General features: G+C 72.8%; 53 protein-coding genes (2 of these 53 only partly in view). 28 read left to right on the forward strand and 25 right to left on the reverse strand.

Translation table 11 applies throughout. The features are described from left to right. Positions 1 to 373: the final stretch of a lactate 2-monooxygenase gene (locus tag OO60_RS24045; protein WP_004562687.1), read on the forward strand. It extends 791 nt beyond the left edge of the window; 373 of the gene's 1164 nt are visible here — the last part of the coding sequence; its start codon lies off the left edge, out of view; its stop codon occupies positions 371 to 373. Between the two features lie 225 nt (positions 374 to 598). Next, positions 599 to 4435, forward strand: coding sequence for an ATP-dependent RNA helicase HrpA (gene hrpA / locus OO60_RS24050; protein WP_004562686.1), 3837 nt, complete (start codon positions 599 to 601; stop codon positions 4433 to 4435). Here hrpA and OO60_RS24055 read toward each other — a convergent pair. Then, positions 4432 to 5172, reverse strand: a complete 741-nt coding sequence (locus OO60_RS24055; protein ID WP_004562685.1) for a maleylpyruvate isomerase family mycothiol-dependent enzyme — start codon at positions 5170 to 5172, stop codon at positions 4432 to 4434. The genes hrpA and OO60_RS24055 overlap by 4 nt on opposite strands. Positions 5173 to 5288: 116 nt before the next feature. On the opposite strand from OO60_RS24055, the gene OO60_RS24060 reads away from it, so the two are divergent. Continuing rightward, positions 5289 to 7049, forward strand: a complete 1761-nt coding sequence (locus OO60_RS24060) for a sialidase family protein (protein WP_004562684.1) — start codon at positions 5289 to 5291, stop codon at positions 7047 to 7049. A gap of 95 nt (positions 7050 to 7144) precedes the next feature. Here the strand turns inward: OO60_RS24060 and OO60_RS24065 are convergent, their stop codons facing one another. Continuing rightward, positions 7145 to 8833 carry a bifunctional 3'-5' exonuclease/DNA polymerase gene (locus OO60_RS24065; RefSeq protein WP_033262112.1) on the reverse strand — a complete coding sequence of 563 codons (1689 nt, stop codon included), beginning with the start codon at positions 8831 to 8833 and terminating at the stop codon, positions 7145 to 7147. 151 nt (positions 8834 to 8984) lie between these two features. Here OO60_RS24065 and OO60_RS24070 point away from each other — a divergent pair, with 151 nt between their 5' ends. After that, positions 8985 to 10625 carry an acyl-CoA synthetase gene (locus tag OO60_RS24070; RefSeq protein ID WP_003102449.1) on the forward strand — a complete coding sequence of 547 codons (1641 nt, stop codon included), beginning with the start codon at positions 8985 to 8987 and terminating at the stop codon, positions 10623 to 10625. Positions 10626 to 10697: 72 nt separating this feature from the next. Here the strand turns inward: OO60_RS24070 and OO60_RS24075 are convergent, their stop codons facing one another. Beyond that, positions 10698 to 10994, reverse strand: a complete 297-nt coding sequence (locus tag OO60_RS24075) for a DUF4440 domain-containing protein (protein WP_003102447.1) — start codon at positions 10992 to 10994, stop codon at positions 10698 to 10700. Between the two features lie 75 nt (positions 10995 to 11069). Between OO60_RS24075 and OO60_RS24080 the strand changes: the two genes are divergently transcribed. Then, positions 11070 to 14021, forward strand: coding sequence for a helix-turn-helix transcriptional regulator (locus OO60_RS24080; RefSeq protein WP_033262163.1), 2952 nt, complete (start codon positions 11070 to 11072; stop codon positions 14019 to 14021). A 2-nt stretch (positions 14022 to 14023) separates the two neighbouring features. Here OO60_RS24080 and OO60_RS24085 read toward each other — a convergent pair whose 3' ends face one another. Then, on the reverse strand, positions 14024 to 14953 hold the full coding sequence (locus OO60_RS24085) for a hypothetical protein (RefSeq protein WP_004559213.1): 930 nt from the start codon (positions 14951 to 14953) through the stop codon (positions 14024 to 14026). Positions 14954 to 15335: 382 nt separating this feature from the next. Between OO60_RS24085 and OO60_RS24090 the strand changes: the two genes are divergently transcribed. Genes OO60_RS24090 through OO60_RS24110 form a run of 5 tightly spaced genes read left to right on the forward strand, consistent with a single transcriptional unit; the run spans position 15336 to position 19114 of the window. After that, positions 15336 to 16088 (forward strand): SDR family oxidoreductase, encoded by a 753-nt coding sequence (locus tag OO60_RS24090; RefSeq protein ID WP_004559214.1) that lies wholly within the window; start codon positions 15336 to 15338, stop codon positions 16086 to 16088. Next, the gene (locus tag OO60_RS24095; protein ID WP_004559215.1) at positions 16085 to 17143 is read left to right on the forward strand and encodes a phosphotransferase family protein; all 1059 of its coding nucleotides are present in this window, start codon (positions 16085 to 16087) and stop codon (positions 17141 to 17143) included. The genes OO60_RS24090 and OO60_RS24095 overlap by 4 nt, the downstream gene beginning before the upstream one ends. After that, positions 17143 to 17799: a histidine phosphatase family protein gene (locus OO60_RS24100; protein WP_004559216.1), complete on the forward strand. Its 657-nt coding sequence runs from the start codon at positions 17143 to 17145 to the stop codon at positions 17797 to 17799. The genes OO60_RS24095 and OO60_RS24100 overlap by 1 nt, the downstream gene beginning before the upstream one ends. 8 nt (positions 17800 to 17807) lie before the next feature. Continuing rightward, positions 17808 to 18725 carry an SMP-30/gluconolactonase/LRE family protein gene (locus OO60_RS24105; RefSeq protein WP_004559217.1) on the forward strand — a complete coding sequence of 306 codons (918 nt, stop codon included), beginning with the start codon at positions 17808 to 17810 and terminating at the stop codon, positions 18723 to 18725. Continuing rightward, positions 18725 to 19114: a VOC family protein gene (locus OO60_RS24110; protein WP_240490842.1), complete on the forward strand. Its 390-nt coding sequence runs from the start codon at positions 18725 to 18727 to the stop codon at positions 19112 to 19114. Before OO60_RS24105 ends, OO60_RS24110 begins: the two co-directional genes overlap by 1 nt. A gap of 4 nt (positions 19115 to 19118) precedes the next feature. Here OO60_RS24110 and OO60_RS24115 read toward each other — a convergent pair whose 3' ends face one another. Next, the gene (locus OO60_RS24115) at positions 19119 to 19766 is read right to left on the reverse strand and encodes an SDR family NAD(P)-dependent oxidoreductase (RefSeq protein ID WP_004559219.1); all 648 of its coding nucleotides are present in this window, start codon (positions 19764 to 19766) and stop codon (positions 19119 to 19121) included. A gap of 62 nt (positions 19767 to 19828) precedes the next feature. Here OO60_RS24115 and OO60_RS24120 point away from each other — a divergent pair, with 62 nt between their 5' ends. Then, positions 19829 to 20410, forward strand: a complete 582-nt coding sequence (locus tag OO60_RS24120) for a TetR/AcrR family transcriptional regulator (protein ID WP_033262113.1) — start codon at positions 19829 to 19831, stop codon at positions 20408 to 20410. A 6-nt stretch (positions 20411 to 20416) separates the two neighbouring features. Here OO60_RS24120 and OO60_RS24125 read toward each other — a convergent pair whose 3' ends face one another. From OO60_RS24125 to OO60_RS24140, 4 genes are read right to left on the reverse strand one after another with little or no spacing between them, the layout of a single operon-like run. Beyond that, positions 20417 to 21244: an enoyl-CoA hydratase family protein gene (locus tag OO60_RS24125; RefSeq protein WP_004559221.1), complete on the reverse strand. Its 828-nt coding sequence runs from the start codon at positions 21242 to 21244 to the stop codon at positions 20417 to 20419. Beyond that, positions 21241 to 21933 (reverse strand): SDR family NAD(P)-dependent oxidoreductase, encoded by a 693-nt coding sequence (locus OO60_RS24130; protein ID WP_004559222.1) that lies wholly within the window; start codon positions 21931 to 21933, stop codon positions 21241 to 21243. The genes OO60_RS24125 and OO60_RS24130 overlap by 4 nt, the downstream gene beginning before the upstream one ends. Continuing rightward, positions 21930 to 23444: a benzoate-CoA ligase family protein gene (locus OO60_RS24135; protein ID WP_004559223.1), complete on the reverse strand. Its 1515-nt coding sequence runs from the start codon at positions 23442 to 23444 to the stop codon at positions 21930 to 21932. The genes OO60_RS24130 and OO60_RS24135 overlap by 4 nt, the downstream gene beginning before the upstream one ends. Then, positions 23437 to 24189, reverse strand: a complete 753-nt coding sequence (locus OO60_RS24140; RefSeq protein ID WP_004559224.1) for a creatininase family protein — start codon at positions 24187 to 24189, stop codon at positions 23437 to 23439. Before OO60_RS24140 ends, OO60_RS24135 begins: the two co-directional genes overlap by 8 nt. A 48-nt stretch (positions 24190 to 24237) precedes the next feature. On the opposite strand from OO60_RS24140, the gene OO60_RS24145 reads away from it, so the two are divergent. The 5 genes from OO60_RS24145 to OO60_RS24165 all read left to right on the forward strand — a co-directional run bounded on the left by OO60_RS24145 (position 24238) and on the right by OO60_RS24165 (position 29153). Further along, positions 24238 to 25053 (forward strand): PaaX family transcriptional regulator, encoded by an 816-nt coding sequence (locus OO60_RS24145; protein WP_004559225.1) that lies wholly within the window; start codon positions 24238 to 24240, stop codon positions 25051 to 25053. Beyond that, positions 25050 to 25844, forward strand: coding sequence for a tryptophan 2,3-dioxygenase (locus tag OO60_RS24150; RefSeq protein WP_004559226.1), 795 nt, complete (start codon positions 25050 to 25052; stop codon positions 25842 to 25844). The genes OO60_RS24145 and OO60_RS24150 overlap by 4 nt, the downstream gene beginning before the upstream one ends. Further along, positions 25841 to 27034: a PLP-dependent aminotransferase family protein gene (locus OO60_RS24155; RefSeq protein WP_004559227.1), complete on the forward strand. Its 1194-nt coding sequence runs from the start codon at positions 25841 to 25843 to the stop codon at positions 27032 to 27034. Before OO60_RS24150 ends, OO60_RS24155 begins: the two co-directional genes overlap by 4 nt. A 248-nt stretch (positions 27035 to 27282) precedes the next feature. After that, positions 27283 to 28356, forward strand: a complete 1074-nt coding sequence (locus OO60_RS24160) for a Glu/Leu/Phe/Val dehydrogenase dimerization domain-containing protein (RefSeq protein ID WP_004559228.1) — start codon at positions 27283 to 27285, stop codon at positions 28354 to 28356. Then, positions 28353 to 29153: a serine hydrolase gene (locus OO60_RS24165; protein ID WP_004559229.1), complete on the forward strand. Its 801-nt coding sequence runs from the start codon at positions 28353 to 28355 to the stop codon at positions 29151 to 29153. The genes OO60_RS24160 and OO60_RS24165 overlap by 4 nt, the downstream gene beginning before the upstream one ends. Here OO60_RS24165 and OO60_RS24170 read toward each other — a convergent pair. Further along, a complete protein-coding gene (locus OO60_RS24170; RefSeq protein WP_004559230.1) occupies positions 29138 to 30082 on the reverse strand; it encodes a LysR substrate-binding domain-containing protein in 945 nt (314 codons plus the stop codon). The two genes, OO60_RS24165 and OO60_RS24170, sit on opposite strands and share 16 nt — an antisense overlap. A gap of 83 nt (positions 30083 to 30165) precedes the next feature. Here OO60_RS24170 and OO60_RS24175 point away from each other — a divergent pair, with 83 nt between their 5' ends. Continuing rightward, positions 30166 to 31092 (forward strand): MBL fold metallo-hydrolase, encoded by a 927-nt coding sequence (locus OO60_RS24175; RefSeq protein WP_004559231.1) that lies wholly within the window; start codon positions 30166 to 30168, stop codon positions 31090 to 31092. Between the two features lie 41 nt (positions 31093 to 31133). Here OO60_RS24175 and OO60_RS24180 read toward each other — a convergent pair whose 3' ends face one another. After that, positions 31134 to 31319, reverse strand: coding sequence for a DUF5302 domain-containing protein (locus tag OO60_RS24180; RefSeq protein ID WP_004559232.1), 186 nt, complete (start codon positions 31317 to 31319; stop codon positions 31134 to 31136). 82 nt (positions 31320 to 31401) lie between these two features. Beyond that, complete coding sequence (locus tag OO60_RS24185) at positions 31402 to 32358, reverse strand: winged helix-turn-helix transcriptional regulator (RefSeq protein WP_004559233.1); 957 nt, start codon at positions 32356 to 32358, stop codon at positions 31402 to 31404. Between the two features lie 126 nt (positions 32359 to 32484). Here OO60_RS24185 and OO60_RS24190 point away from each other — a divergent pair, with 126 nt between their 5' ends. Genes OO60_RS24190 through OO60_RS24210 form a run of 5 tightly spaced genes read left to right on the forward strand, consistent with a single transcriptional unit; the run spans position 32485 to position 38338 of the window. Next, a complete protein-coding gene (locus OO60_RS24190) occupies positions 32485 to 33957 on the forward strand; it encodes a carotenoid oxygenase family protein (RefSeq protein WP_004559234.1) in 1473 nt (490 codons plus the stop codon). Then, positions 33954 to 35645: a class I adenylate-forming enzyme family protein gene (locus tag OO60_RS24195; protein WP_004559235.1), complete on the forward strand. Its 1692-nt coding sequence runs from the start codon at positions 33954 to 33956 to the stop codon at positions 35643 to 35645. Before OO60_RS24190 ends, OO60_RS24195 begins: the two co-directional genes overlap by 4 nt. A 4-nt stretch (positions 35646 to 35649) precedes the next feature. Next, positions 35650 to 36837, forward strand: a complete 1188-nt coding sequence (locus OO60_RS24200; protein WP_004559236.1) for an acetyl-CoA acetyltransferase — start codon at positions 35650 to 35652, stop codon at positions 36835 to 36837. Then, positions 36834 to 37823, forward strand: a complete 990-nt coding sequence (locus OO60_RS24205) for an LLM class F420-dependent oxidoreductase (RefSeq protein WP_033262114.1) — start codon at positions 36834 to 36836, stop codon at positions 37821 to 37823. Before OO60_RS24200 ends, OO60_RS24205 begins: the two co-directional genes overlap by 4 nt. Further along, on the forward strand, positions 37820 to 38338 hold the full coding sequence (locus OO60_RS24210; RefSeq protein ID WP_033262115.1) for a pyridoxamine 5'-phosphate oxidase family protein: 519 nt from the start codon (positions 37820 to 37822) through the stop codon (positions 38336 to 38338). The genes OO60_RS24205 and OO60_RS24210 overlap by 4 nt, the downstream gene beginning before the upstream one ends. On the opposite strand, the gene OO60_RS24215 is transcribed toward OO60_RS24210, so the two are convergent. After that, positions 38328 to 39173 (reverse strand): SGNH/GDSL hydrolase family protein, encoded by an 846-nt coding sequence (locus OO60_RS24215; protein ID WP_004558493.1) that lies wholly within the window; start codon positions 39171 to 39173, stop codon positions 38328 to 38330. The two genes, OO60_RS24210 and OO60_RS24215, sit on opposite strands and share 11 nt — an antisense overlap. Before the next feature lie 111 nt (positions 39174 to 39284). Between OO60_RS24215 and OO60_RS24220 the strand changes: the two genes are divergently transcribed. After that, positions 39285 to 40508 carry a PucR family transcriptional regulator gene (locus OO60_RS24220; protein ID WP_033262116.1) on the forward strand — a complete coding sequence of 408 codons (1224 nt, stop codon included), beginning with the start codon at positions 39285 to 39287 and terminating at the stop codon, positions 40506 to 40508. A gap of 100 nt (positions 40509 to 40608) precedes the next feature. Here the strand turns inward: OO60_RS24220 and OO60_RS24225 are convergent, their stop codons facing one another. After that, positions 40609 to 41007: a hypothetical protein gene (locus tag OO60_RS24225; RefSeq protein WP_003078745.1), complete on the reverse strand. Its 399-nt coding sequence runs from the start codon at positions 41005 to 41007 to the stop codon at positions 40609 to 40611. Positions 41008 to 41081: 74 nt separating this feature from the next. After that, a complete protein-coding gene (locus tag OO60_RS24230; RefSeq protein ID WP_033262117.1) occupies positions 41082 to 41951 on the reverse strand; it encodes an alpha/beta fold hydrolase in 870 nt (289 codons plus the stop codon). Positions 41952 to 42018: 67 nt separating this feature from the next. Between OO60_RS24230 and OO60_RS24235 the strand changes: the two genes are divergently transcribed. Then, the gene (locus OO60_RS24235; protein WP_003078737.1) at positions 42019 to 42750 is read left to right on the forward strand and encodes a TetR/AcrR family transcriptional regulator; all 732 of its coding nucleotides are present in this window, start codon (positions 42019 to 42021) and stop codon (positions 42748 to 42750) included. Between the two features lie 108 nt (positions 42751 to 42858). Here the strand turns inward: OO60_RS24235 and OO60_RS24240 are convergent, their stop codons facing one another. The 4 genes from OO60_RS24240 to OO60_RS24255 form a co-directional block, all read right to left on the reverse strand. Next, on the reverse strand, positions 42859 to 43503 hold the full coding sequence (locus tag OO60_RS24240) for a TetR/AcrR family transcriptional regulator (protein ID WP_003078733.1): 645 nt from the start codon (positions 43501 to 43503) through the stop codon (positions 42859 to 42861). Positions 43504 to 43594: 91 nt separating this feature from the next. Next, positions 43595 to 45286, reverse strand: a complete 1692-nt coding sequence (locus OO60_RS24245) for a flavin monoamine oxidase family protein (protein ID WP_003078732.1) — start codon at positions 45284 to 45286, stop codon at positions 43595 to 43597. Beyond that, a complete protein-coding gene (locus OO60_RS24250; RefSeq protein WP_003078728.1) occupies positions 45283 to 46026 on the reverse strand; it encodes a carbon-nitrogen hydrolase family protein in 744 nt (247 codons plus the stop codon). The genes OO60_RS24245 and OO60_RS24250 overlap by 4 nt, the downstream gene beginning before the upstream one ends. Next, positions 46023 to 47414 carry an amino acid permease gene (locus OO60_RS24255; RefSeq protein ID WP_003078726.1) on the reverse strand — a complete coding sequence of 464 codons (1392 nt, stop codon included), beginning with the start codon at positions 47412 to 47414 and terminating at the stop codon, positions 46023 to 46025. Before OO60_RS24255 ends, OO60_RS24250 begins: the two co-directional genes overlap by 4 nt. Positions 47415 to 47632: 218 nt before the next feature. Here OO60_RS24255 and OO60_RS24260 point away from each other — a divergent pair, with 218 nt between their 5' ends. Beyond that, positions 47633 to 48454 carry an SCO6745 family protein gene (locus OO60_RS24260; protein ID WP_003078724.1) on the forward strand — a complete coding sequence of 274 codons (822 nt, stop codon included), beginning with the start codon at positions 47633 to 47635 and terminating at the stop codon, positions 48452 to 48454. A gap of 65 nt (positions 48455 to 48519) precedes the next feature. Here the strand turns inward: OO60_RS24260 and OO60_RS24265 are convergent, their stop codons facing one another. The 6 genes from OO60_RS24265 to OO60_RS24290 form a co-directional block, all read right to left on the reverse strand. Beyond that, entirely contained in the window at positions 48520 to 49812 is a 1293-nt protein-coding gene (locus tag OO60_RS24265; protein ID WP_033262118.1) for a sensor histidine kinase, read from the reverse strand. 2 nt (positions 49813 to 49814) lie between these two features. Further along, positions 49815 to 50525: a response regulator transcription factor gene (locus OO60_RS24270; protein WP_033262119.1), complete on the reverse strand. Its 711-nt coding sequence runs from the start codon at positions 50523 to 50525 to the stop codon at positions 49815 to 49817. A gap of 47 nt (positions 50526 to 50572) precedes the next feature. Beyond that, entirely contained in the window at positions 50573 to 51235 is a 663-nt protein-coding gene (locus tag OO60_RS24275; protein WP_004560820.1) for an IclR family transcriptional regulator, read from the reverse strand. A gap of 53 nt (positions 51236 to 51288) precedes the next feature. Continuing rightward, entirely contained in the window at positions 51289 to 52101 is an 813-nt protein-coding gene (locus tag OO60_RS24280) for a sugar phosphate isomerase/epimerase family protein (RefSeq protein WP_004560822.1), read from the reverse strand. Next, positions 52101 to 53234 carry a DUF993 family protein gene (locus tag OO60_RS24285; protein WP_033262120.1) on the reverse strand — a complete coding sequence of 378 codons (1134 nt, stop codon included), beginning with the start codon at positions 53232 to 53234 and terminating at the stop codon, positions 52101 to 52103. The genes OO60_RS24280 and OO60_RS24285 overlap by 1 nt, the downstream gene beginning before the upstream one ends. Positions 53235 to 53316: 82 nt before the next feature. After that, the gene (locus OO60_RS24290; RefSeq protein WP_003067021.1) at positions 53317 to 54357 is read right to left on the reverse strand and encodes a LacI family DNA-binding transcriptional regulator; all 1041 of its coding nucleotides are present in this window, start codon (positions 54355 to 54357) and stop codon (positions 53317 to 53319) included. Between the two features lie 216 nt (positions 54358 to 54573). Here OO60_RS24290 and OO60_RS24295 point away from each other — a divergent pair, with 216 nt between their 5' ends. The 3 genes from OO60_RS24295 to lpdA all read left to right on the forward strand — a co-directional run. Continuing rightward, positions 54574 to 54978 (forward strand): nitroreductase family deazaflavin-dependent oxidoreductase, encoded by a 405-nt coding sequence (locus OO60_RS24295; RefSeq protein ID WP_003067022.1) that lies wholly within the window; start codon positions 54574 to 54576, stop codon positions 54976 to 54978. 77 nt (positions 54979 to 55055) lie between these two features. Next, positions 55056 to 55820 carry a lysophospholipid acyltransferase family protein gene (locus OO60_RS24300; RefSeq protein ID WP_033262165.1) on the forward strand — a complete coding sequence of 255 codons (765 nt, stop codon included), beginning with the start codon at positions 55056 to 55058 and terminating at the stop codon, positions 55818 to 55820. 195 nt (positions 55821 to 56015) lie between these two features. After that, positions 56016 to 56523 carry the 5' portion of a dihydrolipoyl dehydrogenase gene (lpdA, locus tag OO60_RS24305; protein ID WP_033262121.1) on the forward strand. It continues 884 nt past the right edge of the window, so the window shows 508 of its 1392 coding nt (coding positions 1–508); its start codon is at positions 56016 to 56018; its stop codon lies off the right edge, out of view.

Below are 56523 nucleotides of genomic sequence, written 5' to 3' on the forward strand. Positions count from 1 at the left end.
CGTCGGGGACGCGCGCCGCGCGGCCGAGGCGGGCGTGGACGGCATCGTCGTGTCGAACCACGGCGGCCGCCAGGTCGACGGCGCTGTGGGCGCGCTGGAGGCGCTGCCGGGCATCGTCGCGGCGGTGGGCGACCGCCTGGAGGTGCTGTTCGACTCGGGCATCCGCACCGGCGCGGACGTGCTCAAGGCGCTCGCCCTGGGCGCCCGGGCGGTCCTGGTCGGCCGCCCGTGGGTGTACGGCCTGGCCCACGCGGGCGAGGACGGCGTCCGGCACGTCCTGCGCAGCCTGCTGGCGGACTTCGACCTGACCATGGGCCTGTCCGGCCACCGCACCCTCGCCGACCTGGGCCCGGAGTCGCTGCAGCGGGCGTGAGGGGCTCGGCTCGCTGCTGCCGCTCCGGCGCCCGCTCCGCAGCCCGGCCGGCCCGGCTGACGTTCCGCCGAAGGCCTCTCGCCGCCGGTGAGGGGGCCTTCGGCGTGCGCCCGGTCACGCGCCGGGGATATTCGGAGGCCCGGTTCGTCACGCACGGCTATCCTTGGACCAAGAATGTCCGAGCCATCCCCCTTCACCGCGCTGCGAGCGCGCCTGCCCGAGCTCATGCCGCGCGACGAGCAGCGGCTGCGCCGGCGGCTCGAAGGCGCCCGCAAAGCCCGCAACCGCGACTCCGTGCTCGCGCAGATCGCCGCCGACGTCGACAAGGCCGAGCTGCGCGTCCAGTCGCGGCGCGAGAGCGTGCCCAAGATCGAATACCCCGAAGAGCTGCCGGTCAGCAAGCTCAAGGACGAGATCGGCGCCGCGATCGAGAAGCACCAGGTGGTGATCGTCGCGGGGGAGACCGGCTCGGGCAAGACCACCCAGCTGCCGAAGATCTGCCTGGAACTCGGCCGCGGCATCCGCGGCCAGATCGGGCACACCCAGCCGCGGCGGCTGGCCGCGCGCACGGTCGCCGACCGGATCGCCGGCGAACTCCACACCGAGCTGGGCGACGCGGTCGGCTACAAGGTGCGGTTCACCGACCAGTCCGGGCAGGACACCCTGGTCAAGCTGATGACCGACGGCATCCTGCTGGCCGAGATCCAGACCGACCGGTCGCTGCGCCAGTACGACACGCTGATCATCGACGAGGCCCACGAGCGCAGCCTCAACATCGACTTCATCCTCGGCTACCTCAAGCAGCTGCTGCCGCGCCGCCCCGACCTCAAGGTCATCATCACCTCGGCGACCATCGACCCGGAACGCTTCTCGAAGCACTTCGACGACGCCCCGATCGTCGAGGTCTCCGGCCGGACTTACCCGGTGGAGGTGCGCTACCGGCCGCTCGTCGACCCCGACGACCCCTCCGAAGACGCCGACGAGCGCGACCAGACCCAGGGCATCCTCGACGCCGTCGAGGAGCTGTGCGCCGAGGGACCCGGCGACATCCTGGTGTTCCTCTCCGGCGAGCGCGAAATCCGCGACACCGCCGACGTGCTGAACCGGGCGAACCTCCGCAACACCGAGGTCCTGCCGCTGTACGCGCGGCTGTCCTCGGCCGAGCAGCAGCGCATCTTCCAGTCCCACACCGGGCGGCGGGTGGTGCTCGCGACGAACGTCGCCGAGACGTCGCTGACCGTGCCGGGCATCAAGTACGTCGTCGACCCGGGCACCGCGCGGATCTCGCGCTACAGCCACCGCACCAAGGTGCAGCGGCTGCCGATCGAACCGGTGTCGCAGGCGTCGGCGAACCAGCGCAAGGGCCGCTGCGGCCGGACGTCCGACGGCATCTGCATCCGGCTCTATTCCGAAGAGGACTCCGAGAGCCGGCCCGAGTTCACCGACCCGGAGATCCTGCGGACCAACCTGGCCTCGGTCATCCTGCAGATGACGTCGCTGGGCCTCGGCGACATCGCCGCGTTCCCGTTCGTCGAGCCGCCGGACCGCCGCCAGGTCAGCGACGGCATCGGCCTGCTGCAGGAGCTGGGCGCGTTCTCCTCGACGAGTTCCGACCGCAGCCTGACCGACATCGGCCGCAAGCTCGCGCAGCTGCCGGTCGACCCGCGGATGGGCCGGATGGTCCTGGAGGCCGCGAAGAACGGCTGCGTTCGCGAGGTCATGATCATCGCGGCCGCACTGTCCATTCAGGACCCGCGCGAGCGGCCGGCCGAGAAGCAGCAGGCGGCCGACGCCCAGCACGCGCGGTTCGCCGACCCGACGTCGGACTTCCTGGCCTACCTGAACCTCTGGGAGTACGTCGCCGAGCAGCAGAAGGCGTTGTCGGGCAACCAGTTCCGGCGCATGTGCCGCACCGAGTACCTGAACTACCTGCGGCTGCGCGAGTGGCAGGACATCTTCAGCCAGCTGCGCCAGCTGGCCAAGCCGCTCGGCATCTCGCTGAACACCAACACGACCCCGGTCGACCCGCAGCGCGTGCACACGTCGCTGATCGCCGGGCTGCTTTCGCACATCGGGCTCAAGGACCCGGCCAAGGGCGACTACCTGGGCGCGCGCGGTGCCCGCTTCGGGATCTTCCCGGGTTCGGCGCTGTTCAAGAAGCAGCCGCGCTGGGTGATGTCGGCGGAGCTGGTCGAGACGTCGAGGCTGTGGGCGCGGGTGAACGCGCGCATCGAGCCCGAATGGGTCGAGCCGCTGGCCGGGCACGTCGTCAAGCGGTCGTACTCCGAGCCGCACTGGGAACGCAAGCAGGGCGCGGTGATCGCGACCGAAAAGGTGACGCTGTACGGCGTCCCGCTGATCGCCGACCGCCGCGTCAACTACGGCCGGATCGACCCGGAGCTGTCGCGGGCGCTGTTCATCCGGCACGCGCTGGTCGAGGGCGACTGGCAGACGCGCCACCACTTCTTCGCCGAGAACCGCGCGCTGCTGGAGGAGGTCGAGGACCTCGAGAACCGCGCGCGGCGGCGGGACATCCTGGTCGACGACCAGACGCTGTACGAGTTCTACGACGCGCGCGTGCCCGCCGATGTCGTCTCCGTGCGGCACTTCGACAGCTGGTGGAAGAAGGCGCGGCACGAGGACCCCGACCAGCTGTCGTTCGAGAAGTCCATGCTCATCAACGAGTCCGCGGGCAGCGTCCGCGAGGGCGACTACCCGGACTCGTGGACGCAGGGCACGCAGGTCTTCAAGCTGACCTACCAGTTCGAGCCGGGCGCGGACGCCGACGGCGTCACCGTGCACGTCCCGCTGCCGGTGCTGAACCAGGTGACGCCGGACGGGTTCGACTGGCAGGTGCCGGGCCTGCGCGCGGAGCTGGTGACGCAGCTGATCAAGTCACTGCCGAAGGCGTTGCGCCGCAACTTCGTCCCGGCGCCGGACACCGCGCGGGACGTCCTTTCGCGAGTGTCGCCTTCGGACGGTCCGCTGCTGGAGGTGCTCGGCCGCGAGCTGCGGGCGCTGCGCGGGATCACGGTGCCGTACGCCGACTGGGACCCGGGTTCGGTGCCGGACCACCTGAAGATGACGTTCCGGGTGGTCGACGAACGCGGCAAGAAGGTCGCCGAGGGCAAGGATGTCGAGGCGCTGCAGCGGCGGCTGGCCCCGAAGGTCCGCGAGACGATCTCGAAGGCGGCCAACACGCTGGAAAAGGCGGGCCTGACCAAGCCGTCGTTCGGGTCGCTGCCGCCCGTTTTCGAGTCGAAGCAGCGCGGTCACGACGTCAAGGCGTACCCGGCGCTGGTCGACGAGGGCGCGTCGGTGGCGGTCCGGTTGCTGGACACGCCGGCCCAGCAGGAACACGCGATGTGGGCGGGCACCCGGCGGATGCTGCGGCTGAACCTGAACTCGCCGATGAAGTTCATCACGCGGTCGCTGTCCAACTCGTCGAAGCTGGTGCTCAACCGGAATCCGCACGGCAGCGTGGCGGCGCTGCTCGAGGACTGCGTCGACTGCGCGGTGGACGCGCTGATGGCCGCGGGCGGCGGTCCGGTGTTCGACGAGACCGGTTTCAAGGTGCTGCTGGAGAAGGTCCGGGCGGGCCTGCACCCGGAGGTGCTGGCGGTGCTGACGGACGTGGAGAAGATCCTCCGCGCGGCGAACGACGTCGAGGTGGCGCTGTCGTCGGCGCGCGGCCCGGCGGAGTCGCTGGCGGACATCCGCGCCCAGCTGTCGGCGCTGGTGTACCCGGGTTTCGTGACGGAGACGGGCGCTTCGCGGCTGCGGCACGTGGTGCGGTACCTGCAGGGCATCTCCCGTCGGCTGGAGAAGCTGGTTTCGGAGCCGACCCGCGACCTGCAGCGCACGGCGGACATCGCGTGGATCACCCGCGAGTACGAGGACGCGCTGGCGTCGCTGCCGCCGGGCACGTCGTCCCCGGCGCTGCGCGAAGTGCGGTGGATGATCGAGGAACTGCGGGTGTCGTTCTTCGCGCAGACGCTGGGAACGGCGCATCCGGTGTCGCTGAAGCGGATCACGAAGGCGCTGGACGACGCGCTGGCCTAGAGGAAGACCCGGGCGATTTCCAACCACGTCCGCGCGTCCTCGCCGGTTGCGGTGAGGCCGGTTTCCGCCAGGGCACGGCGGTGGGTGACGCGGAGGCAGAAGTCGAGCGCGCTGCCGCGGATCCGTTGCGCGGCATGGGCCGGGCCCCACGTCCAGGTTTCGCCGCCGGGGCCGGTCAGTTCGAGGCGGAACGGCTCCGCCGGGATGGGCAGCTGGGCCGCGTGGAACGACAGCGTCCGCCCTTGGACCCCGAGGGCGGCGATGGGCCGGAGCCGTCCGGTCGCCGGGTGCGCGACGCCGAGGGTGTCGAAGACGTCCTGCCCGTGCGCCCACGTTTCCATCAGCCGCAGCGGCACCATCAGCGTCGGGGTGACCGCCGAGCCGAACCACGGGAACTGCTGGACGTTTCGCAGCGCCGCCGCCACTTCGGCGCGGCCGGTACGCCAGCGTTCCAGCAGGGCCGCGCGCGGTTCGGCCGCGCCCGCGGCGGCTACCGCGTCGGCGTCCTCCGGCGTTTCCTCGAAGGCTTCCGGAGTCCGGACGGCGACGAGCACGTTCGCGTCGGCGGCGGCGAGGTGGGCGATCTGGTGGGCGATCGTCCAGCCCGCGGCCGGGGTCGGGCGGGTCCAGTCGGCTTCCGCCGCGACGAGGGCGTCGAGTTCGTCCCCCTCGGCCACCAGGCCGGGCAGGGCGCGGCGGTGGTCCACCTCGGACAGGTCGAGGCCGTAGTCGATCATTGTTCCAAATTACCGAAGAACCGGTATGTCCGGCTCCACACTTCCGGCGGTTGACCGGCGGCGTGCGGAAGTCAAGCCTGGGTCGGCTGGAGACCCTCCTGGGAAAGGACTTCCCGATGTCCTTGGGTGTTTCGTCCACCAAGCGAAGAATCGTCGCCATCGGTGCCGCGCTGCTTCTGCCGCTGCTCGTGGCGCCCGCCGCGCACGCCGCCGGCGGCGGATCGCCGCTGCCGGTGAGTCCGCACGCCGCCCGGCACAACCTGGCCGGGGACGCCCGGCACACCGTGCCGAACCCGCTGCTCAAGGAGCAGTTCACCGAGGAGGAAGAGGAGGACGCCGACAACCCCGCGCTGTCCGCGCTCTGCCAGACCTACATCGGCAAGCCGAACCCGTACCGGCCGCTCGCGCCGAACACCGACGTCATCGACGGCGACACCATCGTGCCCACCGGCAGCCAGACCGGCTGCAGCACGGCCCAGAACGAGACGACGGTCGCCGTCAACCCGGAGAACCCGCGCAACATCGTCGCGGGGTCGAACGACTACCGGCTGTACAACACGCGCGAGTCGCGCAACGACTCCGGCGGCTTCGCCTACACCTCGTTCGACGGCGGCCGGACCTGGGCGAACGTCCAGCTGCCGCACCTGGACTTCCCGACCGGGGCGGCCGCACCACTGTCCTACATGGACGCTGCCGGCGACCCGGCGATCGCGTTCGGGCCGCACGGCACCGTGTACTACGCGACGCTCGTGTTCAGCCGGGCCGCGGTACCGGACGACCAGCAGCTCGCCAGCGGCATCGCGGTGTCGGTGTCGCACGACGGCGGCCGCAGCTTCGGTGACCCGGCGATCCTGCACCTCGACGGCGTCACCCCGGCGGGCACGCCGACGCCGACGCGGATCTTCAACGACAAGGAGTGGATCGCCGCCGACCCGGTGTCCGGCGACGTCTACGTGACCTGGACGCAGTTCACCTACGACGCGACCGGCGCGTTCGCCGAATCGCCGATCGTGCTGTCGAAGTCCCGCGACTTCGGCCGGACGTGGTCGCCGATGCGCCGGATTTCGCCGTCGCTGACCGGTTTCCCCGGCGGGATCACGCCGTTCGGCAGCGGCTCGAACCCGGTGGTCACCCGCGACGGGACGCTCCAGGTCGCCTACGAGACGTCGGTGTGCGCGACGGCGGCGTGCGACCAGCCCGCCGACCACGACGCGGTCGTCGTGGCGACCTCGCGCGACGGCGGCCGGACGTTCCGGCACGCCGAGGTGGCGCTCGACTTCGACTTCCCGGTGGACGAAGACGTCGCCAACAACGCGCTGACCGGCGAGAACTTCCGGATCAACAGCTTCCCGCAGCTGACCTACGACCGGGTGACCGACCACCTGTGGGTGACCTGGGCCGACGACCGCAACGGCACGTACCGCGACGGCGAGTCGGTGAAGACGAACGGCGACGCGTTCCTCAGCGGCTCCGACGGCCGGCACGGCTGGTCGAAGCCGGTGACGATCGGCACGGGCGCCGACGAGGTGTTCCCGGCGGTGGCGGCGATCGCCGGCCGCGTCGCGGTGACGTCCTACACGCGCGCGTACGACCCGAACGGCATCGGCCTGGACTACGCGTACGCCACCGGCTGGGGCGACCGCCTGTCCCCGCTCCGCAGGATCACCACGCAGACGGCGAACCCGCAGGTCCAGTTCGTCTCGACGGGCGCGGTGACGGGCAAGGAGCTCCAGGGCGTGTTCATCGGCGACTACACGGCCACGGCGGTCGGCGCGGACTTCCGCCTGCACCCGGTCTGGACCGACTTCCGCGGCAACCCGGGCCGGACGCTCCCGAACCAGGACGTCGGAACGCAGACCCTGCCGATGTTCCCCTAGCCGGTTGAGCCGGCCGCTCCCGACCCGGGAGCGGCCGGAACGGGCATCACGTGTGATGGGGGAGGCATCACGCGTGATTGGAGGGGCATCACGGGCTATTTGGCGTCGGCGTAGGTGTCGACCGCGGCGGTTTGCATCGGGAAGCGGACCGGGCAGGCCGGGCCGAACAGCATCCGGGCCGCCTCCGTCACCGAGTCCTCGATGGCCTGGGCGACCTGCGGGGCCAGGGCAGCCGGGGTGTGGACGATCACCTCGTCGTGCTGGAAGAACACCAGGTGGGCCGGGGCGGGCAGGCGGGTGCGCAGGGTCGCCAGCATCACCGCCGTCATGTCCGCCGCGCTCGCCTGGACCACGAAGTTGCGGGTGAAGCGGCCCCAGCCGCGTGATGCGCGGCGGGCCTTCAGCTCCGCCGCCTCGTCCGCGGCCGACCCGCCGGTCAATGCGCGCCAGGCCGCCGAGGGCGCCGGGGACGTCCGGCCCAGCCGGGACCTGACCCGCTCGCCGCGCTCGCCCGCCTGGGCCGCGTGCTCCACATAGGACACCGCGTCCGGGAAACGCTGCCGCAGCAAGCCCAGCAGTGGTCCCGCTTCGCCGGACGTGCCGCCGTACATCGCCGAGAGCATCGCGATCTTCGCCCGCGCCCGGTCGTCGCGGTCGTCGTCCGCGGCCGGGACCCAGCGGGCGCCGGAGAACAGCGCCTCGCCCAGCCGCGCGTACAGGTCCGTCGCCGCCGCGACGTCGGCCAGCCGCCGGTCGCCCGACAACGCCGTGAGCACCCGTGGCTCCAGCTGCGCCGCGTCCGCCACCACGAGCTTCCAGCCCGGGTCCGCCCGGACGCACGTCCGCAGCACCTTCGGGATCTGCAGGGCCCCGCCGCCGCGGCTGGCCCACCGCCCGGACACCACCCCGCCGACGACGTAGTGCGGGCGGAACCGGCCGTCGGTGACCCACTCCTCCAGCCACGCCCAGCCGTTCGCGGTGAACAGCCGCGACAGCTCCTTGTACTCCAGCAACGGCCCGACCGCCGGGTGGTCGATGCCGCGGAGCAGGTACTTCCGCGCGGCCGGCACCTCGATGCCCTCGCGGGCCAGCGCCCGGACCACGCTCGGCGGCGAGTCCGGGTTGACCGGGCGCCCGCCGAACGCCTCGCTGATCTTCGCGGCCAGCTCGACCAGCGCCTTCGGCCGCTGCCCGGCCGGCACCCGCGGGCCCAGCCGCGCGGCCAGCAGCGCTTCGTGCACGTCGGCGCGCCACGGCAGGCCGTCGGCCGACATCTCGGCCGCGGCCAGCGCGCTCGCCGACTCCGCGGCCAGCAGCAGCCGCATCCGGTCCGGGTGCGCGGTCGCCGCCACCCGCCGCTCCTGCTCGGCGAGCACGCGCCGGACCGCCGTGACGACCGTCACGCCGTCGGGCAGCGTCGGCACGCGCGTCTCGAACAGCGTCGGCTGCGCCAGCTCGACCGCCGCCGCGTCCGGCGGCGGTTCCTCGCCGTTCGCCCTGGCCCAGGCCGCACGCAGGCTCCGCGACTCCGCTTCCGCGCCCTCGTACGCCAGCAGCAGCCCCTCGGCCAGCTCGAGGTCGTAGCAGCGGCGCACCCGCAGCCCGGCCGCCACCAGCACCGGGTACGTCCGCTCCACCGACGGGAACACCCAGCGCGGCGCCAGCGAGCCCTCCAGCTCCCGGGCCAGCGTCGCGAAAGCCGCCTCGTCCAGGCCGGACACCGTTTCCGAAGGCGTGTGCACGGTGAAGCTGCCGTCCTCCTCTCGTCCTGCGATGACCTGCACCGGAACATCATGCCGATCGCCACCGACAGTTTCCGCGCGCTCGCGGGCTGGTGCGTTCGGCCCACGGTTGGTTTACTCTCCAGTAGCTCCCATACCGCCGGTACGCCCGCCGTCGGCATGGGCTCGTTCCCGCAGCAACGGAGGTGCTTGGATGAGCCTGGTCGCGCTCGCCACCACGGTGGCGGACAAGGTGACCGAGACGGTGCGCAGCGTCGACGTGATGCGGCGGGCGGGCCTCGTCCCCTTCCCGCGCCTCGACGAAGGCGTGCGCTCGCTGGTCGCGCTGCGGAAGTTCGGCCCGTTCGCCGGCGCCAACCACATCTCCGCCCGCCGCGATCCGGCCGCCGTCGGCATCGTCGACGAGCTCGGCCCGCTCACCTACAAGCAGCTCGACGACCAGTCGAACGCGCTGGCCAGGGCCTGGTCCGAGCGCGGCATCCGGCCCGGCCAGGTGGTCGCCGCGCTCTGCCGCGACCACCGCGGCTTAGTCATCACGATGGCCGCCTCGGGCAAGCTCGGCGTCCGCCTGCTGCTGATGAACACCGGGTTCGCGAAGCCGCAGCTGGCCGACGTCGCCAAGCGCGAAGGCGTCACCGCGCTCGTCTACGACCAGGAGTTCACCGGCCTGCTCGACGCGATCCCCGACGGCGTCGACCGCTACCTCGCCTGGGTCGACCCGGGCGCCGACCTGGCCGACCGGACCGTCCCGGTGCTCGACGAGATCATCGCCAGCACCGACGACCGGCCGTGGCCCGCACCGGCCAAGCCCGGCGGGTTCGTGCTCCTGACCAGCGGCACCACCGGCACGCCGAAGGGCGCGCCGCGGCCGCACACCTCCGCGCTGGCGTCGGCGCAGTTCCTCGACCGCATCCCGCTGCGGTCCAACGAAGCCACCTACATGGGCGCGCCGCTGTTCCACGGCACCGGCCTGTCCCAGTTCATCCTGTCCTTCGCGCTCGGCTCGAAGGTCGTGATGCGGCGGAAGTTCCACCCCGAAGAGGCGCTGCGCGGGGTCGCCGAGCACCGGTGCACCGCGCTGGTGCTGGTGCCGACCATGCTGCAGCGGATCGTCGACCTGCCCAAGGACGTCCGCGAGAAGTACGACACCTCGGCGTTGCGGATCATCTTCGTCGCCGGCTCGGCCCTCTCGCCGGACCTGGGCAACCGCGCGAACGAGGCGTTCGGCCCGGTCGTGCACAACCTCTACGGCTCCACCGAGGTCGCGGTGGCCACGGTCGCGACGCCGGAGGACTGGGCGAAGGCCCCCGGCACGGTCGGCCGCGCGCCGGTCGGCTGCAAGGTGGCCCTCTACGACGCGAACGGCCGGAAGATCACCGAGCCGAACGTCACCGGGCGCGTGTTCGTCGGCAGCGGCCTGAGCTTCGGCGGCTACACCGACGGCCGCCACAAGGAGATCATCGACGGCCTGCTCTCCAGCGGCGACGTCGGCCACTTCGACGAAGCCGGCCTCCTGTTCATCGACGGCCGCGACGACGAGATGATCGTCTCCGGCGGCGAGAACGTGTTCCCGATCGAGGTGGAGAACCTGCTCGTCGAGCGCGAGGACGTGATCGAGGCGGCGGTGATCGGGGTCGAGGACCCGGAGTTCGGGCAGCGGCTCAAGGCGTTCGTGGTGCGTGCCGAAGGGGCCGACCTCGACGCCGACGAAATCCGCGACTACGTCAAGGCGAACCTGGCCCGCTACAAGGTGCCGCGGGACGTCGAATTCCTGGACGAGCTGCCGCGCAACGCAACCGGAAAGGTGCTGCGCACCAAGCTGTCCCGAGAGTAGGTCTGCCGCGGCTGGTCGTGAGTGTTTAGGCGAGTTAGAACCCGCCTAAACACTCACGACAAGGTGACCACCTCATGAGCCGCGCTGCACGTTGACAATCCGCCAGCGTCCGTCAAGGCATTCGGCGACCACCGTGCAGGCGACGCCGTCGCGGTGCCCGGTCGCGACGCCGACCGACGGCGTCACCTGCAGGCGCGTCCACCGGAACGCGCCCGCCGGGACGCGGCCGGGCCAGCCGGCCTTGCCGAGCACGCGCCCGGCCGGGCCGTCGCCGCGGAAACCGTCGGCCAGCAGCGGGCCCAGCGCCTCGGCGTCGCCGTCCGCGTCGGCGTCCGACCAGCGGGCCAGCATCTCTTCGAAGGTCTCCACGCTCCGACGGTCGCAGGCACCGCGGAGGTGAACATCGGCCACCTGGCCGAGATCCGCTGGCAGACTGGCCGGGTCATGACTGAGCCGAAACTGCTCCCGGCGGGCACCGTCACGATCCTCTGCGCCGGCTACGCCCCGCCGGCCGTCTTCGCGACGCCCGGCGAAGCGCTCGCGGCGCTCACCGGCGGCCCCGCGGCCGTGCACACCGGGGACGTGCTGATCCGCGACGACGGCACGCCGACGGGCCCGGCCGTGCGCCGCTGCGCCCAGCTGCGCGCGCTGGCCGAAGCCGGCCGGGTCCTCGTGTCGGCGCGCACCGCCGCGGCCGTGCGCGACGCCGTCCCGCTGCACGACCTCGGCCTGCACCGGCTGCCGGACCTCACCGCGCCCGAGCGGGTCTTCGAACTCGGCGAGCCGTCCGGCCCGCTGCGCTCGCTCGACGCCGTCCCGAACAACCTGCCGGTGCAGCTGACCGGGTTCGTCGGCCGCGACGCCGAGGTCGACGGCGTCCGGCGGCAGCTCGCCGGGACGCGGCTCGTCACGCTGGCCGGCCCCGGCGGCAGCGGCAAGACGCGGCTGGCCGCGCAGGCCGCCGCCGGCGGGGCGTGGCCCGACGGCGTGTGGTGGGTCGAGCTCGACGCCGTGACCGACGTCGCCGGACAGGTCGCCGCGACCCTCGGCATCCCGGTGGAGCCCCGGGCCGGTGCGGTGCGCTCGGTCGCGACGGAACTGCGTGACCGCCGCGTGCTCCTGTGCCTCGACAACTGCGAGCACGTCCTCGACGGCGCCGCCGAGGTCGCGGCCGGGCTGCTGCGGTCCTGCCCCGAGGTGGCGGTGCTGACGACCAGCCGGGAGCCGCTGGGCGTGCCGGGGGAGACGGTGTGGCGGGTGCCGCCGCTGGCCGTCGAGGACGCCGTCGCGCTGTTCGTCGAACGCGCGGGCGCGGTCCGGCCGCTGTTCGCGCTGGACGCCTCCAGCGCGGCCGCCGTCCGGTCGATCTGCACGCGGCTCGACGGCATCCCGCTGGCCGTCGAGCTGGCCGCGGCGTGGCTCGGCACCCTGACCCCGCACCAGATCGACGCCGGCCTCGACGACCGGTTCGCCCTGCTCACCCGCGGCCCCCGCGGGGTGCCGGCCCGCCAGCGGACCCTCGAGGGCTCCATCGCGTGGAGCCACGACCAGCTCGACGCGGGCGACCGCGCGGTGTTCCGGCGGCTCGCGGTGTTCGCCGGCGGGTTCACCCTGGCCGCGGCGGGCGGCCCGGCCGTGCTGCCGGCGCTCGGCAGGCTCGTCGACAAGTCACTGGTGCTGGCCGAAGACGGCCGGTACCGGCTGCTGGAAACCCTCCGCGAGTACGCGGCGGCCCGGCTGGCCGAGGCGGGGGAGACCGCCGCCGCCCGCGACCGGCACCTCGACCACTACCTGGCGCTGGCCGAAGCCGCCGAGCCCGAACTCGACCGCGACAAGGACGCCTGGCGGGCGCGGGTGGAGCCCGAGCGCGACAACCTGCGCGCGGCCCTGGAATGGGGGCTGGCGCAGGAAGATCCGGCCCGCGGGCGCCGGCTCGCGGCCGCCGTCGCGTGGCTGTGGAACCTGCACGGCCGCGGCCACGAGGGGCTGGCGTACCTCAAGCGCGCGGTCGCCCGCTGTCCGGCCGACCGGACGCCGGTGCAGGCCCGGCTGCTGACCGGGATGGGCCTGGTCGCCGACACCACGGCGCCGTTCGACGTCGAAGCCGCCCGGCAGGGCCTGGACCTGGCCACCGAGCTCGGCGAAGCGAGCCTGCGCGCGCGATGCCTCTCGCTGACCGCCCTCGGGCACCTGTACACGGACCTGGACACCGCCTGGGACATCACCTTCGACGCCGAGAAGATCGCCGAAGACGCCGGAGACGCCTTCGCGCGGGACAGCGCGTTGATGCTGCGCGGGATCGTCCGGTTCGCCCACGATCGCCACGACGAGGCGTCGGTGCTGCTCGCCGAGGCGGCCGAAGGCCTGCTGCGCCGGGGCGACCGCGGCCTCGCGTCGACCGTCCTCAGTGTCCGGTCCGCGATCGCGCTCGCCGCGGCGGACCTGCCGCGGGCACGCGAACTCGCCGAACAGGCCGTCGACGTCGCCGCGCCGCTCGGCGACTTCCACCGCGTCAACACGACGCTGTGCGGCCTGGCGCAGGTGCACTGCGTGGCCGGCGACGTCGACGCCGGGTTCCGCGTGATGGACCCGTTCCTGCGGCTGGTGGAAGCGGCGGGTGACGTCTTCGTGCCGGGCATGGCCCGCGTGCTCGGGGAACTGCACCGGCGGCGGGGTGAGCTCGAAGCCGCGTTGCGCTGGTTCGAGCGCGAAGCCGTTCCAGGGACGTTGATGGCCGCGCAGGGCCTGCCGGAACGCGGCGCCATCCTGCGCGCGCTGGGCCGCCCCGAGGAAGCGGCGGAGGTGCTGGCGACCGCTGTCGACCTCACCCGCCGCTGGTCGCTGCCGTCGCTGCTGGCCGACGCCCTGGACCAGCAGGGGTACCTGGCGGAGCCGGAGCAGGCCGCCGACCTGCACCACGAAGCACTGAGCCTGCGCGTCGGCCACGGGCTCCGGCTCGGCGTCCTGGCCGGCCTCGACGCGCTGACCGCCCTGCTCGCCCGCAGCGGCCGCGAGGCCGACGCGGCTCGCGTGCTCGTCTCGGCTTCCCAGGCGCGAGCCGAGCTGGGTGTTCCTCGCAGTCCCGCTTCGCAGGCGGAGCTGGCCGCGCTCGGGCTGGTGACGGCCGAGCCGCCGATGAGCCTCGACGACGTGGTGGCGTTCGTGCGCCGGACCCGCGGCGGCCGCGGCCGCCCGTCGAGCGGCTGGGGCAGCCTGACACCGACGGAGCTGTCGGTCGTGAAGCTGGCGGCCGAGGGCTGCACGAACCCCGAGATCGGCACCCGGTTGTTCATGAGCCGCGGCACGGTGAAGACGCACCTCGCGCACGTCTACGCGAAGCTCGGCATCGCGAACCGCACCGAGCTGGCCGGCCTCGCGGCCGCCCACCTGCCCTGAGGTCAGTCCCAGTCGATGCCGAAGACGCCGGGGCCGAAGTCGAACACCACGGCGTGGACGCCGTCGGCGCCGTCGAGCTTGAGGGCGCGCCGGGCGAGCGTGCCGGTCGCGCCGTTGCGGGAGTACTGCCAGCAGCGGCCGGGCGCCGTCCCCGGTGCGAACCGGACTTCCAGCAGGTACTCGCGTACCGGGCGGCGGAACTCGCGGTAGTGCGTGTTGCGGCACTCCGGGTACGGCGGCCCGCTGTTGGTCAGCGTGTATTCGATCAGGTGCGTCTCGCCGCGGTTGATCGGCCGGTCGAAGAGCAGTTCGGCGACGATCAGGCCGTGCGCCTCGTCGACTTCGGCGCGCCCGACCCGGCAGTTGCGCACGGCGTGCAGCTCGGGGGCGCCCGCCGCGGGGTCGTCCTGGGTGTAGACCAGCAGCCAGCGGTCCTGGCCGTCCGCGGCGGCCTGGAACACCGCCCGCGCCGTCACCGCGCGCTGGCCGCCGTCCGCGGCGATCTCGCACAGGTCGTGCAGCCCCACCATCTTCAGCGGCTGCTGGCGGTCGAGCGCGTGCGGCGCCCCGACCTTCTCCAGCAGCGGCTGCAGCACCTGGCGGGGGAACGACATCGGCTCGCCGCCGGCCTGGCGCTTCCCGGCCCCGCCGCGCGGCCGGGGCGGCGGCAGCAGCCCGAGCAGGGACCCGGCGGGCACGCCGAGGATTTCTTCGAGGGTGCGGACGGCCGACAGCGAGCTCTGCCGCTCCGGCTGCCGCTTGCCCGACTGCCAGTAGCTGAGCGCGGTGACGCTGACGACGACGCCGCGGGCCCGCAGCCGCGCCTGGATCCGGTCCAGCGACAGCCCGCTGGTGGCGATGGCCGCGCGCAACTGGATGGCGAACGCGGTACGCCCACTGTCCTGGCCGTCGCCCGCCGTGCTGCCCGCCATTGCTGAAACCCCGACCCGCCCCGTGCCGTCCCCCGACGATCCCCGACACCGGAGAACGTTAGCAGGATTCCCGGCGTCCTCCGCGCCCCTCTTCGGCCGGGTCACCGAGAGGGCCGCTCGGGCGAACGGGCTAGTACTGGCAACTGTGAACCATTGCCCCGGCCTGGGCGGACACGCTTTCATGACTTGCCTGCGCCGGTGGCTCCGCCTCCCCCTCACGGCCCACCAGGGCGCAGGTGTGACCGGCCGCGAGAGCGGTTCCGGCTCCGGTTCACCCGGCCGCGTTGTGCGACCGGCCGGTGTGGCCGCGCGATGACCGGTGGCCCGGCGACGCCCCCAGCGCCGGGCCACCGGTCTTGTTACCACCGGGTAGCATCCGGGCATGGTCCTCCGGCAGAACATCCTCATCACCGGCGCCAGCAGCGGGTTGGGCGAAGGCATGGCCCGCCAGTTCGCGGCGAAGGGGCGCAATCTCGCGTTGTGCGCGCGACGCACCGAGCGGCTCGAGAAACTGGCCGCCGAGCTGACCGGCCGGCACCCCGGGATCGAGGTCGTCGTCCGCACCCTCGACGTCACCGACCACGACCGCGTGTTCGCCGTCTTCGAGGAGTTCCGCGCCGAGCTGGGGTCCCTCGACCGGGTGATTGTGAACGCCGGGCTGGGGAAGGGGCAGCGGGTCGGCACCGGCCGGTTCGACGCCAACCGCCAGACCCTGGAGGTCAACTTCGTCGCGGCCGCCGCCCAGATCGAGGCCGCCGCCGGGATCTTCCGCGACCAGGGCGCGGGCCACCTCGCCGTCATCTCGTCGTTCAGCGCGCTGCGCCCGTTCCCGGGCAAGCTGACCGCGTACGCCGCTTCGAAGGCCGGGATCTCGGCGTTCGTCGACGGCACCCGCATCGAGCTGAAGCCCAAGGGTATCGCCGTCACCGACGTCCGGCCCGGCTACATCGAGTCGGAGATGAACGACCGGATCGGCCGGAACCCGTTGCTGGTCAAGGCCGATACCGGCGCGAAGGCGCTGGCCAAGGCGATCGAGGCCGAGCCGCGCCGGGCGTACGTCCCGGCGTGGCCGTGGGTGCCGCTGAGCGCTGTCATGCGCCTGGTGCCGGCCGCGCTGCTGCGGAGGTTCGCGTGAACGCCCCGGTCGAGGTCCGCAAGGAGGACGCCTTCGACGCCGGCGCGGTGCACGCCTGGCTGCGCGGGAAGGTCGAGGGCCTCGGGGCCGAACCGCCGCACGTCCGGCAGTTCCCCGGCGGCGCGTCCAACCTGACCTACCAGCTGACCTACCCGGACCGCGAGCTCATCCTGCGCCGCCCGCCTGCCGGGCACAAAGCGGCGTCCGCGCACGACATGCGGCGCGAATACCGCGTGCAGCACGCCCTGAAGCCGGTGTTCCCCTACGTGCCGCGGATGCTGGCCTTCGGTGACGACCCGGCCGTGCTCGGCGGCGACTTCTACGTCATGGAGAAGCTCGACGGCCTGATCCTGCGCGGCGACCTGCCCCCGGGCATGACGCTGAGCCCGGCGCAGGCCCGCGAGCTGTCCGGCAAGGTCGTCGACCGGCTGGTGGACCTGCACGCCGTCGACGTCGGGAAGGCCGGGCTGGCCGACCTCGGCAAGGGCGCCGGGTACGTCGAGCGGCAGATCCGCGGCTGGTCGGAGCGGTACGTGGCGGCGCGCACGGACAACGTCGGCGACTTCGCCGAGGTGCGCGAGTGGCTGGCCGCGAACCAGCCGGGCGAGGTCGGGATCTGCCTGATCCACAACGACTACCGCCTCGACAACCTGGTCCTGGACGGCCCGGCGACGCTGAACATCACCGGCGTCCTCGACTGGGAGATGGCCACCCTCGGCGACCCGCTGATGGAGCTGGGCAGCATGCTCGCCTACTGGGTCCAGGACGGCGACGACGACGCCATGCACGCGAGCCGCCGCCAGCCGACGCACCTGCCCGGCATGTTCACCCGCGAGGAGTTCGTCGCGCGCTACGCCGAGAAGACCGGGCTCGCCGTCGGCGACTGGCGGTTCTACGAGGTCTACGGCCTGTTCCGGCTCGCCGCGGTGCTGCAGCAGCTGTACCGGCGCTACCGCGACGGCGCCACCCGCAACCCGGCGTTCAAGGACTTCTGGCAGTTCGTCGCGTACCTGGATTGGCGCTGCCGGGAGATCATCGCGAAGGGGCGTGCCTAGTGGGCGCGATCTACCTGGTCCGCCACGGCCAGGCGTCGTTCGGCGCGTCCGACTACGACGCCCTGTCCCCGCGCGGCTTCGAACAGTCCACTGTGGTCGGTGCGGAACTGCTGCGGCGAGCCGTGTCCTTCAGCCAGGTCCGGTCGGGGACGCTGGCGCGGCAGCGCGACACGGCGGCGACGGCGCTGAAGGTGCTCGACGCGGTCGTCCCGGTGGTCGAGGACCCGCGCTGGAACGAGTACGACCACGTCGACATCGCGCTCCACCACGCCGGCGGCGCGCCGCAGGAGGATTCGCGCGCCTACCAAGGGGTGCTGGACGCGGCACTGGCCGCGTGGACCTCGGCGGGCGAGGGCGGGCCGTGCGCCGAGACGTGGCCCGCGTTCCTCGCGCGCTGCCGGGACGCGCTCGCGGACCTGGTCGCGTCGCTGGGCAAGGGCGAGCACGCGGTCGTGTTCACCTCCGGCGGCGTGATCGCCACGATCTGCGGCCTGCTCATGGGCACCCCGGAGACCGGCCTGCGCAAGCTCAACCGCGTCACGGTCAACGGCGGCATCACCAAGCTCGTGTCCGGCCGCGGCGGCGTCACCCTGCTGTCCTTCAACGAGCACCCGCACTTCGAGGCCGACGCGGCTTCGTTGCTGACCTACCGGTAGGAGCCCCGATGCGGTTCGGCGAAGTCACGCTGTACCCGGTGAACGGCCACGGCCCCGAGGACGTCGTCGTCGACGGCGAAGGCCGGATCTTCACCGGCGTCGACGACGGCCGCATCCTGCGCCTGTCCCCGGACGGGCGGCGGATCGACGTCATCGCCGACACCGGCGGCCGCCCGCTCGGGCTGGAGCTCTACGGCGACGACGAGCTGCTGATCTGCGACGCGCGAGCCGGCCTGCTGGTCGTCCCGCTCGACGGCGGTTCGCCGTCGGTGCTGGCGACTTCCGCGCTGGGGCTGGACTTCGTGTTCTGCAACAACGCGGCGGTGGCCGCCGACGGCACGATCTACTTCACGGATTCCTCCCGCCGCTTCGGCATCGACAACTGGCGCGACGACCTGATCGAGCAGACCGCGGGCGGCCGGCTGCTCCGCCGCACGCCGGACGGCTCGATCGACCTGCTCCTCGACGGCCTCCAGTTCGCCAACGGCGTCGCGCTCGCGCCGGACGAGTCGTTCGTGGCGGTGGCGGAGACGGGCGCGTGCCGGGTTTCCCGCGTGTGGCTGGACGACGGCCGCTCGGACGTCTTCGCCGACGGCCTGTGGGGCTTCCCGGACAACATCTCGACGGGCACGGACGGGCTGATCTGGGTCACCCAGGCGTCCCCGAAGGTGGCCGCACTGGACGTGGTCCGGCGGTTGCCGGGGTTCCTGCGGGCGGGTGTCCGGCGGCTGCCGGCGTCGGTGCAGCCCAGCCCGGGGCGTGAGGTCGGTGTCCTGGGTGTCGCGCCCGACGGGAAGGTGGTGCGCGAGCTGCGCGGCGAGATCGACGGGTTCCACATGCTGGTCGGCGTCCGCGAGTGGCACGGGCGGCTGTACTTCGGCTCGTTGGAGGAGTCGGCGATCGCGGTGACGCCTACCATCGGGTGATGCTGAGCAACTTCCGCATCGAAGCCCGCATCCCGACCCAGGACCTGGCCCGGGCACGGCGGTGGTACGCCGAGAAACTCGGCCTCGAAGCGGTCGAGGAGCGCGAAGGCGGCCTGCGGTACGAAGGCGCGTCGGGCGTCTTCTGCCTGTATGCCTCGGCGGGCCGGTCCGACGGTTCCTTCACGCAGGCCGGCTTCTGTGTCGACGATCTCGAGGCGACGGTCGCGGTCCTGCGCGAGCGCGGCGTGGTGTTCGAGGAGTACGAAGGCATGCGCGGCGGGATCATGGAGATCCGCGGCAACTACCCGAGCAAGGGCAGCGGCGAGCGCGCGGCGTGGTTCCGCGACAGCGAGGGCAACCTGATCGGGCTGGCCGAAGTGGTGCCCTGAGGCGCTACCACGGGACGGGTTCGCCGTGCCGGTCCAGGAACAGCAGCTCCTCGGACCGCGTTCCGAGGACGTCGACGACCAGGGGCATGCTTTCGGCGGGGTCCAGGGGTGCGTCGGGGCCGCCGAGCCGGGTCCGGTTGTGGCCGGGATCGATGAGCAGTTTCGTGTGGCCGTCGCCGTGGTGGCGGGTGGCGTAGCTGCGCATGAGCTGGTTGAGGGCGGCCTTGCTGGCCTTGTAGAGGTCGTAGCCGGGCTCGGTGTTGCGGGTGAGGCTGCCCTGCTCCGACGACATGACCGCGACGGTGCCCCCGGAGACGACCAGGTCGCGGAGGGTTTCGAGGGCGCGCAGCGGGCTCAGCGCGTTGGTGATCATCACTTCGGTGAAGTCCGCGGTGGTCACCTCGCTGATCGGGCGGTTCCCGCGGTCGATGGCGGCGTTGACGAAGAGCAGGTCGAGCGGGCGGTCCCGGAGGCGCTCGCGCAGCGCGGCGAGCTGCTCGGGGCTGGTCAGCTCCAGGGGTTCGACCGACGGCCCGTCGAGGGGAGCGCCGTCGCGGGTGGTCGCGACGACCTGCCAGCCGCGCCGCAGGAGCTCGCGGGTGAGGACGAGGCCCAGCCCGCGGGAGGCGCCGATGACGAGAGCTGTGGGCACGGTGAGATCCTACTGTCTAGACGAGACGTTGCGTCTAGACAGTAGCACGCTATCGTTCGCCCATGTCAGCCGCGAATCCCCCGAGGGCCCGCTCGGGCAACCGCCGCGACGAGGCCGCCCGCCTGGCGGTGCTCCACGCGGCGGACGACCTGCTCGCCGAGCACGGGTTCGCCGCGCTGACGATCGAGGCGATCGCGCGCGAAGCCGGCGTCGCCAAGCAGACGATCTACCGCTGGTGGCCGTCGAAGGTCGAGATCCTGCTCGACACGCTCATCGACGACAGCTCGAAGTGCCTGGCGGTCCCGCAATCACCCACGGCGGCCGGGATCCGCGGGTACCTGCGGGCGTTCGCCCGCTTCCTGGCCGAGAACCCGGCGGGGAAGGTCTTCCTGGCGCTGCTCGCCCAGGCCCAGCACGACGCCGCCACGGCCGCGAGCTTCCAGGAGCGCTACCTGGGCCCGCGCCGGGCGGCGGAACGCGAGCTGCTCGCGCTAGCCGCCGAAGCGGGCGAGATCGCACCCCGGCTCGGGGTCGACGCGGTGCTCGACGCCCTGCTGGGGCCGATCGTCTACGGCGCGCTCACCGGAGCGGCGGTCTCCGGGGAAGGGGTGGACGCGCTCGTCGAGGAGCTGCTCCGGCCCTGAGCGGGCTCAGCGGCCCGTCCAGCGCGGCTCCCGCCCCGCCGACCAGGCCGCGTAGAACTCCTTGTGGTCCTTCGCCGTCATCAGCAACGCCTGCGTGATCGCCTCCAGCTCGATCGCGCTGCCCAGGTCCATGTCCAGCTCACGCGTCAACAGCACCTTCGTCGTCGCGTACGCCAGCGCCGGGCCGTCGGCCAGCCGCCGGGCCAGCGCGGAAGCCGCCGCAGGCAGCTCGTCGTCGGGAACGACCTGCGAGGCGAGGCCGATTTCCGACGCACGGGCCGCCGGCACCTTGTCCCCGAGCATCAGCAGTTCCGTCGCCCGGCCCAGGCCGACCAGGCGCGGCAGCAGGTACGCCGAACCCATGTCCGCGCCCGCCAAGCCCACCTTCGTGAACAGGAACGCGAACTTCGCCGACTCCGCCAGCAACCGGAAGTCGCTCGCGAGTGCGATCACCGAGCCCGCGCCCGCGGCCACCCCGTTCACCGCCGCGATCACCGGGATCGGGCACTCGCGGAGGGCCTTCACCACCGCTCCCGTCATGCGGGTGAACTCCAGCAGCTCCGCCGTCTCGAACTTCTGCAGCTCGCCGATGATCTCCTCGACGTCGCCACCCGAACAGAACCCGCGGCCTTCGCCCGTGATGACCAGCACCCGGACGTCCTCGTGCTGCGGGAGCTCGATGACGAGGTCCCGGAGATCCGCGTACACGTCGAACGTCAGCGCGTTGAGCTTCGCTGGGCGGGTGAACGTCACCGTGGCCACGCCGTCGGCCACGGCGAACCCGAAGTGCTCCCACTCCTTTGTCAGCGGTGCGGTTGCGCGGAACGGGCTCATGACTGGATTCCTCCGCCGTCGAGTACGAGGGTCTGGCCGTTGATCGCGGCGGCCTCCGGGGCCGCCAGGAAGGACACTGCGAACGCCACTTCCGACGGCTCCAGCAGGCGGCCGAGCGGGGCCGCCGCCGCCAGTGCCGCTTCCGCCTCCGACGACGAGCGTCCGGACCGCGAGACGATCCGCTCCACCGAGGTCGCCGTCATGTCGGTGCGGACGAACGCCGGGCACACCGCGTTCGCCGTGACGCCGGTGCCCGCCAGCTCCGCCGCCACCGCGCGCATGAACCCCACCGCCGCGTGCTTCGACGCCGTGTAGCCCGCCGTGTAGCGGTAGCCGACGTGCGATGCCGTCGACGCCACCGTGACGATCCGGCCGCGGTCGCGGGACCGCATTCCGGCCAGCACCGCGCGCGTGCACAGGAAGGCACCGGTCGCGTTCACCTCGAACTGCGAGCGCCAATCGTCGAGCGACGTGCGCGAAACCGGGGCGCTGGAAGAGATCCCGGCGTTGTTGACCAGCACGTCGACCGGGCCTGCCGAAGCGAAATACGCCGCCACGGCGTCCTCGTCCGTCACGTCGCAGTCCGCGCGGCCCGGCGCCAGGACCGTGTCACCGGCCGACCGGAACCGGTCGGCGATCGCCGCGCCGATGCCGCGGGTGCCGCCCGTGACCACCACCAGCCGGCTCACGGGCGGGCCGCCAGGGCCCGGCGGTCGAGCTTTCCGTTGGCCGTGCGGGGGAGTTCCGTCACGAAGACCACCTCGCGGGGGTATTTGTGCTTGGCCAGGTGGGTTTTCGCATGGTCCTTCAGCTCGTCGGCCGACACCGGTTCGCGCACCACGACGTACGCGCGCGGCACGACCAGGCCGCCGACCTCGTGGCCGACCACCGCGCAGTCGGTGACGTCCGGGTGGCCGAGCAGGCAGTCCTCGATCTCGCCCGGCGCGACGAACACGCCGCCGACCTTGAGCAGCGCGTCCGCGCGGCCGTGGTGGCGGAAGCAGCCCTCCGGCGTGCGGCTGAACAGGTCGCCCGAGGTCAGCGTGTCGCCGTCGAACGTCCGCGCGGACTTCTCCGGGTCGCCGTGGTATTCCAGGGCGATCGTCGGTCCTGTCACCCGCAGCGGCCCGATCTCGCCGTCCGGCAGCGGGTTCCCGAGTTCGTCGACGACCTCGGCGGTGTAGCCGGGAACGGGCGTGCCCAGCGTGCCCACCCGGGCGGCGCCGGGCCGGTTGGACAGGTAGATGTGGTACGCCTCGGACGAGCCGATCCCGTCCACCACCGGCACGCCGAACGTCGCGTCCCACCGCCGGTGCAGTTCCGAGGGCAGCGCCTCGCCCGCCGACGTCGTCATCCGCAGGCAGCTCAGGTCCTGCTCCGCCGCGGCCGGGTGGGCGACCATCGCGCTCATCATCGTCGGCACGTTGACCAGCACGGTCGGCCGGTGCTTCGCGATCAGCTCGAACACCAGCTCCGCCGTGCTGCGTTCGGGGAACGCGATCCCGGCCGCCCCGACCCCGAACGGGAACAGCGCCACCAGGTCCCGCGCGTAGCCGAAGAACAGCTTGGGCACGGCCAGGACCCGGTCGTCCGCCCGCAGGCCGAGCACCTGGACGGCGTACCGCTCGAAGCTCTCGAGCGGACTGCGCAGGGGGTGCACGCACGCCTTGGGCGCGCCCGTGCTGCCGGTGGTGAACTTCCAGATCCCGACGTCGTCCACAGTGGTCGGTGCGGCGTCCAGGGTGTCCGGTGCCGCGGCCAGCAGTGTCCGGAATGGACGCTCGCCCGGCAGCAGCTCCGCTTCGGGCACGCCGGTGACGAGCATCCCGGTGGCGCCCGCGGCCCGCAGCGCGGGCAGCGTGACGGCGTCCGCGAGCACCGCGACGGCCTCGGTGTAACCCAGGTAGTACGCGTAGTCCTTCGGCTGCAGGAACGGGTAGACCTCCGCGGTGACCGCGCCGATCTTCTGGGCGCCGTACCAGGCCGCGACGAACTCCTCGCCGTCGCTCAGCGCCAGCAGCACTCGCTGTCCTTTTCGGACACCGGTGTCGCGCAGCACGTTCCCGGCGCGGTTCGTCATCGCCGCGAGTGCCGCGTAGCTGACCGTCCGGTCGCCGACGGACAACGCGGTCCGGCCGCCCCGGCCCGCCGCCACGTGCCGGTCGAGGAAGTGCGTGGCGAGGTTGAAGGGCTCACTCACGGGCCAGCTCCCGGATCGCTTCCACCAGCAGGTCGGTCAACGTCGAGAACGTCTCTTCGCCTTCGCGCGCGGTCGCCTCGGCGGGCTTGCCGCAGTACGCCTCGGTCATGCCCATCTCCCGGAACCCGCCGTCCTCCGGGGCGGCGGCCAGGCTGACCGGAACGTGCGGCAGCGTCCGCATCAGCGCCTGGTCGACCAGCTCGGGCCGGTCGGCCAGCACCAGCGACGTCTCGTACTGCCCGGCGTGGCACTCGCCGGACCGGAACTCACTCGTCAGCCGCTGCGCGTGCCGCCGCCGGACCAGGTCGAGCAGGGCGGCGCGCCCGTCGTAGGCGAAGTTCAAGGTCTCCACCACGCGCCGCAGCGTCACCAGGTGGGCGGGCTCGAAGTGGTTGTTGACCAGCAGGATCCGGCGGAGCCGCTGGCCGATCAGGGCCGCGCCGACGTCGACGAGCAGCGCGTGCAGGGTCTCCTCGCCGATGTGGATCCCGCCGGGGAACCCGGCCGCGAACCGCGTCACGCCGTAGGGCACCTCGGGCAGGACCAGCACGTGGACGTCGTCGTCCGCGGCCAGCCGCTCCGCCGCGCGCTCGCACATCCCGCGCGAGATCAGCGGGTCCGTGCCCAGCGGCGCGTGCGGGCCGTGCGGCTCGATCGCCCCCAGCGGAAGCAGCAGCACCGGCGTGCGCCGACCCGAAGCGAGGTCCGCGACCTGCCGCGAGCTGAGGTCCGCGAAGTACGTCACGCAAATCAAGCTACACCGCAGCGGCCTGAGGTGTATAGAGTTACGCCCATGCCCGCCGACGCCTTCGAAGCCGGCCCCCAGGAACTGGTCGTGACGTTGCTGGGCAGCTACGTGCACCCGCGCGAGACCCGCCGGGTGTGGTCGGGCGGCCTGGTCGCGGTCCTCGCCGAGCTGGGCTTCTCCGACGGCGCCGCCCGGATCGCGCTCACCCGCCTGGTGCGCCGCGGCCTGCTGCAGCGCCACCGCGAAGGCCGCACCGTGCACTACTCGCTGACCCGGCGCACGATCGCCCTGCTCGCCGACGGTGACCACCGGATCTTCTCCCTCGGCCGCCGCGAGCGGGCCGCCGGCGAGTGGACCGTGCTGTGGCAGAGCATCCCCGAGAGCCGCCGTCAGGCCAGGGAACGCCTGGTCCGGCGGCTGCGGTTCCTCGGGTTCGGGCCCTACCAGGACGGTACCTGGATCGCCCCGCACGACCGCGAGGCCGAGGTGGTCGCCCTGCTCGGCGAGCTCGGCGTCACCGAGCACGCGGGGCTGCTGCTCGGCCGGCCGTCGGCCGCCCTCGACGTCCGCCGGTTCGCCGGCCGGGCCTGGGACCTCGACGACCTGGCCGCGCGGTACACCGCGTTCGTCGGCCAGTTCGGCGGGTACGCGGGCCGGGAGCCGCCGGACGCCGAGGCGTTCGAGGTGCGCACCCGGCTGGTGCACACCTTCCGGATGTTCCCGTCGCTCGACCCGGAACTGCCCGCTGACCTGGTGCCCGCGCCGGACTGCCGGGCGGCGGCGGTCGAGCTGTTCCACGATCTGTACACCGCGCTCGCGGACCCCGCGCAACGCCACTTCGACGAGGTGACCCAAGGATGACCGAAACCAGCCAAGCAACCCAGGAAGCCTTGAGCTACACCTCGTACCTCGGGCTCGACGAAGTGCTGAACGCGCAGAACCTGCGCTCCGACGAGCACGACGAGCTGCTGTTCATCGTGATCCACCAGGTGTACGAGCTGTGGTTCAAGCAGATCCTGCACGAAGCCGCCTTCCTCCAGGCGAACCTGGAGAAGGGCAACACCGCGCACTCGATCCGCACGCTGCGCCGGATCCTCACGATCCTCAAGGTCGCCGTCGCGCAGATCGACGTGCTGGAAACCATGACGCCCAGCCAGTTCACCAGTTTCCGCGCCCGTTTGGACGCTTCGAGCGGCTTCCAGTCGGCCCAGTTCCGCGAGCTGGAGGCGGTGCTGGGGCGGCGTGACGAGCGCGTGTTCGCGCACTACCCCGAAGGTGGGGAGCAGCGGAAACGCATTGCCGAAGCGATGGCGCGCCCGTCGTTGTTCGACTCTTTTCTCGCGTACCTCAAGGTTTCCGGCTACGCGGTCGGGTGTGACCGAGACGTCACTCGACCGGTGGAGCCGTCCCCGGCCCTGCAGGCGATATTGCTGGACGTGTACAGCGACGACGGGGGACCCTCGGTCGTCGCCGAATGTCTGGTGGATCTCGACGAAGGGATGCAGGAGTGGCGCTACCGGCACGTGAAGATGGTCGAACGCACCATCGGCGACAAGACCGGGACGGGAGGATCATCCGGCGCGACCTACCTGCGTACCACGCTCTTCCAGCCGATGTTCCCGGATCTCTGGGCCGTACGGAGCCGACTGTGACCACTTTGGACGACCTGCGCGCGGACGCCAACCGCCTCGCCGCGCACTACACCCGGTTCGCGGTGGCCGACCGCCTCCTGCTTTCCGGGCACTCGCACCAGGCCTGGCCGGACGTCGCCGAGGAGGGGCTCCTGGAGTCCTTCGTCGACGCCGCTCGCGACGTCGACGGCAAGTGGGAGCGCGCCTTCGCCAAGGCGGACGAGCTGCGTGCGGGCTTCCGCCTGCTGCTCGGCGACCCGCACGGCGAATACGCGCTCGGCGCCAGCACGCACGACCTCGTGCTGCGGTTCCTGTCGGCGATGGAGCTGCCGCGGCGGCCGCGCCTGGTCACCACCGACGGCGAGTTCCACACCCTGCGCCGCCAGCTCGCCCGCCTCGAGGAGGAGGGCGTCGAGATCGTCCGGGTGCCACTGGAACCGGTGACGACGCTCGCCGAGCGCGTCGCCGGCGAGGTGACCGACGACACCGCCGCCGTGCTCGTGTCCGCGGTGCTCTTCGAGACGTCGAGGCTGGTCCCCGGCCTGGCGCACCTCGCCGACGTCTGCCGCGGCCGCTCGATCGAGCTCGTCGTCGACGCCTACCACGCGCTCGGCGTCGTCCCGTTCGCGCTGCACGACCTCGGGCTCACCAACGCCTGGGTGCTCGGCGGCGGCTACAAGTACCTGCAGCTCGGCGAGGGCAACTGCTTCCTGCGGCTGCCCGCGCACGCCCAGGAGCTGCGGCCGGTGATCACCGGCTGGTACGCCGAGTTCGGCGCGCTCGCCGACGAGCGGGAGCCGGGCAAGGTCGCCTACGCCACCGGCGGCGACCGGTTCGCCGGCGCCACCTACGACCCGGCCAGCCACTACCGCGGCGTCCGGGTCCAGCGGTTCTTCGCCGAGCAGGGGCTCACCCCGGAGTTCCTGCGGGAGGTGTCCCAGCACCAGGTGGGGCTGCTCGCGTCGGTGTTCGACGAGCTCGCGCTGCCCGAGGACGTCGTCACCCGCGACCGCGAGACGCCGCTGGGGATGCTCGGCGGATTCCTCTCGCTGCGCTGCGCCGACGCCGCCGGGCTGCAGGCGGCACTGGCCGCGCACGGCGTCCGCACCGACAGCCGCGGCGCCCACCTGCGCTTCGGCCCGGCGCCGTACCTCTCCGACACGCAGCTCGAGACGGCGATGGGCGCACTGGGCACGGTGGTGCGCGGCTGACGGTCGTGAGTGGTAAGTCGGGTTAGAACCCTCCTTACCACTCACGACCAGCTGCGGTAGGGGCCCCTCATTTCCGGGCTACCGGTCCGTATCGCGGGACCTCCACTGGTCCGGGATGCGGCGGGGATCTAGGTTGGTGCCGGGACCCGGCACGGCGGCGGACGACCTCCGCGCGGCGCCGGTTCCCGGCCACCCGAAGCGCGTCCCGGCCACGAAACCGGGCGCGGATGACAAAGGAGTCACCACCCGTGACCGAAGGAGTGTTCGCCCGGGGCACCGGGCACGAACAGGTCGTGTACTGCCACGACCAGGCCAGCGGCCTCAAGGCCATCATCGGCATCTACTCCACCGCGCTCGGCCCCGCACTCGGCGGGACGCGCTTCCACCCCTACGCCACCGAAGGCGACGCGCTCGACGACGTGCTCGCGCTGTCCAAGGGCATGGCGTACAAGAACGCACTGGCCGGGCTCGACCTCGGCGGCGGCAAGGCCGTCATCCTCGGCGACCCGAAGACGCTCAAATCCGAAGCGCTGCTGCGCGCGTACGGGCGTTTCGTGCAGTCGCTGGGCGGCCGCTACATCACGGCGTGCGACGTGGGCACGTACGTGCAGGACATGGACGTCGTGGCCCGCGAGAGCCAGTACGTCACCGGCCGGTCGCCGGAGGACGGCGGTGCCGGCGACTCGTCCGTGCTCACCGCGTTCGGCGTGTTCCAGGGCATGCGGGCCTCGGCCGAGCACGTCTGGGGCAGCCCGGACCTGGCGGGCAAGCGCGTCGGCGTGGCCGGCGTCGGCAAGGTCGGCCACATCCTGGTCGGGCACCTCGTGGAGGCCGGCGCGCAGGTGACGATCACCGACGTCTACGAGCCCGCTGTTTCGCGGACGCGCGAGATCTACCCGTCCGTCCAGGTCGTGTCCGATGTGGACACCCTGCTGCGCGCGGAGCTGGACGTCTTCGCGCCGTGCGCGCTGGGCGGCGTCCTGAACGACGAAACCGTGCCGGTGCTGGGCGCCCGGATCGTCTGCGGCGCGGCGAACAACCAGCTCGCGCACGCCGGCATCGACAAGCAGCTCGCCGACCGCGGTGTGCTGTACGCGCCGGACTACCTGGTCAACGCCGGTGGCGTGATCCAGGTCGACGACGAGCGGCACGGCTTCGACTTCGAGCGGGCGAAGCGCAAGACCACGGCCATCTACGACACCACGAAGGCCGTGTTCGCGCTGGCCGACACCGACGGCGTGCCCCCGGCGACGGCGGCCGACCGGCTCGCCGAGCGGCGGATGGCGGAGGTCGGGCGGCTGCGGTCCATCATGACCGGGTGACCCTGTCCGCGTTCTTCGAAGCGGTGGGCGTGCGAGGTTTCCTGCACGCCCGCCGTCTCGGTACCGCCGATTCGCTGGGGCTGGCCGCCGACTCGCCGGTCGTCCTGGCTTCGGTGGTGAAGGTGCCGCTGGCGTACGAATTCGCCCGGCAGGTCGCGGCCGGCCAGCTGGACCCGGCCGACCGGGTGCACGCGTCGGCGGCGGACCGGCTGGGCGGCACCGGTTCGGCGGGGTTCGCCGACGACGTTTCCTACAGCCTGCGGGACGCGGCGCTGCTGGCGCTGACGGTGTCCGACAACACGGCGGCGGACCTGCTGTTCGACCGCGTCGGCGTGGACAACGTCCGGTCGCTGCTGGCCGAGCTGGGCCTGACGCGGACCACGGTCGTCGGCGCGCCGCGCGACCTGCTGCGGACGATCATCGAGGACACGTCGGCGGGCAGCCCGTTGCGGGCGCTGGATCCCCTGCGGACGTCGGCGACCACGCCCCGCGAGATGACGACGCTGCTCTCGGCGATCTGGGCCGACGACGTGGGCGCACCGGTCCGCGAGTGGATGTCGGCGCAGGTCAGCTGGCACCGGCTGACCGCCGGGTTCCCGCCGGAGGTGGCGGTGGCCGGCAAGACGGGCACGATGCCGGGCATCCGCAACGAAATCGGCGTGGCGACCTACCCGGATGGTGCCGCGTACGCGGTCGCGGTGTTCACGGCCGGTGGGGCGGAAACGTTGCGGCGCCCGGACATCGACCGCGCGATCGGCGCCGCCGCGCGGGCCGCGGTCGGTCAGCTGCGCTCGTAGAACACGTCCCACGGCCGGGGTCCCGGCGCAGGCGGGACCAGGCGCGAGACACCGTCGTCCCCGAGGACCGTGGCCGCGAGCCGGGCGAGGGTGGCCGCCTGCGGGTGCGGGCTGGCTGCGGGCCACGCGAAGGCCATCCGCGTCCGCAGCACCTCGCCGTCGAGCGGCCGCCACACCACCCGCGGTTCCTTGCGGGCCGCGGGCTCGAACGCCACGCCGTGGCCGGCCAGGACCAGGCCGAGCACGAACTCGGGGTTGCGGGCGTGCCGGATCGCGGCCGGCCGGAAGCCGTGCTCCCAGCAGGTGCGCAGCAGGGCGTCGTAGCTGCCCGGCGCGGCCGCGCGCGGGGCGTGCACCAGCCCTTCCCCGGCCAGGTCGGCGAGGGCGAGCCCGGCGCGGCGGGCCAGCGGCGAGTCGCGGGGGAGCACCACGCCCAGCGGGGTGTCGACGACCGGGCCGAGCTCGAGCCCGACCACGTCCACCGGCAGCTGCAGGAGTCCCGCGTCCAGGGACCGGTCGGCCAGCAGGCGCGTCTGCTCGGCGGTGGTGAGTTCCTGCAGGTCCAGCCGTACGGCCGGGCATTCGTCGGCGAACGCCGTCAGGATCGCGGCCAGCACCCGGCCGGGCACCTCCGGCGGGACGCCCGCGCGAAGGGCGTCCGTCTCGCCGCGTTCGGCCTTCGCGACGAGCGTCGTCATGCGGTCCCACCGGGAGAGCAGGTCACGCGCTTCGGCACGGAGGATTTCGCCGGCTTCGGTGAGCGTGACGCGACGGCCGCGTTCGAACAGCGTCGCGTGCAGCTCGGCTTCGAGCCGCTTGATGCGCTGGCTCAGCGGCGGCTGCGCGATCCCGAGCCGTTCGGCGGCCCGCCCGAAGTGCAGTTCTTCGGCGACGACGAGGAAGTACCGCAGCGAGCGAAGGTGGTCCACGCTGCGACGATAGCCGTTTGCCTATTGCCATGCCGCCTTCGCGATCTTGGACAACCGCCCGTTCGCCGTGGTCGGGTGACGCCATGGAGACAGGAATCAGCAGGCGCGGCCTGTTCGGAGCGGGTGCGGCGGCCGCGGCGATCCTCGCGGGCGCACCGGCGACCGCCCGCGCGGCTTCGGGACTGACGTTGCGCTGGTGGGGAAACAACGGCTGGGAGGTCCGCATCGGGCCGAAGACGATCCTGATCGACCCGTGGCCGACCCGGTTCAAGACGGGCACGTACACCTCGGCGGGCGCGGACCCCCGCACCCCGCTCTCGGTGAACCGCGAGCTGATCGACGGCTACCTCGACCGCGGTCTCCTGCGGGCGGACCACATCCTGGTGACCCACGGCCACTACGACCACCTGACGGACGTCCCGTACCTGGCCCAACGCACGGGAGCGACGGTGCTCGGCACCGAGACGCATTTGAGTCTCATGGCCGCGCTGGGCGCCCCGGAGGACCAGCTGGCGATCGCCACGGGCGGCGAGGACCTGACGTTCGACGGCTACTCGATCCGGGTCCTGCGCGCCCTGCACTCGGCGACGGGCACCCGCGCCAGGGTGGCGTTCCCCGGAACCCGCACGCTGTCCCGCCGCGACCGGCCGCGGGTGATCGCGGACCTGCTGGAGGGCGGCACGCTGGCGTACCAGGTGTCCGGCGGCGGGGCGAGCGTGCTGGACTTCGGGGGTTCGAACTACGTGGAGTCCGAGCTGGCGGGCCTGCGGCCGGACGTGGTGCTGGTGCCCCCGGGCGGGGCGAAGGTGACGGAGTACGTGCCGAGGCTCCTGCGGGCCCTGGGAAACCCGCGGTACGTGGCGGCGACGCATTGGGACGACTTCGATCTGCCGCTGGGCCGGGCACACGACCCGAACGGGGGGTTGGAGGTGCTGCGCAAGGCCGTGGCGGCGGCGAGCCCGGGGAGCGAGTTCGTGGTGCTCGACCACCTCGGGGAGTTCACGCCCTGAAACCGGGGAGGCCCCCACCGCTCGCGATGGGGGCCTTCGCCTCAGCCGCTCTTGCGGCGGAACGTCCTCTTGTTGGCCGCCGGGCCGTGGGCGTGCTGGTTCTTGCCGCCGCCGTTCTCGTGGGATGCTCCCGAGCGGGCGTGCGCCTGCTTGCGCTCCAGTGCCTCGCGGAACTTGCGCTTGACGTCGTCCTCCTCGCCGCTGGGCGACGGGTTCGGTTCACTCATGCTTACCTCCGAAAACGACGACGTGTGACCGCTCCAGCCTGGCACCACTCGCATCCCTTGGCGAGCCGATTTCCGTCACCCTTCAGCGTTTGGGCGACGGCACCCCGCCGAACTGCACCGACTTGCGGGTCAGCGGCCTGCCGCAGTGGTCGCACAGGAGCATCGGGCGCAGGCGCTCGCCGCACTCCACGTGGTGGAGCGTGATGTCCGGCTCCTGGCCCGCCACCTCGAACCCGCGCGACCACTCCGCGATGAACGCCAGCGCCGGGAAGAACGCCAGGCCCTTCGCCGTCAGCCGGTAGGCGCGCGCGTCCGTGCGCGTGGCCGCCGTGCCCGTGCGCAGGACGCCCACCTCGACCAGCTTGCTCAGGCGGGCCGACAGCACGCTCGGCCCGATGCCCAGCTCGCGCTCGAACTCCGAGAAGTGGTGGCAGCCCAGCAGTGCCGACACCAGCAGGCCGGTCGACCACCGGTCGCCGAGCAGCTCCATCGTGTCCGGGAAGAACATCAGCGGGTCGCCGGCCAGCGAATCCGCGTCCTTGCGGCGGAAGCGCTTGGACGCCGTCGCCGCCGCGACCCCCGTGCTGTCCAGCCGTTCTGCGCGCACGTCCCGCGCGTCGACCCGGCGGCCGCAGGCCGCGCAGCCCAGCGGCGCTGATGTAGCCAGCTCGCAGTCGAGGTGGATCAGCGTCGGCAGCACCTCGCGGCGGCCTTCGACCCACTCGCGCTCCCAGGCCCAGATCGAAATCAGCAGCGGCCACAGCTCGAGCCCGCGCTCGGTGAGCCGGTACTCGTGCCGCGTGCGGCGGGCGTCCCGGTACGGCACGCGGGTGAGCATGCCCGCTTCCACCATGTCCCGCAGGCGTCCCGACAACGCCGTCGGCGAAATGCCCAGCCGCAGCCGCAGCTCCTCGTAGCGGCGGAACCGCAGGAACAGGCTCTGCAGGATGAGCAGCGTCCACTGGTCGCCGACCAGCTCGAGCGCCCGGCGGAGCGGATCGCCCGCCGGCCGGATGCGCTGTGCAGTCGCCTCGACCACGTCTTCCCCCTTGTTACTTCGCCTCCCGAGGGTAGCACCTGACTACACCAAAAGAAGCCTATTGACAGCTGGGTACACAAATCATAGTCTCGTCTCCATCAGCCCGCGCAGCCAGGGAGCAGCCCGATGACCAGCACCTCCGAACAGCCGCTGATGGTGGCCCGGACGGCGGACACCGGCGAGGCCAACCCGTACCTGCTGGGCGTCTACGCCCCGGTCGGCACCGAGATCGACGCCGAAGACCTGCAGGTCATCGGCGAAATCCCGCAGGACCTCAACGGCGTCTACCTGCGCAACGGCCCGAACCCGCGGTTCGCCCCGGAAGGCCGCTACCACTGGTTCGACGGCGACGGCATGATCCACGCCGTCCACCTGGAGAACGGCAAGGCCCGCTACCGCAACCGCTGGGTCCGCACGAAGGCCTTCGAGGCCGAGTCCGCGGCCGGCAAGGCGCTCTGGACCGGCGTCATGGAGAACCCGAAGGACAACCCCTTCGGCAACTCGCACGGCCTGGGCCTCAAGGACAACGCCAACACCGACGTCGTCTTCCACCGCGGCCGCATCCTCGCCACCTGGTACCTGTGCGGCTCGCCGTACGCGGTCGACCCGCTCTCGCTGGAGACCCTCGGCGCCGACGACTTCCTCGGCACGCTGGCCGGCGACATGATGGCCCACCCGAAGGTCGACGAGACCACCGGCGAGCTGTTCTGGTTCGACTACGGCCCGCGCCCGCCGTACCTGCGCTACGGCGTGATCAGCGCGGACGGCCGGGTCGTGCGCACCACCGACATCGAGCTGCCCGGCCCGCGCCTGCCGCACGACATGGCCATCACCGAGCACTACGCGGTGCTGATGGACCTGCCGCTGGTCCAGGACCTGGCGGCGGCGCGGCAGGGCCGCCACAAGCTGCACTTCGACCGCTCGCTGCCGAGCCGCTTCGGCGTCCTGCCACGCTACGGAGACGGTAGCCAGATCCGGTGGTTCGAAGCGAGCCCGTGCTACATCTACCACGTCGTCAACGCCTGGGAAGAGGGCGGCGAAGTCGTCCTGGACGTCTGCCGCGTGCAGCGCCCGCAGCCGCGCGCCGACGCGCACACGCCGCTCGCCAAGATGCTGTCTTATCTGCGGCTGGACGCCCAGCTGCACCGCTACCGCTTCGACCTGCGGACCGGTGCGTGCCGCGAAACCCCGCTCGACGACGACAACACCGAGTTCCCCACCGTCGACTCCCGCGGGGTCGGCCGGGCGAACCGGTACTCCTACGCGGTGCACATCTCGCCCGAGTCGACGCTGAAGTTCGACGGGCTGGTGCGCCACGACAATCTTGCCGGCGCCAAGACCGAATACCGGTTCGGTCCCGGCCGGTGGGGCAGTGAGGCTCCGTTCGCACCCCGCGAAGGAGCAGCCGCCGATTCGGCGGACGGTTATCTGGTGACGTTCGTGCAGGACGAGCGCGAGGGACGCTCGGAACTGGACATCCTCGACGCCGCCGATCTCGCTGCCGGACCCGTGGCCAGGGTCCTGTTGCCCCAGCGGGTCCCGCTCGGTTTTCACGCGACCTGGGTCCGGGCGGACCAGCTGGAAAACCTCCGTTCATGAGATGCCATCGAGAGGGTCGCGCCCGGGACTTCCGGACGCGGGGATGGTGGAGTGCGGAGACGATCGACCAGCTCGTCAAGGAGCGGGTCAGTGCCGACCCGGAGGGTCTCGCGCTGGTCGATCCACCGAACACCACCGCACTGGTCGGACGCGACCCGGTGCGGTGGACCTGGAACCGGCTCGACGAACGCGTCGACGTCCTGGCCGCGTTCCTGCTCGCCAGAGGGGTGCGAGCAGGCGACGTCGTGGCCGTGCAGCTGCCGAACTGCTCGGCCCTGGTCCAGGCGTTCCTCGCGATCGTGCGGATCGGCGCGATCGTCACCCCGTTCCCGGTCTCCTACCGGGAGCACGAACTCGGCCCGATGTGCCGGCGCACCGGTGCCGTCGGGGTGGTGACCGCATCCAGATACGGCGAGCACGAGCTCGCCGGGGCGGCCCTTGGGCTATCCGGCGCTGCGGCGCCTTCGGTCCGGTTCGTCGTCGCCTCGGGGGACGACGAACCGGCCGGCGCCCTGGCCTGGCCCGAAACCCCACTGTCCGAAGCGGACCGATCCACTTTGGACTCGCAGCTGACCGGAGCCGACGTCAACGACTGCGTGACGATCTGCTGGACGTCCGGCACCGAAGCCGAGCCGAAGGCGGTCCCGCGCTGCCACGGCGACTGGCTCGCGACCGCGCGCGGCTGCGTCCAGGCCGCGGGCATCACCCGCGACGACGTCCTGCTCTCGCCGTTCCCGATGACGAACATGGCCGGCATCGGCGGCATGTTCCTGCCGTGGCTGCTGACCGGCGCCGTGTTCGTCCCGCACCACCCGTTCGACCTGCCGGTGTTCCTCGGCCAGCTCGCCGCCGAACGCGTGACGTACACGCTCGCGCCACCGGCGCTGCTGACCATGTTGCTGCACAACGAAAAGATCCTGTCCGGAGTGGACCTTTCGGCGCTGCGGAAGATCGGCTCCGGCTCGGCCCCGCTCTCGCCGTGGCTCGTGCGCACCTGGGCCGAGCGGTACGGCATCGACATCATCAACTTCTTCGGCTCGAACGAGGGCACCGCGCTGCTGTCGGGCCCGGTGGACATCCCGGACCCGGACCAGCGCGCGAGCTACTTCCCGAACTACGCCTCGGACGTCACCTGGTCGACCCCGGTCGCCGGGTGGACGTCGGTGCGGCTGCACGACCCGGTCACCGGCGAGCACGTGACCGAACCCGGGCGCCCCGGCGAGCTGCACATCGCCGGGCCGACGGTGTTCGCCGGGTACCTCACGGAGGTGGGAGAGCCGCTGGACACGGCGTCCTTCGACGACGACGGCCACTTCCGCACCGGCGACGTCTTCGAGATCGCGGGCGAGCACGGGCAGTTCCTGCGGTACGTCGACCGGATGAAGGACCTCGTCATCCGCGGCGGCATGAACATCTCGCCCGCCGAAGTCGAGGGCCTGCTGGCCGGGCACCCGGACGTCGCCGACGTCGGCGTGATCGGCGTGCCCGACGAGGTCATGGGGGAGCGGGTGTGCGCGGTCGTCGTGCCGGGCGCGCGCAAGCCGACCCTGGACGAGCTGGTCGCGTACCTGCGCGAAAAGCAGGTGGCCGCGTTCAAGCTGCCGGAACGGCTCGAATACGCCGACGCCTTGCCCCGCAACCCGGTGGGGAAGATCCTGAAGCGGCAGCTGCGGGAGAGCCTGGAGTGACGTCATGACGGTGTTCGTGCTCGGCGGGGCGCAGACCGACTTCGCGCGCAACTTCACGAAGGAAGGGCGCGGGCTCCTCGAGCTGTTCGCGGAAGTGGTGCCCGCGGCCCTCGCGGACGCCGGTGTCTCGGCCGAAGACGTCGAAGTCGCGCACGTCGGCAACCTCGCCGCCGAGCTGTTCACCGGCCAGGCCCAGCTCGGCGGGCTGCTGGTGGCGGCGGTCCCGGAGCTGGACGGCCTGCCGTCGACCCGGCACGAAGCCGCGTGCGCGTCCGGCAGCACCGCCGTCCTCGCCGCCTGCGCGGACATCGAAGCGGGCCGCTACGACGTGGCGCTGGTCGTCGGCGTCGAGCTGATGCGCAACGTCGACGGGCAGCGCGCCGCCGAGCACCTCGGGTCCGCCGCCTGGGCCGGGCACGAGGCCGTCGCCGCGAAGTTCCCGTGGCCCGCGCTGTTCGCCGACGTCGCGTCCGCCTACGACCGGCGGTACGGCCTCGACCCGGAGCACCTCGGGCAGGTCGCTTCGCACGCGTTCGACCGGGCGGCGCTGAACCCACTGGCCCAGGCCCGCGACTGGCGGTTCCCGGCGGGCGCGTTCGGTCCCGACGACGAGCTCAACCCCGTCATCGAGGGCCGCCTGCGCAAGCAGGACTGCGGCCGGATCACCGACGGCGCCGCGGCGGTCCTGCTGGCCTCGCCCGCGTTCGCCGGACGGCTCGGCGGCGGGTTCCCGCGCATCGCGGGCTTCGGGCACCGCACCGCGCACATCGGCCTCGCGCCCAAGATCGCTCCCGATGGCGAGTACCTGTTCCCGCACCTGCGCGGCGCCGTCACCGACGCCTACCGGCGAGCGGGCGTGCCCGGCCCCGGCGCGCTCGACGTCGTCGAGCTGCACGACTGCTTCACCATCACCGGCCTGGTCGCGCTGGAGCACCTCGGCGCGGCCCCGCCCGGCGAGGGTGGCCGGTTCATCGCCGAGGGCGGGCTCGGCACGGCCGGCATCAACCCGGGTGGCGGCCTGCTCGGCCTCGGCCACCCGGTCGGCGCGACCGGCGTCCGGATGCTGCGCGACGCCGCCCGGCAGGTGACCGGCACGGCGGGCGAAACGCAGGTCGAGGGCGCGCGGACGGCGTTGACGCTGAACGTCGGCGGCTCGTTCACCACGGTCGTCACGATGGTGGTCGCCGCATGAGGCTTTCGGTGTCGCTGGGGCTCTGGCAGGACCGGCCGCCGTCGGAGGCGCTGGACACCGCCCGCGCCGCCGACGCCGCCGGCTACCCGGAGCTCTGGATCGGCGAGATGGCGACGTGGGACGCCTTCGCGCTCGGCACCGCGATCGGCGCGGCCACCTCGCGGATCTCCCTGACGTTCGGGCCACTGGCGGTGACCGTGCGGGACCCGGCGACGATCGCGATGGGGGTCGCGTCGGTGGCCGCGCTGACCGGGCGCGAAACCGGCGTCGCGCTGGGGACGTCCAGTGACGTCGTCGTGCGCGGCTGGCACGGCCGGTCGCGGGACCGTTCCGCCACGGCGCTGGCGGAGTCCGCGGTGGCGGTCCGGCAGCTGCTGACCGGCGAGAAGTCCGATGTGGACGGTCAGGTCGTCGGCTCGCGGGGCTACCGCCTGCGGCTGCCCGCGCCGAAGTCCCCGCTGACGATCGCCGCGTTCGGGCCGCGGGCGCTCGACGTCGCGGCGCGGCACGCCGACCGGATGGTCGTCAACCTGGTCAGCCCGGCGGCCGCGGCGTCGCTGGTGCGCGGGCTGCGCGCCGCGGCCGACCGCGCCGGCACCACCCCGCCGCCGGTGGCCGCCTGGGTGGTCGCCGCGGCCGATCCGGGACCGGCCGAGCTCGAACAGCTCCGCCGGGGCGTGGTCGGCTACCTCGCCGCGCCCGGCTACGCCGACATGTTCCGCGCCGAGGGCTTCGGCGACCTCGTCGACTTCGCGCGCAGCCGGCCGCACCCGCGTGAACTCCTGGCCGCGGTCCCGGCCGAGGCCATCGCCGCCGTCGGCCTGCTGGGATCGCGCGCCGGGATCGGCGCGAAGATCGGGGCCTACGCCGCCGCCGGCGTCGACGAGCTGGCGATCGTGCCGGCCACGAGCGACGCGGACCCCGGTGGGAGGAAGACTCTCTCGGAGTGTCGATCCGCGGCCGTCCTGTTCGACAATGGGGTATGACCGAACCAACCGCCACCCACAACCTCGACCAGACCGGCGCCGCGGCGCTGCCCTGGAGCAGGGCACGCGACCTCCTCGCCACCCAGACCCCGAAGGAAGACCTGACGTTCTTCGTCGGCACCGTGCGCCCCGACGGGCGGCCGCACTCCGCCGGCGTCGGCGCCATCTGGGTGGACGAAACGCTGTACTTCGTGAGCGGGCCGGGCACGCGCCGGGCCCGCAACCTGGCGGCCAACCCGGCGTGCACCGTGTCGGTGCGGCTGCGCGGCGTCGACCTCACCCTGGAAGGCGAGGCCCACCGGACCACCGAGGCGGCCACCCTCGAGCGGGTGGCCGCCGTCTACGGCGAGGGCGGCTGGCCGGCGACCGTGCAGGACGAAGGGTTCACCGCCCCGTTCATGGCCACGAGCGCCGGGCCGCCGCCGTGGCACCTGTACCGGCTCAACCTGCACCGGGCCATCGCCGTCGCCACGGAGGAGCCCCACGGCGTCACCCGCTGGGACTTCACCGGCTGATCGCCGCGGCCACCAGGCCGCCGATCGCGGACATGCCGTCGGCGTTCGGGTGCAGCGGCGCGGCGACCGACGTCGGGATCAGGCTCTCGAACCACTTCACGCCGGGCGGCTTGCAGACGTCGTGCCCGACCGAGGCCGTCCGGACATCGACGTAGTGCGCGTTGTGCGCGGCGGCCTGGCGGGCCAGGGCGGCGTTGGTCCTGTCGACGCTGCCCTGGATGTAGTTCGCGTCGCGCGGGGTCAGCGGCGCGATCGGCCAGCACCCGTTGTGCGGCAGGTAGCTGCCGTACCCGGCGACGAAGACGGCGGCGTCCGGCGCCTTCGCGTGGATGGCGTCCAGGAGCGCGCCCCACACCGGTTCGAACGCGGCGATCTTCTCGGCCAGCTGGTCGTGGCCGCCCGCGGTGTACCGGTCGACGCAGTCGGGGTTGATGCCGGGCAGCAGGTTGATGCAGCTCGTCGCCGCGCCGACCAGGCCGATGTCGTTGCCGCCGATCGTCACGGTGACCGTGCGGGTCCGGTCGCTCAGCGCGTCCAGCTGCGGCGGCACCGCGCCGGACGGCGTCTGCTGCGGCGCGGTCATGTCCGCCGTCGTCGCGCCGGAGCAGGTGACGTCCTTGAGCGGCACGCCCGCCTGCTGCGCGGCGACGTGCGGGTAGTCGTGCAGGGACCGGAGGCAGCCGGGGGAGGAGAGGTCCGGGGGCGGGATCAGCGGCCCGGCCGCCGCCGAATCCCCCAGTGCCACGTACTCGCCGGCGGTGCCCGCCGCCGCCGGGACTGCCGTCGCGCCCGCCAGCGCGGTGACCATGATCGCGATGAACGCCGTCGTCCTCACTCGCACGCCGTCCTCCTTGACGTTGTGCCGATGGCTGGTCTCCGTGACACCATCGGCACGGCGCGGGGCCGGGTTGACTGGGAATCCGGGCAGAGAACGGGGGGATCGGTTGTGACGGAGCACAAATGCGGCGGGGATCTGACGCTCGGTGGCCAGCGCGTGCACGAGCGGCTCACCCGGGAGGAGCCCGAGCTGATCGCCCGGGTGCTCCGCCGCATCCAGGAGGAGGTCTCGGACTACCGGCGGCTGCCGGTGGAGGAGCTGACCGGCGACATCGCGGGGATCACCCGGCAGGCGGTGCGGGCGTTCGCGCGGAGCCTGCGGGAGGACCGCGAGCTCAACGCGGCCGAGCTGCGGGAGGTCGGCGCGTCCGCGGTCCGCCGGGCGGAGGAGGGCTTCCCGCTGGAGGCCGTGCTGACCGCGTACCACGTCGGCGCGCGGGAGATCTTCGCCGTCGGCTCGGCTTCGTCGGGGAGCGCGGACGTCGCCGATCTGCTCGATGTCGCGGACCGGGTGCTGGCGTTCGTCGGCACCGTCACCGGCGCGGTCACCCGCGGGTACCTGGAGGAGCTGCGCACGAAGGTCGGGCAGGAGCACACCGCGCGCCGGACGCTGCTGTCGGTGCTCGTCGACGGCGGCCCGGTCGACGTCGTCGCCCGCAGCGCCGGGATCACGCTGCCGGCGCGGTACCTCGTGCTGAGCGTCGAGCTGGGGCCGCACGCCGACGAGGAGTCACCGGAGGTGGACGCCGAGATCGCCGTCCGCCGCAAGCTCCGCCGGTTCCTCGCCGCGTTCGAGCACGCCTGCGGCGACGGCGTGCTCGCGTCCCTGGACGGACCGGGCGGCCTGGTCCTGCTGCCGCTGGCCGGCCGGCGCTCGGACTGGCCCGCGGTGCTGGACGCGGCCGGGCGCGCGGCGGGCGTGACGGTGCTCGCGGCGGCGGAAACGGCGGCGCCCGCGGAGGTCCGGGAGGTGGCCGCGCAGACCGGCGAGGTGCTGGACGTGCTGCGGTGGTTCGGCCGGCCGCCGGGGCTGTACCACCTCGACGACGTCCTGGTCGAGTACCAGCTGACCCGCCCGGGCGCGGCCCGCGACCGCCTCGCGGCGGCGCTCGAGCCGCTGGACGCCCACCCGGAGCTCGTCGAGACGCTGGAGACGTACCTGGCCCTGGACACGAACCGCCGCCGCGCGGCCGCCCGCCTGCACGTCCACCCCAACACGGTCGACTACCGCCTCCGGCGCGTCCGCGACCTGACCGGCATCGATCCGCTCCACCCCACCGGCCTCGCCCGCCTCACCGCAGCCACCGCCGCCCGCCGCGCCACCCACCCCTGACGTGTCGTCCACCCAGGTACGCGTGTCGTCCACCGGGGTACGCGTGTCGTCCGTTCGAGCACGCGAACCGACCCTCCGGGTACGCGAGCCGACCCACTGGCTACGGAACCCGGAGCACCCGGCCGGACGACTTGCGTACCCGGCCGGACGACTTGCGTACCTGGGCGGACGACTCGCGTACCTGGATGGACGACACGGCGGTGCGGGTCAGGGTGCCGGTGAGGAGGGCGGTGGCCAGGACTGCCGCGGCGAGGGCGGACGCGTGGTCGAAGCGGAGCTCGCCGAAGCGGTGGAGGACGAAGCCCGTGTGCAGGGCCCAGGCGACCACCGCCACGCCCGTTGCCGGGGTGAGGGGACTGCGGTGGGCGGCCGCCAGGACCACCGCGCCCAACGGGACCAGTGCGTACCAGGGATGGGCCGTCGCGCCGGCGAGGTCCGCGACGATCACCGCCGCGACCGCGGCCGCGCAGCCGAAGGGGAACCCGAAGCCGTCTGTCATGCCCCCAGTCCAGTCCCGGGGGCGGGCGACGACGTGAGCCAGGACACGTTCCCTACGCCGTGACCCCGGGATCTTTACGCCCTGTTGACCACGCCCCCGATCGCGTCCGCGATCGCCGGCCAGACCGCGCGCGGCAGGTTGTGGCCCATCCCCGGGATCACCACCAGCTCCGCGCCCGGGATGGCCTCCGCCGTCGCCTTGCCGCCGCTGACGTCGATCAGCGGGTCGGCATCGCCGTGGACGACCAGCGCCGGCAGCCGCACGTCCCGGAGACGGGACGTGCGGTCCCCGGACGCCACCACCGCCGCCGCGTGGCGCAGCGTGCCCACCGGGTGGCGCGCGCGGTCGTAGTGCAGTTGCGCCTTGGCCAGCAGGAACGCCTCGTCGTCCGGGTAGCCGGGGGAGCCGAGCTTCCGGTAGCCCTCGACGCTGTCGGCCAGCGCCTGCTCGCGCGTCGACGCCGGCGGCCGGGTCAGCAGCGCCAGCGCCCACGGCTCGGCCTGCCCGACCGCGGGGTCGCCGGTGGTCGACATGATCGACGTGACCGACCGCAGCCGGTCCGGGTGGTCGATGGCCAGCTGCTGGACGATCATCCCGCCCATCGACGCCCCCACGACGTGGGCGCGGCCGATGCCGAGCGCGTCGAACAGCCCGACGGCGTCGGCGGCCATGTCCGACAGCGTGTACGGCGCGCTCGACAGGTCTCCGGCGGCCAGCGCGGCCAGGTCCGGCGGCGGCAGGTGGTCCAGCCACGTCGAGAGCCCGACGTCCCGGTTGTCGTAGCGCACGACGAAGTGCCCGCGGCCGGCGAGCAGCGCGCAGAAATCGTCCTCCCAGGTGATCATCTGGGCGCCGAGGCCCATCACCAGGACCAGGGGCGGGTCCGCCGGATCGCCGAAGGTGTCGTATTCGAGCTCGAGACCGTTGGCCTGTGCGCGTGCCATCCCCCGATCCTGCCGTACCCGTGCGGAGCTGGCACCGGCCCGGGCGGTGCGGTTACCGTTACGCCCCATGCCGACCTCATCCTCGGGCACGGGCCAGCGCCCCCGGTCGCGGGCCGCGGCGGGACTGCCGGCGCTCACCGCCGACCGCATCGTCAGCGCCGCCACCGACCTGACCGGCCAGCGCGGCCTCGACAACTGGACACTGCGGGAGCTCGCCCGCGCCGTGGAGGCCTACCCGGCGGTGATCTACCACCACGTCGGCGACCGGGACGCGGTGGTGAACGCCGTCGTCGACCGGGTGGTCGGGCTGCTCGAGCTGCCGGACGAGCGGCTGCCGTGGCAGGAGTGGTTCACCGCGCTGCTGGCCAACCTGCGCGCGGTGCTGCGCAGCTACCCGGGCTGCGCGCGCCGGCTGGCGCTGTTCGGCCCGTCCGTCGAGGCGGCCACGCGGTCCATCGACGCGGGCATCGGCGTGCTGCTGGCGGCCGGGTTCGGCCGCGAGAGCGTGCTGGCCTACAACCTGCTGCTGATGACCGCCTGCCAGTTCGTCGCGATGGAGGACGACCGCGACGGCGCGCTCGCCCTGCGGATCGACAACACCGAGGAGTACGCGACCTACCGCGAGCGGGCCGACCTGCCCGGGATGGCCGAGCTGGGCGCGGCGATGCACGACCTGATGGGTGACCCCGACCTCGCGTCGGGCTATTACGCGCAGCTCTACGACTACGCCGTCCGGCGGTGCCTCGACGGGCTCGCCCACCGGCTGGCCGAACTGCACGATCCGGACAGTGCCGGTTGACAGCGACTTGACAGTGCCGGGGCGTACCGTGGGCGTGCGTCGGTGGTTCGCCCACTGACCCGGAGCCCCTGGCGCCCTCCTCCCCCTCGTGGCGCCGGGGGCTTCGGTCTACGCGGGGCCGCCGGGGCCCGGCGGTTCGGCCTGGATGGCCGGGAAGATTTCGCCGACCAGGGTCACGAGCGACTTCGACAGCAGCAGGTGCACCTGGGCGCGGGTCAGTGACCGGCGCACGAGCCACTCCCGGCCTGCCGACTTCACCATCCCGCCGAACGCGCGCACGAGCGCGTTGAGCTCCGGCCCGTGTTCGCTCTCCCGCGACAGCCCGACCGCCTCCAGCACGCGGTCGGCGGACTCGCGGTCGGCCTCCTCGAGGATGCGCTCCACCTCGAGGTCGCGGCCGATGCCCTCGGGTGCGATCGCGGCCAGCCACATCCGCTCCTGGCTGGTGACCATGTCGAGGAACCACTCGATGGCGACGTCGGCCCGCAGCTCCAGCGGCCCGTCGGGGAGGATCTCGACGGCCAGCCGCGGCACGGTCAGCGCGCGGCGGATGATTTCCAGGTACAGCTCGCGTTTCGTGCCGAAGTAGTGGTTGATCAGTCCCCGCGCGACGCCGGCCGCCGCGGCGATGTCCGAAGTGGACACTGCGGAATAGGGGCGTTCACCGAACAGCCGCGCCGCACAAGCGTAGATCTGTTCCTTCCGTTCGTCCGGTTCCAGTCTTCGCCATCTCGGCGCCGGCTCGGTGTTCATGGCCCCATCGTCGCACGGGCGGTTGCGCCGGGCAGGGCAGTCAGCACGATGTCGGATGCGCGCCGCCCGGCATCCCACGATCGGGGCACGGTCAGTCCGGCAGCGTGATCGGGGCGAGGTCCGCGAAGCCGTCTCCGGGGCCCGGGTTCGCCGGATCGGTGGTTCCGCCGAAGTGGTGCAGCACGCCCCACACGGCGTTGAGCGCCGTCTGCACCGCGCCCTCGGCCCAGCCCGCCGTCCACGAGATGTCGTCGCCGGCCAGGAACAGGCCCCGGTACCGCGGCGGCAGCTCGTCCTGCACGAAGTGCGTGAACAGCCGCTGCTGGTAGCGGTAGTGGCCGGGCAGGTTCGCCTTGAACGCGCCCATGAAGTGCGGTTCCGCCTCCCACGACACGGTCACCGGGTCGCCGATGATGTGCCGCCGGACGTCGACACCGGGGTAGATCTCGCGCAGCGACTGCAGCATCACCTCGACGCGCTCGCCCACCGGCAGCGGCAGCCACTTCAGCGAGTCGTCGGCCCACGTGTAGGACAGGCAGATCACCGCGGGGGCGGCCGGGTCGTCGCCGAGCAGGTACGTGCCGCGCGGCATCCGGTCGGTGAGCGTCATGCTCATCGCGTCCCGGCCGGTCTCCGGATCGCGGTCCAGCCAGAACGGCCGGTCGACCGGCACGAACACCTTGGACGACGCCATGTAGTGCGTGCGCTCGATCGCCGTCCAGTGGTCGATCGGGAACAGCGCCTCGTCACATTCGATGTTCGACAGCAGCATCCAGCTCTGCGCGGTGAACACCGCGGCCGGGTACGTGCGGATGTGGCCTTCGGTGTCCGTCACGGTGATGTTGCCGGGTGCCGTGCGGTGCAGCCGCGCGACGCCGGGCTGCGGGCGGCCGCCGTGCAGCGTGCTCAGGCTCGTGCCCGCCGGCCAGAAAGCGATGTCTTCCGGGGCGTGCTCCCACAGCCGCAGCGGGAGCTGCCTGCTGCCGCCGGCGATGCTGCGGTGCTCGTCGTCGGCTCCGGTGTAGACCACGCGCAGGATCTCGAGGATGGAGTTCGGGAAATCGGTGTCCCAGCCACCGGTGCCGAAGCCGACCTGGCCGAAGATCTCGCGGTGGCGGAACGAGGCGAACGCGGGGGAGTCGCAGAGGAAGCCGTAGAACGTCTGGTTGTCCAGCTTCGGGACCAGGTCGTTCCACAGCCGCTTGATCGTCTTCGCGTCGCGGTCGCGGATCGCCGTCTGCATCTCGGCGAAGGAGGCGTGTTCGGCCAGTGTCCGGTCCCAGGCCGCGGCGACCTCGCGGAACACGGCGGGCAGGTCCTCGGGCGTGCGCGCGTAGTGGCTCTGCCCCTTGAGGTCCACGACGGTGCTCGGCGTCCCCGGGGCCAGCGGGTTCGGGAACGGCGTGGTCTCCAGCCCGGCCTTGTCGATGTAGTGGAACAGCGCGGTCGACGCGGGCGGGAAGCGCATCGCGCCCATTTCGGCGACGAGGTCGTCCGGGCAGCCGGGGAACCGCACGGTCCGCAGCCGCCCGCCGATCTCGGCGATCTCGTACACCACCGGCCGCAGGCCCAGTTTCATCAGCTCGTACGCGGTGACGATGCCGGAGAGGCCGCCGCCGATCACCGCGACCTCGGTGCCGTGCCGCTCGGCGGGCAGCGTGCCGAGGCCGGCGGGGTGGGCGAGGTAGTCGTCGTAGGCGAACGGGAAGTCCGGGCCGAACATCGTGATCGGGCGGCCCGCCGGGTCGTCGTGGTGGATCGCGGTCGGGACGGCGGAGGTCATGCGGTGGTTCCTCGGTACAGTTCGGGCCGTCGGTCGGCCAGGTGGGTGTTCTCCACGCGGGACGCGGCCAGTGCGTCCCTCGTGACGTCGGCGGTGATCACTTCGGGCCCGGCGCCGGCGCGGGCGAGCACCTCGCCGGTCGGGGCCACGACGCAGGAGCGTCCGCAGTAGGTCAGCTCCTGCTCGGTGTCGCAGCGGTTCGCGTAGGCGACGAACAGCTGGCTTTCGTAGGCGCGCGCGGGCACGAGCGTGTCCGCAACGATTTCGTAGGGGCTCATCAGCGCGGTCGGCACGACCAGCAGCTCGGTGCCGGCGAGCGCGTGCGCGCGGACCAGCTCCGGGAACTCGACGTCGTAGCAGATGAGCAGCCCGACGCGGAGCCCGCCGAGGTCGGCCTGCACCACGGCTTCGTGGCCGGGGGTGAACCAGGCTTTGTCGAGGTCGCCGAAGAGATGGGTCTTGCGGTAGTTGGCGAGCCGCCGTCCGGTGCGGTCGACGAGCTGGACGCTGTTGTAGACGTGCTCGCCGTCGGTTTCCGGGTAGCCGTAGGCCAGCGCGGTGCCGGTCCGCCGGGCCAGCGCGGACATCCGGGCCGCGGTGGGGCCGTCGGCGGGCTCGGCGAGTTCGTGCGTGCGCGCGCCGATGTGGTAGCCCGTCGTGATCATCTCCGCGGTGACGACGAGGTCGGCGTCGACTGCGGGCAGGGCGTCGAGCGGGCCCTGGTGGATGGCGACCCTCACGCGAGCCTCGACCGCCGGATCCCGTAGCCGAAGTAGATCAGCAGGCCCAGCGCCATCCAGCCGCCGAAGACGACCCAGGTGGCGCCGTCGAGGCTGAGCATCATGTACCCGCAGCACAGCACGCCCAGGATCGGCGTGACCGGCGCGAACGGGACGCGGAACGACCGCGGGGCGTCCGGCTGGCGGCGGCGCAGCAGCAGGACCGCGACGTTGACCAGGCCGAAGGCGAAGAGCGTGCCGATGCTGGTCGCGTCGGCCAGCTTCCCGAGCGGGATGAAGGCGGCCAGCGCCGCGACGAAGGCCGAGACGACCAGGGTGTTGATCCGCGGCGAGCCGGACTTCGCGTCCACTTTGGACAGCGCGGGCGGGACCAGTCCGTCGCGGGACATCGCGAACAGGATCCTGGTCTGTCCGTACAGGACGGTCAGCACGACGCTGGAGATCGCCACGATCGCGCCGACGGCCAGCAGCCCGGCCCAGAACGGGTTGTCCGAGACGACGTCGAGCACGTGCGAGAGCGCGGCCTCCTGGCCGTCGAACTGCTGCCACGGCAGCGCGCCGACGGCGGCCACGGCGACCAGGCAGTACAGCACGGTCACGATGCCCAGGGAGAGCAGGATCGCCCGCGGCAGGTCGCGCTGCGGGTTCTTCGCCTCCTCGCCGGCGGTCGAGGCGGCGTCGAAGCCGATGTAGGAGAAGAACAGCTTGGCCCCGCCCGCGCTCAGCCCGGCCAGCCCGAGCGGCAGGAACGGCGTGAAGTTCTTCGCCTGCACCGCGCTGAAGGCGATCGCGCAGAACAGCACCAGCGTGCCGATCTTGACCGCGACCATGACCGCGTTGGCCCGCGCGCTTTCCTTGGCCCCGGAGAGCAGCAGGAGCATCGCGAGGACGACGACGAGGATCGCGGGCACGTTGACCACCCCGCCCGAGCCGGGCGGCTGGCTCAGCGCGTCCGGGATGGCGAAGCCGAAGGCCAGCCGCAGCAGTTCGTTGAGGTACTGGCCCCAGCCGACCGCGACGGAGGCGACCGAGACGCCGTATTCGAGCACCAGGCACCACCCGCAGACCCAGGCGACCAGCTCGCCGAGCGTGGCGTAGGCGTAGGAGTAGGACGAACCGGACAGCGGGATCATCCCGGCGAGCTCGGCGTAGGACAGCGCCGAGAACAACGCGGTGATGCCGGCGAGCACGAACGAGAGCACCACGGCCGGTCCGGCCACCGGGACGGCCTCGCCCAGCACGACGAAGATGCCGCTGCCCAGCGTGGCCCCGATGCTGAGCATGGTGAGCTGCCCGAGGCCGAGCGACCGCTTCAACGTGCCATGATCACCTTCGGCGACGAGGTCGGCGACCGGTTTCCGCCGCAGCGTCGCGGCTCGCAAAGTCATGCCGACGACGGTAACGGTCGTCTTCGGAGCACAAAACAGGAGAACATTGCGCGTACAGATGAATCACAGGTGATTCATTGCACAGTATGCGCAGATCATGGCGATTCGTTCCGAGCCGCAAATTTCCCGGGCGGACGATGTCGGATCGTGGGTGGGCCGTTCGTGGAGGGGGTGAGCGGCCGCCACGAGGGCGCCGCCGGACCCGCAGGGGGAAGAAGATGCCCGTCGCCCGCCGCATGTACGACCTGGTCGAGCCGATCGGCCTGGTGCCCTACTTCGCCGACGAGTCGGACGAGGCCCTGCTGGCGCTGGGCCTGCGCAACGTGTGGGACGCCTACTTCGCAGGCCGGGCCGCGCCGCTCGGGCGCGGGGTGCCGGCGGAGGTCGTCCACGCGATCTTCTACAACTTCGCCCCCGGCGAAGTCGCCCGGCACCTGCCGAAGGTCTGGGAGCTGACCACGCCGGAGGCGGCCCTCGCCGCCCGCGAGCGGGGGTGCGTGGCCGGGATGCGGCGGATCCTCGGCGACCTGGCCGACGACCCCGCCGTCACCCGCGCCGCCGACCTGCTGCTCAAGGCGGCGACCAGCGCACCGGTCGAGGGACGTCCCCTCTTCGCCGCCCTGCGCACGATCCCGGTCCCGGAGGAGCCGGTGGCCCGGCTCTGGCACGCGGCGACCCTGCTGCGCGAGCACCGCGGCGACGGCCACACCGTCGCCCTGGTGGCCGAAGGCATCGGCGGGACCGAAGCCCACGTGCTCCACTCCCTGTCCATCGACCTCCCCGCGAAGGACTTCGGCCGGGTCTGGCACCTGCCCGCCGCGCAGCTGGAAGCGGTCATCGACGGCATGCGCAACCGCGGCCTCATCGGCCCCGACGGCTGGCTCACCCCCGACGGCCACGCCACCAAGGAACGCGTCGAAGCCCTGACCGACCGCCTCGCCGAAGCCCCCTACAACGCCCTGACCCCCACCGAACTGGACAACCTCATCACCGACCTCGACCCGATCTCCAAGCTCTTCCGGGCCACCTTCCCGATGTAGCGGTCGTGAGTGGTAAGGCGGGTTAGAACCCGCCTTACCACTCACGACCAGCTGCGGCAGACCACTCAGGCGGGGTCGGCCACGGTGGGTTCGGCGGCCGGGAGGAGGAGGGTGAACGTCGGCGGGCACGGGCGGCTGAGGCGGAGGCGGCCGCCTTCGGCTTCGGCGAGGCCGCGGGCCAGGCGCAGGCCGATGCCGTGGCCGGTCGGCACCGTCGCGAACGGGTCCGTTTCACCCAGGTCGGAGCCTTCGTCCGCGACGTCGATGGCGAGCGCGTCGCCCGCGTCGCGGGCCACCACCGTGACCGTGCCGCGGCCGTGCGTCACCGCGTTGTCCAGCAGGACGCCGAGGACCTGACGGACCGCCGCGGCCGCCACGTGCGCCGGTGGCGGGTCCTCGCGGACGATCCGCAAGGCGCGTCCCTGCGGCTGGAGCAGCGCTTCGCCGGCCTGGCGGACCTCTTCCAGGAGGGCCCCGAGGGCCAGCTCGGCGCGCGGGGCCCGGCGTTCCCGGCCCAGTGCCAGCAGGTCCTCGATGGTGCGTTCCAGCCGGTCGGCGGAAGCGATGCCGGCGCGGATCGCCGCGTACGGGTCCGCGGCCGGGGTCTCCAGCGCGGCCTCCAGCTGCAGGCGCAGCCCGGTCAGCGGCGTGCGCAGCTGGTGCGACGCCTCCGCGGAGAACGCGCGCTCGCGCTCGAGGGTCTCGCCGATCCGGGCCGCGGTGGCGTCCAGCGTCTCGCCGACCTGGTCGATCTCGGGGATGCCCGCGCGCGGCGACCGGGCGGTGAAGTCGCCGTCGCCGAGCCGCCCGGCCGCCGCGGCGAGCTCCTCCAGCGGCCGGACGAGCCGCGTGGTGAACCGGCGGGCCAGCAGCCAGCTGACCCCGATCGCCGCGATCGCGAGCCCGGCCATCCCGAGCCAGGTCAGCAGGACCCGCAGCCGCAGTTCCGACATCGGCCGGGCGGCGCGGATCACGCCGGTCACCCGCGAGCCGCTCAGCACCGGGACCGCCAGCACGACCTCCTCGCCCTCCTGCTCGACGGCCACGTCCACGGTGGCGCTCGCGGCGAGCCGCTCGGCCGTGCCGGCGACGGCGGGCCCGTAGCCGGCCAGGCGCTGCCCGCCGGCGGTGTAGACCCCGACCTGGGCGTCGTCGTCATCGGGGCGCGGCAGCACCGGCGCCAGGCCCGCGTTCAGCTCGTGCGACACGGCGAGCGCGACGATGTCGGCCGCGCGCTCCAGCTCCGCCTTCGTGTCGTCGCGGTAGTACTGCATCACCGCGATGCCCAGCGGCAGCGCGAAGAGCGCGGTCGCGACCAGGGCGGCCAGCACCGTCAGCGAGATGATCCGGCGGCGCACGGCTACCCTTCGGCGGCGGTCCGGGCCGGGTCCTCCAGCCGGTAGCCGTGCCCGCGCAGGGTGGCGATCCGCGGCACCTCGTCGTCGGGCCCGGCGGCCGCGGCCAGCTTGCGGCGCACCGCCGCGATGTGCACGTCCAGGGTCTTCGTCGAGCCGTACCAGTGCGCGTCCCAGACCTCGGACATCAGCGTCTCCCGGCTGACGGCGACCCCCGGCTGCTCGGCCAGCCGCGCCAGCAGGTCGAACTCCTTGGCGCGCAGCACCACCTCGCGCCCGCCCAGGGTGGCGCGGCGGCCGGCGATGTCGACGGTCAGCCCGCCGACGGTCACCGGCGGCCGGGCCCCGGCGGGCGCGCCGCGCCGCAGGTGCGCCCGCACCCTGGCCAGCAGCTCGCCCAGCCGGATCGGCTTGGTGAGGTAGTCGTCCGCGCCGGCGTCGAGGCCGACGACGACGTCCATCTCCTCCTGCCGCGCGGTGAGGATCACCAGCACCGCGGCGGGCAGCGCGGCCCGCAGCCGACGGCAGACCTCGACGCCGTCGAGGTCGGGCAGGCCGAGGTCGAGCAGCACGAGGTCGAAGTCCCCGGCGTCGGCGGCCTGCAGGGCGGTCCGCCCGTCGCGGCGCCAGCACACCTGGTGACCGTGCAGCCGCAGGGTCGATTCGAGCACGCTGCCGATCGCCGCGTCGTCTTCCACCACCAGCAGGTTCGGCATGCCGGGCAGCCTAACCAACGACCCGCCGGGTTCCGGCCACTTGTGGCCTATTCCGCCCGCGTCCCGAGGCCGATCTGCGATATCCGCAGCGCGGCGGCGGTGACGGCGTCGGTGAACGCGGCGGCTTCGCCGGGGCCGAACCGGCTGCTCGGGCCGGTGACCGCCAGTGCCGCCAGCACCCGCCCGTCGCCGTCGAGCACCGGCGCGGCGACGCTGGACGCGCCGGCCTCGGGCTCGCCGTGGCTGACCGCGGCCCCCTCGGTGCCGTCGAGGACCCGCCCGGCGGCCCCGGAGCCGAGCGGCAGCTCGTCCCCGACCCGCCCGACGTGCCGGATGGCCAGCGGGCCCTCCTGCTGGGCCACGCAGACCAGCACCGACGTGCTGCGCACGTAGAGGTTCACCGTCTCCCGGCACTCGCGGGCCAGGTCCCGCAGCACCTGGCGGACCGGCTCGGGCAGCTGCCACGCCGTGTTCGCCAGCTGCGCCCACCGCAGCATCCCGGGCCCGACGGTGATCCGCCCGTCCGGCCGGGTCCAGAGCAGGCCGCGCTGTTCGCAGGTGGCGACCAGGCGCAGCACGGTCGTCTTCGCCAGCCCGCTGGCCGCGGTGAGGTCCTTGACCGCCCAGGTCCGCCGGTGTTCGGTGAAGAGGGCGAGCAGGTCGAACGCGCGCAGCACGCTCCGGACCGTTCCGTCGTCTTCCGGCTTCATCGAGCGACTCCCCGTCCGCCTGGTGGACCCAGAATACCGCCAGGCGGACCGGGTCAGGCCACGTATCGCTCGAATGCCGCAACGGTCTCGGCGAGCACCTCCGCCCCCGGGCGGGCCCACAGCCCGGCGTTGAACACCTCGACCTCGATCGGCCCGGTGTAGCCCGCGGCTTCGACGGCCGCGCGCAGCCGCCGGTGGTCGATCGGGCCGTCGCCGGGCAGCGCGCGGCCCAGCAGCGGGTCGGGCAGCGGCACCAGGACGTCACAGACGTGGAACCCGGCGATGCGCCCGGCGGCCGCGGCGATCGACGCCTCGATCCGCGGGTCCCACCAGACGTGGAACTCGTCCACGACCACGCCGACCTGCTCGGCCGGGTGCTCGGCCGCGATCGCCAGCGCCTGGTCCACAGTGGACAGCACCGACCGGTCCGCGCACTGCATCGGGTGCAGCGGCTCCAGGCCGAGCCGGACCCCGCGCTCCCCGGCGTACGGCGCCAGCTCGCCGACGGCGTCCGCGACCCGCTGCCGGGACGCGGGCAGGTCGTTGCCGGCGACCCCGCCGACGACCAGCACGAGCACGCCGGCCCCGAGCGCGGCGGCTTCGTCGATCGCCTCACGGGTCTGCGTGACTCCGTCCACAGGGGACCCTTCCGGCGTCACGCCGGTGAAGAACCCGCCGCGGCACAACGACGACACCCGCACGCCGTGCGCCTTGAGCAGGCGGGCGGCGGCGCCGACGCCGGTTTCGGCGACCTTGTCGCGCCACAGCCCGATCCAGCCGACGCCCGCGGCGGCGCAGCCGGCCACCGCCTCCGGCAGCGACCAGGACTTCGTGGTGATCTGGTTGAGGCTCAGCCGGGGATCCATCACGCGACTCCCGCGGCCTGCAGCAGCGGCCGCATCCGCGCCTGCGCCACGTCCGGGTCGGCCAGCACGCCGGCCTCGTCGGCCAGCCGCAGCAGCGTGGCGAGGTGGGTGATCGTGCGGGCGGACTCCTGCCCGGCGAGCATCCGGAAGTGGTCCTGGTGGCCGTTGAGGTAGGCGAGGAACACGACGCCGGTCTTGTAGTGCCGGGTCGGCGCGCGGAAGATCTCGCGGGCCAGCGCCACGGTCGGGCCGAGCCGGGCGCGGAACCCGGCTTCGTCGCCGTCGTCCAGCCGCGCCAGAGCGGCCGCGGCGACCGGGGCGATCGGGTCGAAGACGCCGAGCAGTGCCTCGCTGTGGCCTTCGGCGTCCCCGGCGATGAGTTCGGGGTAGTTGAAATCGTCACCGGTGTAGCAGGCGACACCGGCCGGCAGCGCCCGCCGGAACCCGACCTCGACCTCGGCGTCCAGCACCGAGACCTTCACCCCGGCGATCGTGCCGGCGTGCCCGGCGCACAGCGCCGCCAGTTCGCGGGCGGCGGCGCGGACGTCGTCGTGGCCCCAGTAACCGGCCAGCGCCGGGTCGAACTGCTCGCCCAGCCAGTGCAGCAGGACCGGCCCGCCCGCCTCGGACAGCAGCTTCCCGTAGGCCGCGTGGTAGTCGTCCGGCCCCTTCGCGGCGGCGGCCAGCGCGCGGCTGGCCATCACGACCGGGATCGCGCCCGCGCCGGCGACCAGGTCCAGCTGCTCGCGCCAGGCGTCCACAATGGACGCCACGGTGGCCGGGCCCGGCGGCAGCTGGTCGGTGCCGACCCCGGCGCACCAGCGCCGCCCGGCCGCGGCCGCGCCGGTGCGCGTGACCAGCTGCCGCGTCGTGGCCCAGTCCAGGCCCATCCCGCGCTGCGCGGTGTCCATCGCCTCCGCGACGCCGAGCCCGCACGCCCAGAGGTGCTCGCGGAAGGCCAGCGTGGTGTCCCAGTCGACGGAGTACGGCTCGTCGGCCAGCGCGTCCGCGACGACGTGCGCGGCGGCGTAGGCGATCCGCGTCGACGACGGTGTCCCGTCCGGCGCGGGGAGCGGCGGGCCGGACGGCGACCAGTTCTGCAGCCCGCCGCCGGGGACCGGGAGCACCAGCATCGAGGACCTCCGAGAGGGTCAGAAAGCGCTTTCTCAACCCACGGTAGGGCCTGTCCCGCAGCTCGACAAGGCCCTGGCCGGGTCAGCGTTTGGGGCGCGCGGTGCTCTCGCGCAGGACGACCTCGCCGGACAGCCGGACCGTCCGCGGCCGGGCACCCGCGGCCCCCTTGATCGCCAGGTCCATCGCGCGTTCGCCGAGTTCCTCCAGCGGCAGCCGGACCGTGGTCAGCGCCGGGGCCAGGTCGCGGACCACCGGGATGTCGTCGAAGCCGGCCACCGAGATGTCGCCGGGCACCGACAGCCCTTCTTCGCGCAACGCCGTCAGCGCGCCGATCGCCATCACGTCGGTGACGGCGAACAAGCAGGTCGGCAGCTTGCGCTTGCGGCCGGCGAGCAGCCGCTTGGTCGCCTCGTACCCGCCGTCGCGGCTGAACGCGGCCTCGACGACGTCGTCCTCGCGCAGCTCGATGCCGTGCGCGGCGAGCTCGCCGGAGAACCCGGCCAGCCGGTCGATCACGGTGCTCAGCCGCCGCGGCCCGGCCAGCACGGCGAACCGCTTGTGGCCGAGACCGACCAGTTCCTTCGCCAGCGCGGCGGCGCCGCCCTTGTTGTCCGGCTGCACGGTGTCGATCTTGAGCCCGCGGTGGCGGCTGACCGCGGCGACCTGCCCGCCGCCGCGGCGGTAGGGCTCGAGTTCGGCGGCCATCGCGCGTTCCCACGCCCGGTCTTCGAAGGCCGAGCCGATCAGCAGGATGGCCGCGGCCCGCTGCGCGCGCAGCGTCGAGACGTAGGCGACTTCGCGGTCCGGGTCGCGGAAGGTGCCGGCGAGCATCACGAGCAGCCCGTTGTCGGTCGCCACCCGCATCACCCCGCCCGCGATCGCGGCGAAGTACGGGTCGCTGACGTCGTGGCAGATCACCCCGACCGTGCGGTGGGTGCCGCCGGCGAGCGCCTGGGCGTGCGCGTTGGGGGCGTAGGCCAGTTCGGCCGCGGCGGCGGAAACCCGCTCCCGCAGGTCGGCGCGGACGGACGCGGTGCCGTTGAGCACCCGCGACGCCGTCGCGAGCGAGACGTTCGCGCTGCGTGCCACGTCTTCCAGTGTCACGTGCGGCCGGGCCTTCATGGCTGGCTCCTCCAAGAGTCGGTCTCGAGTGTCTCGGTGTGCTCGGTCGGTGCAATCTACTGGGAGGAGGGTGCGTCCCGAGAAGCCGCTGCTCGGGGGACCTCCCCCGAACGAGTGAATGCCGCGGGAAGATCGGCCGGGGCGTGTGTGTTGCAAACAAGGAAAACCTTCAAGTGGTGAGCCCGCCACTGCTCTCGTCCACGAAAGGAACCACGCATGCTGTTCGGTGACGAACACGTCCGCCGCTACGAGGAAACCGACGGCGAAGTCGGCCACGAATGGAAGGACGGCGTGCCGACGCTGGTGCTGACCACGAAGGGCCGCAAGACCGGGCAGGAGCGCAAGTTCGCCCTGATCTACCAGGAAGTCGACGGGAACCCGGTGATCGTGGCGTCCAAGGGCGGCGCGCCGAACCACCCCGGCTGGTACTTCAACCTCGTCGAGCACCCCGAGGTCGGCGTGCAGGTCAAGGCGGACAAGTTCAAGGCCCGCGCCCGCACGGCTTCCGGCGAGGAGCGCGCGAGGCTGTGGGAGAAGCTCGCTGCCGTCTGGCCGGACTACAACGAGTACGCCAAGAAGACGGATCGTGAGATCCCCGTCGTCGTGCTGGAACGGCTCTGAAATTCCTGCTGTGATCTACGCCGCGTTCGGCGCGGGCAGGAGCCGATCCGGCGGGTCGTGGGCTACGAATGACACTCATGACCGACCGCTGGACCGCCCTGGACACCGAAGGTGAGCTGCTCACCCGACGCCAGATGATCGCCTACGGCCGGCGCTTCGCCCGCGCCGGCCGGGGCGCCTGGTACAGCTTCGCCATCGAGGTGGTCTGGCAGTTCCTCGTCCAGACGACCCGGTTCCGGGTGCGCGGGTCGCACCACATCCCGAAGACCGGCGGCGTGCTGGTGGCGTCGAACCACCTGTCGTTCGCCGATCCGACGACGCTGACGGCGTTCTGCCTCGCCGCCGGGCGCGTGCCGCGCTACCTGGCCAAGGCGTCGCTGTGGAAGCTGCCGGTGGTCGGCCGCGTGATGCGCTCGGGACGGCACATCCCGGTGTACCGCGGCGCCGCGACGGCCGCCGAGGCCTACCGCGACCTCGTGACGTCGGTGCGGGCGGGCGAATGCGTCGCGATCTTCCCGGAAGGCACGTTTTCCGACGATCCGGACGGCTGGCCGATGCGCGGCAAGACGGGCATCGTGCGCGCCGCGCTGGAAACCGGGGCCCCGGTGATCCCGGTGGCCAACTGGGGCACCCACCGCCTGCTGCCGTCGACGGCGAAGGTCCCGCGGGTGCTGCCGCGCAAGACGGTCGACCTGGTCGCGGGGCCGCCGGTCGACCTTTCGGACCTCGCCGGCCGCGAGCTGACCCGCGCGGTGCTGGAGGAGGCGACGGCGCGGATCATGGCGGCGATCACCGCCCTGCTCGAATCGATCCGCGGCGAGGAGCGGCCGGCCGCGGCCTGAACCTGCTGGACCTGCTCCCGGCCGCGGCGGAGGAGGTCGAGGCCCTGCGCGGCCTGCTCGCCGCACAAGGCCGTGGGCAGCCGCGCCCGGTCCTCCGGGCACCGCGCCGGAGGGGCCTCGTGGTCGTCCTCCGCACCGGCGGCGTGAGGCCCGGGTCACCCCGCTCTGCCCGGTCCGAAGGGGTAGTTTCGGGGCATGAGTGCACAACACTTCGATGTAGTCGTGCTGGGGGCCGGGGTCGGTGGCTACGTCGCGGCGATCCGCGCGTCCCAGCTCGGGCTCAGCGCCGCCGTGGTGGAGGAGAAGTACTGGGGTGGCGTCTGCCTGAACGTCGGGTGCATCCCGTCGAAGGCGCTGCTGCGCAACGCCGAACTGGCGCACGTGGTGACCCAGGAGGCGAAGGCGTTCGGCATCTCCTCCGACAGCCCGATCAAGGTCGACTACACGGCCGCCTACGAGCGCAGCCGGAAGGTCGCCGACGGGCGCGTCAAGGGCGTGCACTTCCTGATGAAGAAGAACAAGATCACCGAGTTCGACGGGCACGGCACCTTCGTCGACGACCACACCCTCGAAGTCAACGGCGAGCGGATCACCTTCGGCCACTGCATCATCGCCACCGGCGCGACCACGCGGCTGCTGCCGGGAACCTCGCGCAGCGAACGGGTCGTCACGTACGAAGAGCAGATCCTCTCGAGCGAGCTGC

The organism is Amycolatopsis vancoresmycina, from assembly GCF_000716785.1.
In the GTDB taxonomy this organism is placed as follows: domain Bacteria; phylum Actinomycetota; class Actinomycetes; order Mycobacteriales; family Pseudonocardiaceae; genus Amycolatopsis; species Amycolatopsis vancoresmycina.

Coding starts and splice junctions, on each gene's coding strand:
- OO60_RS24150 (WP_004559226.1), top strand. CDS start 25,050: ATGACCGAAACCAGCCAAGCAACCCAGGAAGCCTTGAGCTACACCTCG.
- OO60_RS24120 (WP_033262113.1), top strand. CDS start 19,829: ATGTCAGCCGCGAATCCCCCGAGGGCCCGCTCGGGCAACCGCCGCGAC.
- OO60_RS24235 (WP_003078737.1), top strand. CDS start 42,019: ATGCCGACCTCATCCTCGGGCACGGGCCAGCGCCCCCGGTCGCGGGCC.
- OO60_RS24190 (WP_004559234.1), top strand. CDS start 32,485: ATGACCAGCACCTCCGAACAGCCGCTGATGGTGGCCCGGACGGCGGAC.
- OO60_RS24275 (WP_004560820.1), bottom strand. CDS start 51,235: ATGAAGCCGGAAGACGACGGAACGGTCCGGAGCGTGCTGCGCGCGTTC.
- OO60_RS24090 (WP_004559214.1), top strand. CDS start 15,336: ATGGTCCTCCGGCAGAACATCCTCATCACCGGCGCCAGCAGCGGGTTG.
- OO60_RS24260 (WP_003078724.1), top strand. CDS start 47,633: ATGCCCGTCGCCCGCCGCATGTACGACCTGGTCGAGCCGATCGGCCTG.
- OO60_RS24245 (WP_003078732.1), bottom strand. CDS start 45,286: ATGACCTCCGCCGTCCCGACCGCGATCCACCACGACGACCCGGCGGGC.
- OO60_RS24060 (WP_004562684.1), top strand. CDS start 5,289: ATGTCCTTGGGTGTTTCGTCCACCAAGCGAAGAATCGTCGCCATCGGT.
- OO60_RS24055 (WP_004562685.1), bottom strand. CDS start 5,172: ATGATCGACTACGGCCTCGACCTGTCCGAGGTGGACCACCGCCGCGCC.
- OO60_RS24180 (WP_004559232.1), bottom strand. CDS start 31,319: ATGAGTGAACCGAACCCGTCGCCCAGCGGCGAGGAGGACGACGTCAAG.
- OO60_RS24085 (WP_004559213.1), bottom strand. CDS start 14,953: ATGGCGGGCAGCACGGCGGGCGACGGCCAGGACAGTGGGCGTACCGCG.
- OO60_RS24195 (WP_004559235.1), top strand. CDS start 33,954: ATGAGATGCCATCGAGAGGGTCGCGCCCGGGACTTCCGGACGCGGGGA.
- OO60_RS24105 (WP_004559217.1), top strand. CDS start 17,808: ATGCGGTTCGGCGAAGTCACGCTGTACCCGGTGAACGGCCACGGCCCC.
- OO60_RS24230 (WP_033262117.1), bottom strand. CDS start 41,951: ATGGCACGCGCACAGGCCAACGGTCTCGAGCTCGAATACGACACCTTC.
- OO60_RS24205 (WP_033262114.1), top strand. CDS start 36,834: ATGAGGCTTTCGGTGTCGCTGGGGCTCTGGCAGGACCGGCCGCCGTCG.
- hrpA (WP_004562686.1), top strand. CDS start 599: ATGCCGCGCGACGAGCAGCGGCTGCGCCGGCGGCTCGAAGGCGCCCGC.
- OO60_RS24210 (WP_033262115.1), top strand. CDS start 37,820: ATGACCGAACCAACCGCCACCCACAACCTCGACCAGACCGGCGCCGCG.
- OO60_RS24280 (WP_004560822.1), bottom strand. CDS start 52,101: ATGGATCCCCGGCTGAGCCTCAACCAGATCACCACGAAGTCCTGGTCG.
- OO60_RS24125 (WP_004559221.1), bottom strand. CDS start 21,244: ATGAGCCCGTTCCGCGCAACCGCACCGCTGACAAAGGAGTGGGAGCAC.
- OO60_RS24295 (WP_003067022.1), top strand. CDS start 54,574: ATGCTGTTCGGTGACGAACACGTCCGCCGCTACGAGGAAACCGACGGC.
- OO60_RS24110 (WP_240490842.1), top strand. CDS start 18,725: ATGCTGAGCAACTTCCGCATCGAAGCCCGCATCCCGACCCAGGACCTG.
- OO60_RS24255 (WP_003078726.1), bottom strand. CDS start 47,414: ATGACTTTGCGAGCCGCGACGCTGCGGCGGAAACCGGTCGCCGACCTC.
- OO60_RS24175 (WP_004559231.1), top strand. CDS start 30,166: ATGGAGACAGGAATCAGCAGGCGCGGCCTGTTCGGAGCGGGTGCGGCG.
- OO60_RS24145 (WP_004559225.1), top strand. CDS start 24,238: ATGCCCGCCGACGCCTTCGAAGCCGGCCCCCAGGAACTGGTCGTGACG.
- OO60_RS24285 (WP_033262120.1), bottom strand. CDS start 53,234: ATGCTGGTGCTCCCGGTCCCCGGCGGCGGGCTGCAGAACTGGTCGCCG.
- OO60_RS24300 (WP_033262165.1), top strand. CDS start 55,056: ATGACCGACCGCTGGACCGCCCTGGACACCGAAGGTGAGCTGCTCACC.
- OO60_RS24240 (WP_003078733.1), bottom strand. CDS start 43,503: ATGAACACCGAGCCGGCGCCGAGATGGCGAAGACTGGAACCGGACGAA.
- OO60_RS24080 (WP_033262163.1), top strand. CDS start 11,070: ATGACTGAGCCGAAACTGCTCCCGGCGGGCACCGTCACGATCCTCTGC.
- OO60_RS24070 (WP_003102449.1), top strand. CDS start 8,985: ATGAGCCTGGTCGCGCTCGCCACCACGGTGGCGGACAAGGTGACCGAG.
- OO60_RS24200 (WP_004559236.1), top strand. CDS start 35,650: ATGACGGTGTTCGTGCTCGGCGGGGCGCAGACCGACTTCGCGCGCAAC.
- OO60_RS24225 (WP_003078745.1), bottom strand. CDS start 41,007: ATGACAGACGGCTTCGGGTTCCCCTTCGGCTGCGCGGCCGCGGTCGCG.
- OO60_RS24270 (WP_033262119.1), bottom strand. CDS start 50,525: ATGCCGAACCTGCTGGTGGTGGAAGACGACGCGGCGATCGGCAGCGTG.
- OO60_RS24290 (WP_003067021.1), bottom strand. CDS start 54,357: ATGAAGGCCCGGCCGCACGTGACACTGGAAGACGTGGCACGCAGCGCG.